This is a genomic window from Comamonas sp. JUb58 (genome assembly GCF_004364775.1).
Lineage (GTDB): Bacteria > Pseudomonadota > Gammaproteobacteria > Burkholderiales > Burkholderiaceae_C > Comamonas.
In genome coordinates, this window is the sequence record NZ_SOAL01000003.1 from 223,317 (window position 1) to 280,987 (window position 57,671).

At 62.9% G+C, this 57,671-nt stretch carries 46 protein-coding genes and 1 tRNA gene (2 of these 47 cut by a window edge); 30 read left to right on the forward strand and 17 right to left on the reverse strand.

Annotated features, from left to right (window positions below):
- Positions 1-30: the 5' end (the start) of a bifunctional diaminohydroxyphosphoribosylaminopyrimidine deaminase/5-amino-6-(5-phosphoribosylamino)uracil reductase RibD gene (gene ribD / locus EDF71_RS04615; protein ID WP_133855449.1), read on the reverse strand. The gene continues 1,095 nt to the left of window position 1, outside the view; only the first 30 of its 1,125 coding nucleotides appear in the window; the start codon lies at positions 28-30; its stop codon lies beyond the left edge, outside the window.
- A gap of 180 nt (positions 31-210) precedes the next feature.
- Here ribD and EDF71_RS04620 point away from each other — a divergent pair, with 180 nt between their 5' ends.
- The 6 genes from EDF71_RS04620 (at position 211) to EDF71_RS04645 (ending at position 7,241) form a co-directional block, all read left to right on the forward strand.
- On the forward strand, positions 211-789 hold the full coding sequence (locus tag EDF71_RS04620) for a GspH/FimT family pseudopilin (protein WP_133855450.1): 579 nt from the start codon (positions 211-213) through the stop codon (positions 787-789).
- Between the two features lie 15 nt (positions 790-804).
- A complete protein-coding gene (pilV, locus tag EDF71_RS04625) occupies positions 805-1,497 on the forward strand; it encodes a type IV pilus modification protein PilV (RefSeq protein ID WP_133855451.1) in 693 nt (230 codons plus the stop codon).
- 1 nt (position 1,498) lies between these two features.
- A complete protein-coding gene (locus tag EDF71_RS04630) occupies positions 1,499-2,398 on the forward strand; it encodes a PilW family protein (protein WP_133855452.1) in 900 nt (299 codons plus the stop codon).
- Positions 2,395-3,171 carry a pilus assembly protein PilX gene (locus EDF71_RS04635; protein WP_243854170.1) on the forward strand — a complete coding sequence of 259 codons (777 nt, stop codon included), beginning with the start codon at positions 2,395-2,397 and terminating at the stop codon, positions 3,169-3,171. The genes EDF71_RS04630 and EDF71_RS04635 overlap by 4 nt, the downstream gene beginning before the upstream one ends.
- A 90-nt stretch (positions 3,172-3,261) precedes the next feature.
- The gene (locus EDF71_RS04640; protein WP_166656447.1) at positions 3,262-6,801 is read left to right on the forward strand and encodes a PilC/PilY family type IV pilus protein; all 3,540 of its coding nucleotides are present in this window, start codon (positions 3,262-3,264) and stop codon (positions 6,799-6,801) included.
- 11 nt (positions 6,802-6,812) lie between these two features.
- Complete coding sequence (locus tag EDF71_RS04645; protein ID WP_133855454.1) at positions 6,813-7,241, forward strand: type IV pilin protein; 429 nt, start codon at positions 6,813-6,815, stop codon at positions 7,239-7,241.
- A gap of 43 nt (positions 7,242-7,284) precedes the next feature.
- On the opposite strand, the gene EDF71_RS04650 is transcribed toward EDF71_RS04645, so the two are convergent.
- From EDF71_RS04650 to EDF71_RS04660, 3 genes are read right to left on the reverse strand one after another with little or no spacing between them, the layout of a single operon-like run.
- Positions 7,285-7,710 carry an RNA-binding S4 domain-containing protein gene (locus EDF71_RS04650; RefSeq protein ID WP_239809138.1) on the reverse strand — a complete coding sequence of 142 codons (426 nt, stop codon included), beginning with the start codon at positions 7,708-7,710 and terminating at the stop codon, positions 7,285-7,287.
- Positions 7,697-9,166 (reverse strand): sensor histidine kinase, encoded by a 1,470-nt coding sequence (locus tag EDF71_RS04655; protein WP_133855456.1) that lies wholly within the window; start codon positions 9,164-9,166, stop codon positions 7,697-7,699. The genes EDF71_RS04650 and EDF71_RS04655 overlap by 14 nt, the downstream gene beginning before the upstream one ends.
- On the reverse strand, positions 9,156-9,851 hold the full coding sequence (locus EDF71_RS04660; RefSeq protein ID WP_133855457.1) for a response regulator transcription factor: 696 nt from the start codon (positions 9,849-9,851) through the stop codon (positions 9,156-9,158). The genes EDF71_RS04655 and EDF71_RS04660 overlap by 11 nt, the downstream gene beginning before the upstream one ends.
- A gap of 135 nt (positions 9,852-9,986) precedes the next feature.
- Between EDF71_RS04660 and EDF71_RS04665 the strand changes: the two genes are divergently transcribed.
- The 4 genes from EDF71_RS04665 (at position 9,987) to EDF71_RS04680 (ending at position 14,337) form a co-directional block, all read left to right on the forward strand.
- Positions 9,987-10,946, forward strand: a complete 960-nt coding sequence (locus tag EDF71_RS04665; protein WP_133855458.1) for a tripartite tricarboxylate transporter substrate-binding protein — start codon at positions 9,987-9,989, stop codon at positions 10,944-10,946.
- A gap of 155 nt (positions 10,947-11,101) precedes the next feature.
- Entirely contained in the window at positions 11,102-11,686 is a 585-nt protein-coding gene (locus EDF71_RS04670) for a tripartite tricarboxylate transporter TctB family protein (RefSeq protein ID WP_133855459.1), read from the forward strand.
- A complete protein-coding gene (locus EDF71_RS04675; protein WP_133855460.1) occupies positions 11,686-13,200 on the forward strand; it encodes a tripartite tricarboxylate transporter permease in 1,515 nt (504 codons plus the stop codon). Before EDF71_RS04670 ends, EDF71_RS04675 begins: the two co-directional genes overlap by 1 nt.
- A gap of 195 nt (positions 13,201-13,395) precedes the next feature.
- The gene (locus tag EDF71_RS04680; RefSeq protein WP_133855461.1) at positions 13,396-14,337 is read left to right on the forward strand and encodes a DedA family protein/thiosulfate sulfurtransferase GlpE; all 942 of its coding nucleotides are present in this window, start codon (positions 13,396-13,398) and stop codon (positions 14,335-14,337) included.
- Between the two features lie 11 nt (positions 14,338-14,348).
- Here EDF71_RS04680 and EDF71_RS04685 read toward each other — a convergent pair whose 3' ends face one another.
- From EDF71_RS04685 to EDF71_RS04705, 6 genes are all read right to left on the reverse strand, one after another.
- A complete protein-coding gene (locus tag EDF71_RS04685; RefSeq protein ID WP_133855462.1) occupies positions 14,349-15,596 on the reverse strand; it encodes a putative Na+/H+ antiporter in 1,248 nt (415 codons plus the stop codon).
- Positions 15,597-15,824: 228 nt separating this feature from the next.
- Positions 15,825-16,868, reverse strand: coding sequence for a transporter (locus EDF71_RS04690; protein ID WP_243854171.1), 1,044 nt, complete (start codon positions 16,866-16,868; stop codon positions 15,825-15,827).
- A 101-nt stretch (positions 16,869-16,969) separates the two neighbouring features.
- Positions 16,970-17,134, reverse strand: a complete 165-nt coding sequence (locus EDF71_RS24925; protein ID WP_166656448.1) for a hypothetical protein — start codon at positions 17,132-17,134, stop codon at positions 16,970-16,972.
- 15 nt (positions 17,135-17,149) lie between these two features.
- Positions 17,150-18,247 (reverse strand): YeeE/YedE thiosulfate transporter family protein, encoded by a 1,098-nt coding sequence (locus EDF71_RS04695; RefSeq protein ID WP_133855463.1) that lies wholly within the window; start codon positions 18,245-18,247, stop codon positions 17,150-17,152.
- Positions 18,248-18,330: 83 nt separating this feature from the next.
- Positions 18,331-19,290, reverse strand: a complete 960-nt coding sequence (locus EDF71_RS04700) for a rhodanese-like domain-containing protein (RefSeq protein ID WP_133855464.1) — start codon at positions 19,288-19,290, stop codon at positions 18,331-18,333.
- A 141-nt stretch (positions 19,291-19,431) separates the two neighbouring features.
- Complete coding sequence (locus EDF71_RS04705; RefSeq protein WP_133855465.1) at positions 19,432-19,974, reverse strand: DUF4256 domain-containing protein; 543 nt, start codon at positions 19,972-19,974, stop codon at positions 19,432-19,434.
- A gap of 106 nt (positions 19,975-20,080) precedes the next feature.
- Between EDF71_RS04705 and EDF71_RS04710 the strand changes: the two genes are divergently transcribed.
- Positions 20,081-20,971: a plasmid replication/partition related protein gene (locus EDF71_RS04710; RefSeq protein WP_133855466.1), complete on the forward strand. Its 891-nt coding sequence runs from the start codon at positions 20,081-20,083 to the stop codon at positions 20,969-20,971.
- A 30-nt stretch (positions 20,972-21,001) separates the two neighbouring features.
- Here the strand turns inward: EDF71_RS04710 and EDF71_RS04715 are convergent, their stop codons facing one another.
- The 3 genes from EDF71_RS04715 to hemH all read right to left on the reverse strand — a co-directional run bounded on the left by EDF71_RS04715 (position 21,002) and on the right by hemH (position 25,423).
- Positions 21,002-23,776: an ATP-binding protein gene (locus EDF71_RS04715; protein WP_133855467.1), complete on the reverse strand. Its 2,775-nt coding sequence runs from the start codon at positions 23,774-23,776 to the stop codon at positions 21,002-21,004.
- Between the two features lie 93 nt (positions 23,777-23,869).
- Entirely contained in the window at positions 23,870-24,337 is a 468-nt protein-coding gene (locus EDF71_RS04720) for a GNAT family N-acetyltransferase (RefSeq protein WP_133855468.1), read from the reverse strand.
- Between the two features lie 36 nt (positions 24,338-24,373).
- Positions 24,374-25,423: a ferrochelatase gene (gene hemH / locus EDF71_RS04725; protein ID WP_133855469.1), complete on the reverse strand. Its 1,050-nt coding sequence runs from the start codon at positions 25,421-25,423 to the stop codon at positions 24,374-24,376.
- Between the two features lie 129 nt (positions 25,424-25,552).
- Here hemH and EDF71_RS04730 point away from each other — a divergent pair, with 129 nt between their 5' ends.
- The 6 genes from EDF71_RS04730 to EDF71_RS04760 all read left to right on the forward strand — a co-directional run bounded on the left by EDF71_RS04730 (position 25,553) and on the right by EDF71_RS04760 (position 34,862).
- Complete coding sequence (locus EDF71_RS04730; RefSeq protein WP_133855470.1) at positions 25,553-26,296, forward strand: HAD-IA family hydrolase; 744 nt, start codon at positions 25,553-25,555, stop codon at positions 26,294-26,296.
- A 126-nt stretch (positions 26,297-26,422) separates the two neighbouring features.
- Positions 26,423-27,397 (forward strand): quinone oxidoreductase, encoded by a 975-nt coding sequence (locus EDF71_RS04735; protein ID WP_133855471.1) that lies wholly within the window; start codon positions 26,423-26,425, stop codon positions 27,395-27,397.
- Between the two features lie 118 nt (positions 27,398-27,515).
- Positions 27,516-32,306 carry an RHS repeat-associated core domain-containing protein gene (locus EDF71_RS04745; protein WP_243854172.1) on the forward strand — a complete coding sequence of 1,597 codons (4,791 nt, stop codon included), beginning with the start codon at positions 27,516-27,518 and terminating at the stop codon, positions 32,304-32,306.
- Positions 32,299-32,658: a DUF1493 family protein gene (locus EDF71_RS04750; RefSeq protein WP_166656449.1), complete on the forward strand. Its 360-nt coding sequence runs from the start codon at positions 32,299-32,301 to the stop codon at positions 32,656-32,658. Before EDF71_RS04745 ends, EDF71_RS04750 begins: the two co-directional genes overlap by 8 nt.
- 132 nt (positions 32,659-32,790) lie before the next feature.
- A complete protein-coding gene (locus EDF71_RS04755) occupies positions 32,791-33,684 on the forward strand; it encodes an RHS repeat-associated core domain-containing protein (RefSeq protein ID WP_243854173.1) in 894 nt (297 codons plus the stop codon).
- 410 nt (positions 33,685-34,094) lie between these two features.
- Positions 34,095-34,862, forward strand: a complete 768-nt coding sequence (locus tag EDF71_RS04760; RefSeq protein ID WP_166656450.1) for an RHS repeat-associated core domain-containing protein — start codon at positions 34,095-34,097, stop codon at positions 34,860-34,862.
- A gap of 3 nt (positions 34,863-34,865) precedes the next feature.
- Here the strand turns inward: EDF71_RS04760 and EDF71_RS04765 are convergent, their stop codons facing one another.
- On the reverse strand, positions 34,866-35,888 hold the full coding sequence (locus EDF71_RS04765; protein ID WP_243854174.1) for an IS30 family transposase: 1,023 nt from the start codon (positions 35,886-35,888) through the stop codon (positions 34,866-34,868).
- A gap of 1,219 nt (positions 35,889-37,107) precedes the next feature.
- Here EDF71_RS04765 and EDF71_RS04770 point away from each other — a divergent pair.
- Positions 37,108-38,043: a LysR family transcriptional regulator gene (locus EDF71_RS04770; protein ID WP_133855477.1), complete on the forward strand. Its 936-nt coding sequence runs from the start codon at positions 37,108-37,110 to the stop codon at positions 38,041-38,043.
- Positions 38,044-38,050: 7 nt separating this feature from the next.
- On the opposite strand, the gene hpnE is transcribed toward EDF71_RS04770, so the two are convergent.
- Together hpnE and hpnD are read right to left on the reverse strand one after the other, a co-directional pair.
- Positions 38,051-39,364: a hydroxysqualene dehydroxylase HpnE gene (hpnE, locus tag EDF71_RS04775; RefSeq protein WP_279586275.1), complete on the reverse strand. Its 1,314-nt coding sequence runs from the start codon at positions 39,362-39,364 to the stop codon at positions 38,051-38,053.
- A gap of 1 nt (position 39,365) precedes the next feature.
- Complete coding sequence (gene hpnD, locus EDF71_RS04780; protein ID WP_133855478.1) at positions 39,366-40,208, reverse strand: presqualene diphosphate synthase HpnD; 843 nt, start codon at positions 40,206-40,208, stop codon at positions 39,366-39,368.
- Between the two features lie 582 nt (positions 40,209-40,790).
- Between hpnD and EDF71_RS04785 the strand changes: the two genes are divergently transcribed.
- From EDF71_RS04785 to EDF71_RS04805, 5 genes are all read left to right on the forward strand, one after another.
- Positions 40,791-41,474, forward strand: coding sequence for a response regulator (locus tag EDF71_RS04785; RefSeq protein ID WP_133855479.1), 684 nt, complete (start codon positions 40,791-40,793; stop codon positions 41,472-41,474).
- The gene (locus tag EDF71_RS04790) at positions 41,471-42,808 is read left to right on the forward strand and encodes an ATP-binding protein (protein ID WP_243854175.1); all 1,338 of its coding nucleotides are present in this window, start codon (positions 41,471-41,473) and stop codon (positions 42,806-42,808) included. The genes EDF71_RS04785 and EDF71_RS04790 overlap by 4 nt, the downstream gene beginning before the upstream one ends.
- 255 nt (positions 42,809-43,063) lie before the next feature.
- A complete protein-coding gene (locus EDF71_RS04795) occupies positions 43,064-44,032 on the forward strand; it encodes a tripartite tricarboxylate transporter substrate binding protein (RefSeq protein ID WP_133855480.1) in 969 nt (322 codons plus the stop codon).
- A 7-nt stretch (positions 44,033-44,039) separates the two neighbouring features.
- Positions 44,040-45,689 (forward strand): thiamine pyrophosphate-binding protein, encoded by a 1,650-nt coding sequence (locus tag EDF71_RS04800; RefSeq protein WP_133855481.1) that lies wholly within the window; start codon positions 44,040-44,042, stop codon positions 45,687-45,689.
- Positions 45,690-45,781: 92 nt separating this feature from the next.
- On the forward strand, positions 45,782-47,329 hold the full coding sequence (locus EDF71_RS04805) for a DegQ family serine endoprotease (protein WP_133855482.1): 1,548 nt from the start codon (positions 45,782-45,784) through the stop codon (positions 47,327-47,329).
- A gap of 164 nt (positions 47,330-47,493) precedes the next feature.
- On the opposite strand, the gene hpnC is transcribed toward EDF71_RS04805, so the two are convergent.
- Positions 47,494-48,366, reverse strand: coding sequence for a squalene synthase HpnC (hpnC, locus tag EDF71_RS04810; RefSeq protein ID WP_243854176.1), 873 nt, complete (start codon positions 48,364-48,366; stop codon positions 47,494-47,496).
- 207 nt (positions 48,367-48,573) lie between these two features.
- On the opposite strand from hpnC, the gene EDF71_RS04815 reads away from it, so the two are divergent.
- The 7 genes from EDF71_RS04815 to lon form a co-directional block, all read left to right on the forward strand.
- Entirely contained in the window at positions 48,574-49,791 is a 1,218-nt protein-coding gene (locus EDF71_RS04815; RefSeq protein ID WP_133855483.1) for an efflux RND transporter periplasmic adaptor subunit, read from the forward strand.
- A gap of 9 nt (positions 49,792-49,800) precedes the next feature.
- Entirely contained in the window at positions 49,801-53,034 is a 3,234-nt protein-coding gene (locus EDF71_RS04820; protein ID WP_133855484.1) for an efflux RND transporter permease subunit, read from the forward strand.
- A 121-nt stretch (positions 53,035-53,155) separates the two neighbouring features.
- Positions 53,156-53,242, forward strand: a tRNA-Leu gene (locus EDF71_RS04825).
- 489 nt (positions 53,243-53,731) lie between these two features.
- Positions 53,732-55,045 carry a trigger factor gene (gene tig, locus EDF71_RS04830; RefSeq protein WP_021027444.1) on the forward strand — a complete coding sequence of 438 codons (1,314 nt, stop codon included), beginning with the start codon at positions 53,732-53,734 and terminating at the stop codon, positions 55,043-55,045.
- 154 nt (positions 55,046-55,199) lie between these two features.
- Positions 55,200-55,808: an ATP-dependent Clp endopeptidase proteolytic subunit ClpP gene (gene clpP / locus EDF71_RS04835; RefSeq protein WP_133855485.1), complete on the forward strand. Its 609-nt coding sequence runs from the start codon at positions 55,200-55,202 to the stop codon at positions 55,806-55,808.
- Positions 55,809-55,909: 101 nt separating this feature from the next.
- Positions 55,910-57,181 carry an ATP-dependent Clp protease ATP-binding subunit ClpX gene (gene clpX / locus EDF71_RS04840; protein ID WP_133855486.1) on the forward strand — a complete coding sequence of 424 codons (1,272 nt, stop codon included), beginning with the start codon at positions 55,910-55,912 and terminating at the stop codon, positions 57,179-57,181.
- Positions 57,182-57,378: 197 nt separating this feature from the next.
- A protein-coding gene (gene lon, locus EDF71_RS04845; RefSeq protein ID WP_133855487.1) for an endopeptidase La crosses the window boundary here: on the forward strand, positions 57,379-57,671 show its start. Its footprint extends 2,167 nt past the window's final position; 293 of the gene's 2,460 nt are visible here — the first part of the coding sequence; the start codon lies at positions 57,379-57,381; its stop codon lies beyond the right edge, outside the window.

Genomic DNA, 57,671 nt, shown 5'->3' on the forward strand with positions numbered 1-57,671 from the left:
CAGCGCGGTTTGCATCGATTGATCAGTCATGGAGCTTTGTCGCAATAGGGCCGGTACCTAGGCGCATTGCAGTCAATGGCCGGCCAGCTTGGCGATTATCGGCGCAAGACCGCGCTGGCTCTGCATCGCCCGGTTTTCATCCCGATCGAATTAAATTTTTTAATGAAAAGAGGCTTTACTCGATGGCGTGAAAAATAAATAATTACAACTATGAATTCAATAGTTTTAGTTTATTTATTGAAATATAAAAGTTTGCGTTGGCAGCCAGGGCTGACCGCCGTCGAGCTGATGGTGGTCATCAGTTTGCTGGCGATTATCGCAAGCGTGGCCGTACCCAGTTTCAGCGGCCTGCTGCAGCGCTGGCGTGTGCGGCAATCGCTGGAGGCCATGCATTCTGCGATCCATCTTGCGCGCTCCGAGGCGATCAAACGCAGTGGACAGGTTGCCTTGCAGCGCATCCCCACCAGTGGACACTGCCAGGCCCGCGCGCGGACCAACGATTGGAGCTGTGGCTGGCAGGTCTGTGTGCATGGCTTGGGTCAGCAGCAATGTGCGCCAGATGCTCTGGTCATTCAGCGCTATGAGGCGCCGTCGGGCCTGCAGGTGCAGCGCAGCAGCTTGGGGGAAGGTATTCGGTTTGACCGCTGGGGCATGCCAGTAGCGGGCTTCAGCTTTTTGCTGCTTCCCAAGGGCAAAGGCCTGGAGGATGCCGCCGCCAAAGGGCTGTGTACCAGCCGAGGCGGTCGCGTGCGGGTCGTCGACAAGCCGCCTTGCCCCGTACGGGGATGAAAGAGGATCCAGCCCATGTCCATGCCATCCCACCCTCAAGCCTCCTTCTCGCGAGGCATCAGCTTGCTGGAATCGCTGGTGGCCATGGTCGTGTTGGTGCTCGGCGTTTTGGCAATGCTGGCGATGCAGCTGCACACACTGGCGGACACGCAGACCACTACCCGGCGGGTGCAGGCAATCCGTCTGATCGAAGACCTGGGGGAGCGCATACGTGCCAACCCCCATGCCTGGGACCAGCTGGAGCACTATGTCAGCGATTGGCAGGACACGGACAACGCTGATATCGCCCAATCTTGCAGTGAGCGCCCCTGTAGCGCGGCGGAACTGGCCGAGCATGAGCTGGCACAGTGGCGGCTGCAAGTGGCGCGCAGCTTACCGCTGGGTCAATCCCGGATTTTTTTGGCACCCGGCGAAAACCAGGCCGCCAACCGGCGCCAGCTGGGCGTGATGATCCGCTGGCGCGAAAGCACGCATGCCAGCCAAGGCTCCAGTGACCATGCGCAGTACCGCAACCCGGTCGATAGTACCCGGAGTGTAGGCGAAGGGGCCCGCACCGATGCGGTGGAAGAACGCGGCGGTGATGTAGTTTGCCAGGACGATGATGGCGATCTGCGCTACACCTGCCATCTGCAGTACCTGGCCCTGAATGCACGTTGCACAGCAGAGCGCATGGGCAGCGCGGTGCATTACCACTGCGGAGGGGCTTGATATGCCAAGACATGTCAGCCCCTTATTGCATGCTGAATCGCCATCGCGGCATTTTTCCAAACCCAGGCTCCAACAACAAGGCTTTAGTCTGGTCGAGTTGATGGTGGGCATGGCTGTTGGTTTGCTGGTAATGGCCGCTGCCAGCGTGGCTTTGCTGGCTTCCCGCAGCCTGTCAGCTACCGTCAGCGATGCCAGCTATTTGCAGCAGCAGGCCAGCTATGCCTTGCGCATCATCGGCCTGCAATTGCGCCAGGCGGGTGGCTTGTACCTTAATCTGAACCTTTCTGCGGGCGTCGATGCATCGCTGAACTCGGCGTTGGCACCAGCGACTTTTGAAACCGCCGCACCAGCCGTGGGCAGTGCCCGTGGCTACGCACCGCAAACCGATATTCTGCGGGGCAGCCATAACAGCCTGCAGACCGGCCACCGCCGCTACAAGGAGCCCGTCTTTGCCCAATCCGGCCTGGCCGCACAAGCGCGCAACTGCCTGGGGGGGCCGGTGGATGCCAGCGCTGATCAGCGTCTGGAATCGCACTTTCGGCTGCGTGGCCATGTGCTGCGCTGTGGCGGCAACGATACCGCCGCGTCGCCTCAGCCCCTGGTGGAGAACGTGGCGGCTTTTCGCCTGCGTTATTTGCGCATGCAGGCAACAGGCACGGCGCAGCCGCAGCTCCAGTATGTGAACGTGCAGCAGGCGGGCCGCGATTGGTCAGAGGTGGTGGCGGTGGAGGTCTGCCTGGTGCTGTTTGGCCAGCAAGCCGGCGCCTTGCCTGCGGGCAGCGGATATAGCGGCTGCGATGGCGAATGGGTGCAGGTCGCTGATTTGACTGGCCCGCGCAAAGGCCGCATGCACCGCGTATTTCGCAATCTGTTCCAGTTGCGCAGCCAGGGCAGCCTATGACAAGCGCTGGCCGCTTTCGCCATCGCAGCCGGGGCGCTGCTTTGCTGACGGTGCTGGTCTTCAGCATGCTGTCGATGTTGTTGGCCTTGTGGGCGGCGCGTACCGCCTGGTATGGCGAGCTGGTGGTCGGCAATGATGCCGATTACCAGCGGGCCTTTGAGGCCGCAGAGGCCTTGCTGCTGGACGCCGAGCTGGATATTCGTGGTGAGCGGGCCGATGGCCGTCCCTGCGCTTATGGTGGTCTGCCTCGTGGGGCGTCCTCCAAGGTATGCCGCAGCGGGGGCACCACCAAGATTCCGCTAGAGAACGCCGATCTGCCCGCCTTCCTGGCCCAGCTCAGCGCCCAGCCGCAACGCTGCATTGATGCCCTCTGCGCCAAACGCGTAGGGCGCCAGGATATCTGGAATGCGCCTGCCCGCGGAACCGCAGCCCGGCAGGCGGGCGAACAAGACCTGTTCGCGCTGATTCGCGCTGGCACCGGTGCGCGTTACGGCCAATACACCGGCGCGCAACTGGGCGACGCAGACCGGCCCGCCCATCCCATTCTGGCCGATCGGGGCGCGGCCGAAGCGGGTGGCTGGTACTGGATTGAAGTCATTCCCTATACCGACAGCAAACCCGGTTTGATCAGCAATGCAGCGGCACAGCAGCTGGAGCTGGTGGGCTTGTCGCCGCATGTGGTCTACCGCATCACCGCCGTGGCCTTTGGCAGAAAGCCGGACACCTTGGTGGTGCTGGAGCAGAGTTACGCCCGCCCCAGGCGCAAAGACTGAGAGGCAGATATGGATCGCAAGAATGCAGGAGTCGCTTCACTCTGCAACCGTAAAAGCACTCGAATGTGCGCGCTGGCTTGGACCGTTCTGATGCCCACTGCCGCCTGGCCGCTGGAGCTGGCCACCGAACCTAGCGGTGGTGCCAGCTCCTTTGTGGCCCCCAATGTCATCCTCTCCATCGATGACTCGGCCGCCATGCAGCGCCGCATGGGCAGTACAGAGGCAGGTTTGGCCAATATCACCACGCCGGATGGCGATGGCCTCTGGGATACGCGAGCGCAGCGCATGGCCGTGCTGCGCCATGCGCTCAAGGAGGTATTGGGTGAGGGGCAGCAGCTTCCCGATGGTGCGATACGTCTGGCCTGGCAGGCGATGTGGAACCATGGCGCATCACCCGGTGGCGGGCCGGCTGGCATGGTGCAAGGCCAGCGCCGCCGGGCTGGGGCTAGCTCGGTCAACAGCCCGCGCCTAGTCAGCAATGGCATGCAGGCGCTGCAGGGCCGCCACCGCCAGCAATTTCTGGTCTTTGCCGATTCGCTCCGCACCGGCCACAGCAGTGATCTGCACCATTTGTTCGGCCAGGCCGATGCCTATCTGCGCCGGCCGTTGAGCCCGCAAGGCCCCTGGTCCAGCGAACCGGGTGCCGCCAGCAGTAGCTATCTAGGCTGCCGCCGCAACTACCACATTGTGTTGGCTGGCAGCCGCTGGGATGGCCCAGCAACGGGCGGCGCGCAAGACGACCACACACGTGCCAAAACCTTGCCCGACGGCCAGGTCTACGGCGGCGGCAGCGCCGCGCATAGGGCCGCCACCCAGCTGTACAGCGATGCGGTGCCCAGTACCCTGGCCGACTGGGCTTTTCGCAGCTGGGCCGACCCCTTGCAGCGGTCAGGCTTGAGCGGCAGTCTAGCACCTGAAGCTGACTACCGCCAAGCACCGCCGCGTGAGCGTTTTGCCGACGGCAGCGGCCAGCCTGCCGTGCTGGAGCGCTACTGGAACCCGCGCTACAACCCCGCCAGCTGGCCGCATCTGCAGACCTATACGGTGGGCATTGGGTTGGATGCCAGCACCTGGCCCGGCGCGCCGGAGATCCTGGCACCTAGGCAGCAACTGCCATTGGGCTACGACGGCAGCTTTGCAGCCTTGGCCAAAGGGGATGTGGTTTGGCCCGATATGCATGCGCAGGGCGAAGGCGTGCGCGCGCTGGATCTCTGGCATGCAGCGATCAATGGCCGGGGGCGTTTTTATGCGGCCACAAATGGGCCCGATGTAGCGACTGCACTGCGCAGTATCTTGGCCGATATACAGGCCCAGCATGTAGGCGGAACACTGGGAGCAGCCAAGGCCAGCACCGGTGCCGCCAGCGCCAGCCAAGCCATCGCGCAGGATGCCTTGCTGTTTACCGCCAGCTACGACCCGGGCCGTGCCTGGTCGGGCACCATCCAGGCGCAGGCGATGGGCAGCGATGGCCGCCTGCAGCCGGCACCTGGCTGGGGCGGGCAGACAACGGCTGACAAGCTCGATGCGATTGCCTGGCAGCAGCGCCTGGTGCTGACTTGGGGCGATGCGCAGCAGCGCGGCGTGCCTTTTCGCTGGGCCGCAGATGAGAGCCATTGGAGCACGGCGCAGAAGCTGGCCCTGCAATGCCATACCGATGGCGAGCAAGGCCAGGCAAGCGGCGAGCAGCGCCTGAACTATCTGCGGGGCGAACGCCGCCAGGAAGTCCAGCATGGTGGCAGCCTGCGCAGCAGGCACTCACGCCAAGGCGATATCGTGAACTCGCAAATCTGGTACCTGGGCAAGCCTTCTGCGCGCCACACCGACGCAAGCTACCTCGACTTTGTGTTGCGCCAGCAGAACCGCTTGCCGATGCTCTATGTCGGTGGCAATGACGGCATGCTGCACGGCTTCTCGGCCCGCAGTGGCGAAGAAAAAATAGCCTATGTGCCCCGGGGCGTGATTCTCGGTCTGCGTGCTTTGACCAGACCCGCCTACGATGGCCAGCACCGCTATTTTGTCGATGGCTCGCCGCTGGCCGGCGATGCCAACCTGGGCAGCGCCAGCAGCCCGCGCTGGCGCAGCGTGCTGGCGGGCACCTTGGGTGCCGGTGGCAAGGGCTTTTTTGTGCTGGATGTCACCGAGCCCGAGACGACGTTTGCCGAAGCGCAGGCAGCAGAGCTGGTACTGATGGACCGCAGTTGGCATGCGACGGAATCCGCACTGCGCTGCGAGGCGGAGACGGGCGCAGCACTGCAGGCTTGCACACAGCTGGCCGAGGCCTTTGCCGATATCGGCCATATCACTGCCAGCCCCTCGCGCGACGACATCGACCCGCAGCGCACAACGCAAATCGCCCAGCTCAACAATGGCCGCTGGGCGTTGGTGCTGGGCAATGGCTACAACAGCGCCAATGGCAGGCCGGTGCTGCTGATCCAGTACCTCGATGGCGCGCAAGAGCTGCTGCGTTTGGTGGCGACTGGCGCCACCACCGCGCAGGCCTGCAGGCAGCAGACCACGCCGCAGGCGAGCTGCCGCCAGCTGCAGGACAACGGCCTGTCTGCTCCCAGGCTGGTCGATATCAACGGCGATGGCCGGCCCGATGTGGTCTACGCCGGCGACAACCAGGGCAATCTCTGGAAGTTTCTGATCAGCGCCGACAACGATGCGGCATGGGGCGTCGCACAGTGGGGCGCGCTCGCGGCCACCACCAGCAACCAGGGCACCGCTGGCGTGCCGCTCTACCAGGCCCGGGGCGGCCCGCGCAGTGCGCCTGGGCAGCGCAGTTTGCTCCAGCCCATCAGCACTGCCCCCTTGGTGCGCAGCAATGATCGCCTGCGCACCCTGCAGCAGGCGGGTGGCCAGCGCCAGGTGCCCGTAGGCGGCCTGATGGTGGCCTTTGGCACCGGCCGCAACGCCAGCCGCCAGGATCCGCAAGACGATAGCGTTCAGAGCCTGTATGCCGTGCTCGACTCCAGCCGCTACAAGAGGGTGGGCGAGCGCGGTGAGCGGGTGGAGGTATGCGCCTCGGCGGCCGATGCGGAATGCCAGTCGGCGCTGGGCAGCGATGCCGATCTGCCCAGCCCCGTGGCGCTAAGCCAGCTGCTGCAGCGCCGCATCAACCCGAGCGCCGTCAATACCCGCAGCAGCGATAGCCGCCAGTTCTGGGCGATGGACGAAAGCGAAGGCGCCGACGCGCTGGATTGGAACCAGCACCGAGGCTGGTACCTGGACCTACCAGAAACTGGCGAACGGCTGTTGCAGCCTTTGGGGTTCTACAGCGGCAGCAATCTGCTGGCGGTGATCAGCGAGGTGCCCGCGCATGCCCGCGATGGCGAACCGGGCCAGGAGCGTTGTGAGCCGGTGGAGGGCACTGAAGCACGCCAGTATTTCAGCCTGCTCAATCTCATCGATGGCGCGCGGCCACGCTTGCAGCTGCTGGATGCCGATGGCGATGGGGTGTTTGATGCACAGTCCGATGGCCAGGCCTCGCGCATGTCGCTGGGCGCGGGCCCGCATGCGATGCTGCGCCTGCGCAATGGCGAGGGCCAGCAGCGCATCCGCATCGATGGCGAATCGCTGCGCGATCTGCCGGAAGTGCCGATTCGGCCTACATGGCGCCAGGCGCGATGAAAGGGGCGGGCATGCAAATTCGTCCTTGCAAGGCATGCGCCGGCTTGACCTTGATCGAGCTGATGATTGTGCTGGCCATCATCGGCATCTTGAGCGCGGTCGCCTTGCCCAGCTACAGCGAATATGTGCGCCGGGGCCACCGCACGGAGGCCCGCACAGGGCTGTTCCAAGCCGCGCAATGGCTGGAGCGCGCGGCCACCGCCAATGGTGTCTATCCGCTGGAATTGCCTGCGGCGCTGACCTGGCAGGAGCTGCCCGATAAGCGCTACACGATTGGCTTTGCCGATGGCAACAGCCCTGCGCGCTATACCCTGGTGGCTACCCGTAAACAGGGGGCGCAACAGCGGGACCGCTGCGGCAACTACACCTTGACGCAGGATGGGCGGCAAGACAATCTGCAGCTGGCGCAGGGCAGCAGCTCGGCGGAGTGCTGGCGCTGAGGCGCAGAGCGCTTAGGTCAGAAGAGGCCGCAAATGCAGACGCCTATTGCGCGCTCCAGCGGTCGTTCCAGCTGCGCAGCTCCTGCATGTCGCGGCGGTCTTTCTTCGTGGGGCGGCCGGCCTGCAGGCTGTTGGCAGGCTCGGGCGCCAGGCGGCGCTGCTCGCTCAGCACTTCGCGCTGGCGAATGCTGTCGGCGGTCTCCTCGTACATCTGCTGGGCCACGGGCGCGGGGCCGCGTGTGGCCGCCATGCCCAGCACAGCGACGGTGCGCGGCGTCTGCGCCTGCAGCAGCTCGACGGTGTCCTGCGCCCGCACTTCCTTGGAGGGTTTGGCGACGGTGCCGTTGACCTTCACATGGCCCTTGTGAATGGCCTCGACCGCAATGGCGCGGGTCTTGTAAAAGCGGGCGCACCACAGCCATTTGTCGATGCGCATCGTGGGAGTCTGGTCGGTCTCAGTGTGGGCCATCTTCGGCGGGTGGTTGGACATTCGGCTTGAACTCTACTACAGCATCGAAACCTTGGATATGGCCATGGTGCAGGCGGTTGTGCAAGGACAGGCGTGCGCCCAGCGCCGTGACGATGGAGTGGCAGATGGCGAGGCCCAGGCCCGAGCCATCACGCAGGTTGCCAGTGACAAAGGGCTCGGTCAGCCGCGCCTGCATCTCGGCGCTGACGCCGGGGCCCCAGTCGCTGATGCGCAAGCTCGCTGCTGGGCCTTGCTGCGTCAGCTGCAGCAGCAGCGGTGCATCGGGTGGTGAATGCTGGATGGCATTGTGCAAAAGGTTGCGCACCAGCTCGCGCAGCATCCAAGGGTGGGCGGCCAGCAGCACCTCTTCGCTTTGCAGCTCGAACTGCAGGTTCTTGTCGGCCAGCAAGGGCGAAAGCTCAATCACCATGTCGCGCACGATGGCCGTCAGGTCAACGGTCTGGGTGTGCTCGGACTGGTGCAGCTGCTCTACCTTGGCCAGCGACAGCATCTGGTTGGCCAGCAAGGTGGCATGGTCCACGGTGGCGGCAATCTCGCTCAATGCCTGCTCGGGCTCCACATCGCCGCGCTGGGCGGATTGCACCTGCACCTTGAGCACGGCGAGCGGCGTGCGCAGCTGGTGCGAGGCATCGCGCACAAAGCGCTTCTGGTGCTGCACCAGGTGCGACAGCCGCGCCATCACGCGGTTGGTGGCATCGACCAGCGGCAACACTTCTGATGGCGTCGCGGCTGGGGTTTTGAGGGGTTGCAAGGCATGGTCGCTGCGCGCATTGAGCTGGTCGCTCAGCTGCAGGATCGGCAAGGTGGCGCGCCGCACCACGACGACCACGACAACGGCAATGCAGCCAAACAGCAAGGCCTGCTGCACCAGGGTGCCCCAGAGAATGTCGCGCGCCAGCGATTCGCGGATCTCCAAGGTCTCTGCCACCTGGATCAAGGCCATGCCACGGCCGGTGGCGCTGGCCACCGGTTGCAGCAGCGCGGCCATGCGCACCGGCATGCCGCGGAACTCGGCATTGTAGAAATCGACCAGCGCGGCATAGGGCGGCTGCTGGGCAATGCGCCCGCGCCAGATCGGCAGCTCGGCAAAACCGCCAATCAGCTCGCCGCTCATGTTGGAGACGCGGTAGAACAGCCGCGACTGGTTGTCAGCCTCGAAAGCCTCCAGCGCCGAATAGGGTACGGCCGAATCGACAATCGCCAGCTCGTCATAACCGGCCACCGTCAGCTGCTCGCCAATCACCTTGGCCGATGCCAGCAGGCTGCGGTCATAAGCGGTGTTGATGGCCTGCAGTGACTGGCGGTAAAGGCTGCTGGTGTTGTAGATGATGAAGACCACCACGGGCAGCAAGATGCCCAGCAGCAGGTTGCGGCGCAGCGAGCGGATACGTGGCGCCTGGGATCGGCCGGCGGCCTTGCTGCTGTCAGGCGCCATCGGCGGCACCGGGCTTGAGCAGGTAGCCCAGGCCGCGCAAGGTCATCAGCTGCATATGGGTGGGCGCCAGCTTTTTGCGCAGGCGGTAGGCCACCACTTCGACAGCCTCCAGCTGCACATCGCTCTCGCCGGCGAAGACGGCGCTGAACAAGCGCTCCTTGGTCACCGCCTGGCCCATGGGCTGGCTCAGCACGCGCAGAAAAGCCACTTCGCGCGGCGTCAGTTCAAACAAATTGCCACGCCAGTAAAACGACTCGGAGGTCTTGTCATAGCGCAGCGCCATGCCGGGCGCCACAGACGGTGCTGCGGGCTCGGCCACCAGCGGTTGCGCGCGCCGCACCAGGGCGCGGATGCGCGCTTCCAGCTCGTCCAGGTCAAAGGGCTTGGCCAGGTAGTCATCGGCGCCCGAGTTCAGGCCCAGAATGCGGTCGCCCACGGTGCCGCGCGCGGTCAATATCAGGGTGGGGGTGGCCAGGCCTTCGCTGCGCGCCTGGGCGATGATCTCCAGCCCGTCCATCGTCGGCAGGCTCAGGTCCAGCACCACCACATCGGGCTCCAACTTGCGCCAGGCTGGCAGCGCCGCACCGCCATCGGTGATGGGGGTGACCTCCATCCCCCGCCGGCGCAAGGTGCGCTGCAAGGTGGTCTGCATGGTGGGGTCGTCTTCGATCAGCAAGAGGTGCATGGCGGGAGTGTGCACCAATTCGCCGACGGCTCCGGACTCGGTGTTTTCCCTAGTTCTGGAGGGCCTGGCTGACAGCCATTTGACAGCTAGGGTCGCGATGATTCAGGCACTAACAACACCAAACTGGAGACAAGCATGCGCCGTGATGCGTTCCTCAAATCTTTGCTGGCCATGGCCGCTGCCGGCGGCCTGCCGATGGTTGCCCAGGCAGCCACCAACGTCAAAATGATGCTGCCCGCCAACCCCGGCGGTGGCTGGGACACGACCGGCCGCGCGCTGGGCAAGGCACTGCAGGATGCGGGCGTGGCTGGCTCCGTGACCTATGACAACAAGGGTGGCGCGGCAGGTGCCATCGGCCTGGCGCAGTTCGTCAACGGCAGCAAAGGCGATGCCAACGCGATGATGGTGATGGGCGCCGTCATGCTGGGCGGCATCATCACCGGCAAGCCGCCGGTGGACCTGAACCAGGCCACGCCGCTGGCACGCCTGACCAGCGAATACAACGTCTTTGTGCTTCCCGCCAACTCGCCCTACAAGAGCATGGCCGAGGTGGTGGCCCAGCTCAAGAAGGACCCAGGCTCGATCAAGTGGGGCGGCGGCTCGCGCGGCTCCACCGAGCACATTGCGGCGGCAATGATTGCCCGCGCCGTCGGCGTGGACCCGGCCAAGATCAACTATGTCGCCTTCCGCGGCGGCGGTGAGGCGATTGCTGCCGTGCTGGGTGGCAATGTCACCGTCGGCGGCAGCGGCTTCAGCGAGTTTGCCGAGTACATTGCCACCGGCAAGATGCGCCCGATCGCCGTCACCTCGGCCCAGCGCCTGGAAGGCTCGACCGTGCCCACGCTCAAGGAGCAGGGCATTGATGTGGAAATCGGCAACTGGCGCGGCGTCTATGGCGCGCCTGGCATCTCGGCCGACCAGCGCGCCCAGCTGATCAGCATGCTGGAAAAGGCCACCAAGAGCGCCAGCTGGGCCGAGTCGATGAAGAAGAACGACTGGACCTCGGCCTGGCTGGCCGGCGATGCCTTCAGCCAGTTCGTCACGGCAGAGTTCGCCAATCTCAAGGACACCATGACCCGCGCAGGCATGGTTTAAGCGCAGCCGGCATGGCCCTGGGCGGCCATGCCCTGCGCATTGCGCACCCCCTTTTCAGCGGATGGAGGCACCGGCCTGGCCCGGTGCCTGGCTGGGCTGTTGCCGCCTGATCGGTGGCATGAGGGAGGCGCCGTCATCTTTTCAGGAGTTTCGATATGAGCAACACCGCAGATTCTTCGGGGCCCGACGCCAACGGCGCCGCCGCGCCTGCGCCGGAGGCTTTCGAGCATGCGCACACACCGCGCACCACCTCGCAGCTGCTGGTCGGCATAGCGGTCTTGGTGATCGCCGGCCTGCTGTCCTGGGGGGCATTGCACATCCCTTCGCAGGCGGGCTACAGCGGCGTGGGGCCGGATTTTCTGCCCTGGCTGTCTGCCAGCGTGCTGGGCCTCTGCGGCATCTGGCTGTGCTGGGAGGCGCTGACCGGCGGCTTCCACCACCTCGATGCTCCCGATGGCGCCCAGCATGGTGACTGGGGTGCGCTCACCTGGGTTTGCGCAGGGCTGATCAGCAGCGCGGCGCTGATCACCACCTTGGGCTTCATCCTTAGCTGCAGCCTGTGCTATGTGCTGGCCACGCAAGGCCTGCGCCGCGCCACCGGCCAAACGCAGGCGGGCTCGTTCAAGACCATGGGCAAGGACCTGGTGACGGGTCTGCTGATTTCTGCGCCCGTGTTCTGGGCCTTTACCCAATTCCTGGCAATCAACTTGCCCGGGCTGACCGAGACAGGGTGGCTGTGATGGAAATTTTCAATGCACTGATTCAAGGTTTCATGACGGCGGCCACGCCGGTGAACCTGCTCTGGGCCCTGGTGGGCTGCGCCTTGGGCACGGCTGTGGGCGTGCTGCCCGGCATTGGGCCCGCTGTGGCCGTGGCCATGCTGCTGCCGATCACGGCCAAGGTCGAGGTAACGGCCTCGATGATCTTCTTTGCCGGCATCTACTACGGCGCCATGTATGGCGGCTCGACCACCTCGATCCTGCTCAACACCCCCGGTGAGACAGCGAGCATGGTGACGGCGATGGAGGGCAACAAGATGGCCAAGAGCGGGCGCGCCGGTGCAGCGCTGGCGACCTCGGCCATCGGCTCCTTTGTGGCCGGCACGATTGCGACCGTGGTGGTGACCTTGTTTGCGCCCACCGTGGCCGAGTTTGCCGTGCGCCTGGGCCCGCCTGAGTACTTCATGCTGATGGTGCTGGCCTTCACCACCGTCAGTGCGGTGCTGGGCAAGAGCAGCCTGCGCGGCTTGACCGCCTTGTTCCTGGGCCTGGCCGTGGGTTGCATCGGCATGGACCAGATCACCGGCGCAGCGCGCTACACCATGGGCAAGCCCGAGCTGCTCGATGGCATCGACATCGTGCTGGTCGCCGTGGGCCTGTTTGCGGTGGCCGAGGTGCTGTACTTCGCGCTTTACGAAGCCAAGACCCTCGACACGCAGAACAAAATGGGCCGCGTGCACATGACGCGCCGCGACTGGAAGCGCTCGATACCCGCCTGGATCCGTGGCACGGTCATCGGCACGCCGTTTGGCTGCATCCCTGCGGGCGGTACCGAGATCCCGACCTTTCTGAGCTATGCGGCCGAGAAGAAACTGGCCAAGGGTGATGACAAGGCCGAGTTCGGCAGCACCGGCGCCATCGAAGGCGTGGCCGGCCCCGAGGCCGCCAACAACGCCACGGTGACGGCCGCGCTGATCCCGCTGCTGACCCTGGGCATTCCCACCAGCAATACCACGGCGGTGCTGCTGGGCGCGTTCCAGAACTATGGCATCAACCCCGGCCCCCAGCTGTTCACCAGCTCGGCGGCGCTGGTGTGGGCGCTGATTGCCTCGCTCTACATCGGCAATGTGATGCTGCTGGTGCTGAACTTGCCGATGGTGGGCATGTGGGTCAAGCTGCTGAAGATTCCCAAGCCGCAGCTCTATGCTGGCATCCTGATTTTCGCCACCGTCGGCGCCTATGGCATGCGCCAGAGCACCTTCGACCTGTTCCTGCTGCTGGGCATTGGCGTGCTGGGTGTGGTGATGCGGCGCTTTGACTTCCCCACCGCACCGGTCGTGGTCGGCATGATCCTGGGCCCGCTGGCCGAGGCCCAGATGCGCAACGCCGTCGCCATTGGCGAAGGCAGCTGGACCATCTTCCTGCAGCGCCCCATGTCGCTGACCCTGATCATCATCGTGCTGGCGGTGCTGATCGTCCCCCGGGTTCTGAAATGGATGGGCAACAAAAAGGCGCTGCAAGCTGCAGCGGCCTGATGCCCAGCGCTGGCAAAGCATCCTTCTCTTGGCACCCTGCGGGGTGCCTTTTTTATGCTGCTCGGGGCGCGCTAGCGTTCTAAAGTTGCAACACTGTATTGCCCATTTGTGGGCTAGGCAGCCGCCCTGGCATGGCCTACCATTCCAGGATCAAAAACGCTTGCTGCCCTTGCAGCTTACGAACGGCTTGTTTCCATGGATCTGATTGTCGCCCTGGTGCGCGAATACGGCGTTGGCATCGTATTTCTCAATGTGCTGATCGAGCAGTTGGGCGCGCCCATCCCTGCCTATCCGGTGCTGATGGTGACCGGGGCCATCCATGGCCATTCGCTGGCGCAGCAGTTGCTGCTGGTGGTGGTGGCTGTGGTTGCCGCACTGCTGGCCGATGGCGTCTGGTATGTGATGGGCCGGCGCTATGGGCGGCGGGTGCTGTCGCGCATCTGCAAGATCTCGCTCTCGCCCGATTCCTGCGTGCAGAACACTGAATCGCTCTACGGCCGCTGGGGCGCCAAGTCGCTGCTGATTGCCAAGTTTGTGCCCGGCTTTGCATCGATTGCCAGTGCGCTGGCCGGTGCCGTGGGTACCACGCCGACCCGCTTTGTGCTGTTCGATGGCCTGGGCGCCTTGCTCTGGGTGGGCTCGGCCGTGCTGCTGGGGGGGCTGTTCAGCTCCACGGTCGAGGACTTATTGGCCGTGCTGGCGCAGCTGGGCCAGTGGGGCTTGCTGCTGCTGGGCATCGTGTTTGCCGTCTTCATTGCGCGGCGCTGGTGGAGCCGCCGCCAGGTGATCCGCTCGCTGCGCATGGAGCGGCTCACCGTCGATGAGCTCAATGACATGCTGGGCGGCGATGAACTGCCCGTCATCCTCGATGTGCGTGCCGGTACGGCGTTTGAGGCATCGCACATCCCCGGTGCGCATTCCTATGATCCGCATGCCAATGGCGCACGATTGCCAGCTATCGATCCCGAGGCATCTGTGATCATCTACTGCGCCTGCCCCAATGAGGTATCGGCTGCCCGCATTGCGCAGCTGCTGCGCCGTGCCGGCATCCGGCGGGTGCGGCCGCTGCTGGGCGGTATTGATGCCTGGGTCGATGCGGGCTACCAGGTGCATGGCAGCAGCGCTGCGCCCGCTTGATCAGCAGCGATTTATAAGCAGAGGAAGGCCAGTGCCGCAATGGCGGTGGGCAGCAAGGCCCCCAGCAACAGGCCGCCAATGCTGATGGTCGCGTTGCTGAAGCCGTGCTTGAGCAGGGCCACACCGGCAGGGTTGGGGGCATTGGCAATCACCGTCAGGCCGCCACCGGCGACGGCACCGGCCATCAGCATGTACTTGGCCGCATCGCTCATGCCTTCGATCTGCGCGCCCAGGTAGGTCAGCGCGGCATTGTCGGTGATGGCGGTCAGGCCCAGCGCACCAAAGAACAGCAGCAGCGGCGCCATGCTGGCCACCAGCGGCTGCAGCCACCAGCTTTGCAGGCCGCCCAGCACCACCAGGCCCGCCAGGAAAAAGCCCACCAGCAGCGCCTCCTTGAGGATCAGCGGGCTCTGGTACTTGGCATAGGCATGGGTGTAGCCCAGAAACAGCAGAAACACGCCGAGGAACAGCACCGGGTGGTGGGCCAGCACGACCACCGCCGCCAGCAAGGCCGCATGCACGGCCACTACGCCCAGCGGCATGTGCGCCTGCGCATCGTCGCTTGCCGGCGCTGCCGCCAGATGGCCGCGCATGCACCAGGTGGCAATGCTGGCATTGACCAGCACGGCAATCACCGCTTTCCAGCCAAACTGGCTCAGCATAAAGGCGCTGTCCCAGCCCCAGGTCGCCGCCACCATCAGCACCGGCGGTGCGGCATAAGAGGTGAGGGTGCCGCCAATCGAGATGTTGACGAAGAGCACGCCCAGCGCCAGGTACTTGAGGCGGGTGGGCATGCGTGGGGTAAAGACCAGCGGCGCCAAGGTGAGTGCGGCAATGGTCATTGCGGCCGGCTCGGTGATCAGCGATCCCATCAGCGGCACGGCAGCCAGACCCAGCCAGGCCAGGCTCAGGGCCGTGGGCAGCGGCGTGGCGCTGGCCAGTGCGGCCAAGCTGCGCTGCACCGTCATCACGATGGGGCGGGATGCCGCCATCACCATGACGACAAAGACGAAGAGGGGTTCGGTGTAGTTGCGCGACTCGGCGTAGTCGATCGCCTGGGCTGGGCCGCTGGCAAAGGCCATGACGCCGATCAGCACCATGGCCCAGAAGCCGAAGACGATCTCGACCTCGCCCAAAAGATGGAAAACGCCCGCGTGGCGCGGGTAGCGGTGCGACAGGCGCTCGAATTGCTTGGCAAGAAAGGTGTGGGCCAGCGCGATGGCAAAGATGCCAGCGGCCAGGTGCTCGATCGCAAACATGGGCTGCTCCGATGCGAAGCATGCAAGCGTTTGCGGGCGGCCGGGGCACACGTAGGTGGCAGCGACCGCAGACAAAAGCTGGCAGGCAACGGGGTTCCAGCGAGGCGGCCCGACCTTCGCTTACAACCTGCCGCTACACCCTATGTGACGACACCCAAGCTTTCCATTTTACAAAAAAATAATCAGATATGGGTTTTCAATGTCTTTTTGCAGACTTTGAATAAGCTCTCAGGCCGGCGGGTTGCGGCGCTTGCTGCGCAGCCACCAGGCGGCGATCAGCGAGAACAGCACGATCACGCCGACCAGTAGCCAAAAGCCCAACGGGTCTTGGCTGAGCGGAATGCCGCCCACATTCATGCCGAAGAGGCCGGCCATCATGTTCACCGGCAGGGCCAGCACGGTGATCATCGTCAAGGTGTAGAGCGAGCGGTTGGTGTCCTCGTTGATGCCGGCGGCAATCTCTTCCTGCAAGAGCTTGATGCGCTCTTCGAGCGACTGCATGTCGCGCAGGAAGACGGAGAACTCCTCGCTGGCGGCGCGCAGCGCATGCAGGTCTTCGTCGCGCATCCACTGCGGCGGCGTCTGCAGCAGGCGGAACATGGCTGAGGGTTCAGGCGCCAGCAGACGCTTCAGCCGCACCAGCAGGCGGCGCAGCGCACCCAGCTGGCGCGGCTGCATGCGCGTGCGCCCACTCAGCATGGTGTCCTCGATCTGGTCAACGCGGTGGGTCACATCGCGCACGATGCGCACCAGCACATCGGCTTGGGCGCGCAGCAGGCGCTCCAGCAACTGCGGGCTGGAGCCGGGCGTGTCGCCCTGGCGAATCTGCTGGCGCAGCGCATCGACCGAGCGCAGCGGGTGGGCGCGCGCCGATATCACCCACTGGGGTGAGGCCTGGATCCACATCGTGTGGATGTCGCTGGACTCGAACTGGAAGTCGAAATCGATGTCGTTGATGACGGCGAGCAGCGCGTCATCCATGCGCTCGATACGGGTCGAGGCCAGGCCATCACGCAGCGCCTCGAAGTACTGCTCATCGAGCGCCGCATACTGCTGCAGCCAGCGCAGGCAGTGGGCGTGGGAGAGGTTGAAGTGCAGCCAGATAAAGCCCGTGCTGTTGGGCGGTGCGGCCAGCCAGGCCTGCGCTTGCTCGGCATTCAGCGCGGTGGCGGGGCCATGGCCGTCGAAGGCATAGCCCCAGATCAGGCCGCTGTTGTCATGGGGGGAGACCAGCGGAAGCGGGTCGGTCTCGCGCGGCAGGGGTTCGTTCAAGATAGCACTCCGGGGACGGGCGGTTGCCCCTCGCCAACCCCCGTATTTTTGGTGGCTATCGTGACTTTTTCATGACAAAGCGATGACGCGCACTGGCGTGCTCAGTCGGGCATCGAGCAGTGGCCGCCGCTGGCGTGCTGGCCCGAGCCCGCTGCGATCAGTGGCGCTTCGTAGCGCAGGTCCACCGGCTGGCTGTGGACGTAATCCCAGGCGATGAAGGCGACCAGCAGCACCCAGAAGGCGCTGCGCAAAACAGTGGTGTTCATGTACGGCTCCTGCGCTTAAAAACCAAAATGGCGGCGAATGCGCAGCCCGAAGATGGTGCCGACAAAGGCCAGCGGCACCCAGATCCAGCCATGGATGCTGCCGGTGCTGATGCCCGAGAGCATCGCGCCCACATTGCAGCCAAAGGCCAGGCGCGAGCTGTAGCCCAGCACCAGGCCGGCCACCAAGGCCACCAGCCATTGCGTGCCGGTCAGCGCCTTGGCGGCGGCGGGCTTGCCCGCCGCAATCCACAGCGCACCGGCCAGGATGCCGATGTTGGTGATGCTGGTGATGTCCAGCAGCACGGTCTCGTGCAGGCGCTGGGCATTGCCCGGCTGGCTCCAGAACCAGTTGCCTGCCAGGTCCACCATGCCGGTGCCGTTCGCTACCTTGGCGGCCCAGAGTCCAAAGCCATAGACGACGCCCCATGGCTGGCCGGCAATCACCAGGTTCAGGGTCGCGAAGATGGCCAGGCCAATTGCGCCCATCACCCACTTGCGCTGCCACAGGCCGGGCATGCTGCGCTGCTGCGCGGCATTGGCCTTGGCGCAATAGGCCTGGACCGCAAAGCCGATGACGGCCAGCGCCGCCAAGGTGGCGAGCAGCGCAGGCAGCCAGCCCCAGGTGCTGACCAGGCCCACGGCCGGCATGCGGCCCAGGTCCAGCCACCAGCCCAGATGCAGCGATCCCAGAAAGCTGCCGATCGCAAACATCGGCAGGATGGCCGTGTTCATCGGGATGCCCATGCCCGCCTTGTACAGGGTGCCGCTGCCGCAGCCATCGGCAATCTGCATGCACAGGCCAAACACAAAGGCCCCCACCAGCAGGCTGATGCTGGGTGGGCCCAGGGCGGCCGTCAGCTCAGGGTAGTGGCCCAGCAGCGGCATGGCCATCGCGGCGGCCAGCGCCAGCAGCAGCAACTGGCCAAACACGCCGCGCGGGTCCTTGTCCTCGACCAGCATGCGCCAGCCGGTGGTAAAGCCAAAGCGCTGGCCGGCCAGGATGGCACCCAGGCCGATACCGACCAGGAACAGCGCCGCCTGGCGCAGCGATACCGACCACAGCAGCCAGCCAAAAAAGGCCGCCATCAGGATCGACAAGGGAAGTCGTTTCATCACGATCACCGTTGAGAGTCAATACAACAAAAAGCTGCCAGCACCTTTGCGGGAGTGCTGGCAGCCAAAGAACCGGGTCTGGCTTACTTGAACTTGCGCTGCCACCATTGCTTGGCGTCATAGGCCAGCGATTCGGCGCGGCCGGGCTGGTTTTCCATCACCGGGGCATCGGGCTGCTGGGTCCAGTCCACCATCGAGCCGGCATACAGCTTGACATTAGGCAGGCCCGCCATCTCACTCAGGCCAAACCAGTCGGTGGCGGCCCAGTGGCCGGTATTGCAGAAGGCCACGGTGTCCTGGCCGTCCTTGCGGCTCACCTTGTCGGCGATTTGCCGGGCGGTGGCCGGGTCGACAAACTGGGCCGTGCCCTTGACAAACCACTGGTTGAAATCCAGCTGCTGCGCGCCGGGCAGGGTGCCCGAGAGCTTGGCCGCTGGCGCCCGCGTCTTGCCCTGGTAGAAGGCATCGGGGCGGGAATCGACCAGTGCGGCATTGCTCAGGTCCACATGGGAGCGTACCTGGTCGCGCGTGGCGATCAGGCGCTCGTCCAGCACGGGCTGGTAGCTGCTGGCCTGCACCTTAGGCGCCTCGGTGCTGACGGGCTTGCCCTCGGCCACCCAGGTCTTCATGCCGCCGTTGACGATGGACAGGTCCTTCAGACCCAGCACCTTCAGGCTCCAGTAGACACGCGCCATCGCGCCAAAATCGGTGGCATCGGCGCCGGTGGATACCACCACCGCATGCGTGGCCGGGGTCAAGCCCAGCGACTGCACCAGGGCGGTGAGCTTGGGCAGATCGGGCAGCTCACCGGGGTTGGTGGCCGGGCCGCGCCACTTGCCATAGGGCGCATTGAGCGCGCCGGGGATATGGCCTTCGGCATAGAGCTTGGGCTCGCGGATATCGATGACGACGGGCGCGGCTGTACTTTGTTGGGCGGTAGCCAGTTCGGCCGGGCTCAAAAGCGGCTGGGCGGCATGGGCTGCCGTGAGCCAGCTGCTGGCAAACAGAGCGCTGGCCACAGCAAGATGGCGAAGGGTTGTCATGGCAATAGCTTGTAGAGGCAAATCAATGGGCTCTATTGTCCCGCGATTGTGGTCCGCCAGCACGCTATGCGCAGATTGAATATATGGCGGTAAGGTTATATGCCCTGAGGGAATAAAGGCCGCTCTACCTGCCTGGTTTGTCTATACCCAGAGCCCGGCGCGAAAGCCGCGCGCCGCGTAATAGGACTGCACGCCATTGTGGTAGCTGAACACGCGCTCATAGCGCCGGTCGCCAAACAGCGCGCCACCCAGGCGGCGCATTTCGTCGGGCGTGGCCAGCCAGCTGGAGGTCTTGCAGTCAAACGCGCCCAGGGTCTGCAGATGGCGGTACTGCTGCTCGTCGAGCAATTGCACACCCATCGCTGCGGCCATGCCCTGCGCGCTGCCGGCGGGTTTGTTTTCCTTGCGGGCGGCGAGTGCCTGCTCGTCAAAGCAGAGGCTGCGCCGGCCGCTGGGGCTTTCGGCGGCGCAATCGGCAAACAGCAGCTGGCCGCTCGCGTCCTGCAGGATGACATCGGGTTCGCCGCCGGTGGCTTCCATCTGGGCCAGCGCTTGGTGGGCGGCGGTGTTCTTGTCCAGGCGCTGCTGCACCTGCGCCCATGCCAGATTGGGGTGGCGCGGCATGTGGGTTTCAAAGCGTGCTTTCAGCACGGCTACCAATGTCTGCAGTTCGGTCTTGTTCATGGCTGTCAAATCCTTGTCAAGCGGCTGCCACTTTTGCGCACTTCTACAATCGGCGCAAGCTTTTTGAAGGATTACCCAACGGCGGCACCTGCCGCCGCGCTGCATTATGGATATTGTTGTCAACGAAGAACTCAAGGCCTACATCGACCCGCTGACCCCTGACGAGCATGCCTCGCTGGAGCGCAGCATTCTGGCCGAAGGCTGCCGCGATGCGCTGGTGCTCTGGGGCAATGTGCTGGTCGACGGCCACAACCGCTACGGCATCTGCCAAAAGCATGGCCTGCCTTTCAACACGGTACAGAACACCCAGTTCCAGTCGATGCAGGATGTCTACCTGTGGATGATCGACCAGCACCTGGGGCGCCGCAGCGTCTCGGATTTTCAGCGTGGCGTGTTGGCGCTGCGCAAGCGCGAGATTCTGGAGCACCGTAAGCTGGAGAAGGCCCACCCGGTGCCTGCGCAGCCCGCCGAAGGCGAGGCGCCTGCGGTCAGCAATGCCGACGAGGCTTTCTCGCCGGTCGATGCCGCCGAGCTGGAAAAGGTAGCCACGCGCGAGGCCATCGCCAAGGCGGCCCGCCTGTCGAGCAGCCAGGTCGCGCAGATCGAGAAGATCCAGAAGAGTGCCGCACCGGCGCTGGTCGAGGCCTTGAAGGCCGGCGACATCTCCATCAATGCCGCCGCCGTGGTGGCCACTCTGCCGCATGAAGAGCAGCAAGCCGCTGCGCAGGGCGGCAAGGATGGCTTGAAGCAGGTGGTCAAGCAAGTGCGCGATGCCAAGCGCAAGCCCAAGGAAGAGGCCCCCGAGGCCGAAGAACCCGCCAGCGCCCCCTCGGCCGCACATGGCGCCGAAGCGGTGGATGCGGCGCTGGACAAGGCCCAGCAGCAGATAAGCGACTTGCGCGCCCGCGTGCAGGAGCTGGAGTTGGAAAATGCTCAGCTTCGCCTGCAGCTGGCAGCCGCCTCGTCGCAGGATCTGCCGGTCCCTGACGAAGCCTGATCCAGGCTTTCGTCCTTGCGCGCTCCGCCTTTAATCCAGTGGCGGTCGCTTGGCCGGCTTGGGCAACAGCCGCTGGCGTGAGCGCTGGGCACGGGGCCGTGCTGCATCGGCACGCTGGCAGGCCAGGCGGTACTGCAGCAGGCTGGCCTCGGCCGCCTGCACCACCGCAATAGGCAGGCGCTGCGCCTCAGGCATGGGGTGCAGGGCGCCCGTAGCGGGCAGCTCGCACTGGTCCATCAGCAAGGCCAGGCCCTGGCCCACATGCTCGGCCGTGTAGACATGGAACTGCCCGGCCTCCACCGCCTGCACCACGCGCTCAGCCAGCATCAGATGGCGCTGGTTGCGCGCGGGGATAAGCACGCCATGGCTGCCATCCAGTCCTTGTTCGGCGCAAAGGTCAAACCAGCCTTCGATCTTTTCATTGAGGCCGCCCACGGGCAGCACCTCGCCATGCTGGTTGAGCGCGCCGGTGACGGCAATGCTCTGGCGCAGTGGCAGGCCCGACAGCGATGACAGCAGCGCATAGAGCTCGGCGCAGCTGGCCGAGTCGCCTTCGACTCCGCTGTATTCCTGCTCAAACACCACCGAGGCATTGAGCGCCAGGGGGGCCAGGTGGCCAAACAAGGCCGTCAGATAGCCCTGCAAAATCAGCACGCCCTTGTCGTGGATGGGGCCGGACATGGCGACCTCGCGCTCGATGTTCATCACCCCTTCCTGGCCGGCATGGGTGCGCGCGCTGATGCGCACCGGCAGCCCAAAACGGTGGTCGCCGGTGTCGATCTGCGACATGCCATTGATCTGGCCGACCTGGCTGCCGGCAAAGGAGATCAGGTGCTCGCCGTCGCTGATGGCGGCATGCAGGTCCTGTTCCATCGCGTTGTGGCGCAGGCGCTGCGCGGCCAGTGCGGCCTCCACATCGGCGGCCTGCACCAGGCGGTCCTGCCCTGAGCGCCGGGCGCGCTGCGCGCTTTCCAGCAGCAAGGCTTCGAGCTGGTTCAAGCGGCCGCTTTGGCGCTGCTGGTCATCGGCCTCGCGGTGGGATTGCTCCAGCAACCGGGCGACTGCGCTGGCATCGCAGTGCGGCATCTGGTAGAGCTTGCAGCGCTGTGCCATCAGTGCGGCGGTGGCGCGGTAGGTGGCGGTTGAAGCCTTGAACTGCTCGGCAAAATCGACCTTGACGCGAAAGCGCCGGGCCATGTCGGGATCGCTTTCCTGCAGTTGGTAGTAGGCCTCTTCGGAGCCGACCAGCACCAGCTTGAAGTTCAGTGGCAGCAGCTCGGGCAGCATCGCGCCGCTGCTGCTGGGGCCTTGCGCGGCATGGGCATCTTCAATGCGCAGCTGGCGCGTGCGCAGCACCCGGCGCAGCGCTTGCCAGCTGTCCTCGTCGCCCAGCAGGTCGCGCAGGTGCAGCATCAAAAAACCGCCATCGGCACGCAGCACGCTGCCCGCGCGGATGCAGGAGAAATCGCTGCGGCGCTCGTCCTCCTCGGGCGGGTCGATGGTGCCAAACAGGTTGCGCAGGCTGGGCTGGTCCTCCAGCACCACGGGGGCATGGGCCTCGCCATGGTGGTCCACGATCAGGTTGAGCTGGCTGAGTGCGCGCAGCGCCTTGCGCTTGGCCTCCAGCAGGGCGCGGGCATCGTCGCGTGCATCCTGGCTTTCGCCTTCGCCCTCGATGCTGTCGGTCTGGTCGAGCAGTGCATCGGCATCCTGCGCAATGCTGCCCGGCACCCACAGCGCCATGTTCTTGAGCCACTCGGCCTGCATCTGCGACAGCCAGCGCTGCAAGGTCGCCGCATGCTCGGCGCTGGGCGTCAGGCCATCGAGCACCTGGGCCGATGCGGCCTGCCACAGCGGAGTGGCCAGCGATTGGTAGAACAGGTTCAGCGACGCATCACGCGCCATTTGCGCCTGCCGCACCTGGCCGCGGAACTGCGCCAGCTGCACGCGCAGCTGGTATTCCAGGTCTTCGGCGGGAGCTGTGGGGCTGGGGGCATCGGCGGCGTCTTCGCCTTCGCCGGGCGACAGCAGCAGCGCGGGGTCGGCATCGTTGTCTGCCTGGGGCGGGGTGGCACTAGCCAGCGCGGGTAGCTGGTCATCAGACTCTGCCGGGGGCTGGTCTTGCTGCACATCGGCCGCCGTCAACGCTGCAGGCGTATCGGCAGCAGGCTGGCCGGCATCCGGGCCGCTGGCGTCGCCAGGCGCGCTGTCCTGGCTGTCCACCACCAGCTGGCCTTCCTCGCGGCGAATGCGCAGGCCGGCGCCCTGGGCCCAGTCGTGCAGCGTAGCAAAGGCGGCTTCTTCGGCCTGGCGGGCCTGGTTGTAGAGCTGCTCGATCTGGCTGCGGTGCTGCGCTTGCTGCACGGCCTTGTCGAGCTGCTCGGGCAGCTTGTCCACCATGGCCTCGATGCGGCGGCGCAGGCTGCGGCCCTGGCCGGCGGGCAGGCGCAGCGCCTGGGGGCGCTCGGGCACGGCAAAGTTGTGCACAAAGGCGATATCTTGCGCGGCCGGGCGGCGCTGCGCCTCGGCCTGCATGGCCTGGCGCAGCAGCGATGTGCGGCCGCTGCCTTCCTCGCCCAGCACAAACAGGTGGTAGTCAGGCGGGTCCATCGCCAGGCCAAACTCGGCCGCTGCCTGCGCGCGCTGCTGGCCGATCCAGGAGAAGGGCTCCTGCACCAGCTCGGCCGTGCTGGCAAAGCCCAGCTGGGCCGGGTCAATGCGCAGGCGCAGCTGGTAGGCCTGCAGCAGCTCGGCGCAGAGCAGGGTGGGGGCAGGGCGGGAAGGGGTCAGTGGCGTGTCGGACAAGGGAATGTTTTTTCTGGAGAGCCCCAGGGGCGCGGGCGCCTGAGGCCATGTTGTGGGTCAATGTAGGTGTCGGGGCTAAGCGCAAGCGCGGGGCTAGAGCGCCAGCCGCATGATGTGCTGCGGGCCGTAGCCGCCGTCCAGGTAGAGCTCGCCGGTGTCTTCAAAACCGCACTGGCGGTACAGCGGTATTGCGGCGGCGTTCTTGCAGTTCACCGTCAGAAACACGGATGTTGCAGCCAGGCCCTGCGCCTGCAGGTAGGCGGGCAGCGCCTGCAGGCTGCGCTTGGCCAGGCCCTTGCCCTGAAAGCGCTGGTCGATAAAGAAGCTGCGCAGGCCCAGGCTGTCCGCCGACGCAAAGGGGTAGTGCTTTGCGTAGTCCTGGTCGATCAGGAAAAAGCCGGCGATCTCCTCGCCATCGCCAATCAGATGGGCGCCCAACCGGGGGTGCAGCTCGGCCAGGGTCTGGGCAATCGGGGCGACAAAGGGCAACTGCGCCTCGTGCAGGGACAGACCCAGCACGCGTTCGCGCTGCTCGGGCCGGTAAGGGGAGAGGAGGGTCATGGTGGTGCGGTCTCTGGCAGCGTGGTGCGGGGCAGCTCAGCGGGGCTGGGAGGGCGCCGTGCCGGTGTCCCAGCCTTGCAGGTGCTGCAGGGCCAGCTCGCGCAGCGCCTGGATCCAGCGGGGCTGGTCGTTCAAACAGGCAATGTAGTCGAACTGCTGGCCGCCTGCATGCACAAAGGCTTCGCGCACCTCCTGGTTGATCTCTTCGAGCGTCTCCAGACAGTCGGCGGGAAAGCCGGGGCACATGACCTGCACATGGCGCAGGCCTTGCTGGGCCAGCGCGATCAGGCTGGGCTCGGTATAGGGCTCCAGCCATTTGGCCTTGCCAAAGCGCGACTGGAAGGTCAGCAGGTACTCGCTCTCGGCCAGGCCCAGCTCGGCGGCCAGCAGGCGGGCCGTCTCCTGCGATTGCTGCTGGTAGGGGTCACCCAGGCGCACATTGCGCTCGGGAATGCCGTGGAAGCTCATCACCAGCTTGGGCGCGCGGCCATCCAGCTGCCACTGCTTGCGCACGCTCTGGGCCAGTGCCTGGATATAGCCAGGATCGCGGTGGTAGCTGCGCACAAAGCGGATCTCGGGAATGTCGCGCGCGCTGGTGCACCAGGCATTGACGGCATCCACCACGCTGGCTGTGGTGGTGGCCGAGTACTGCGGGTACAGCGGCAGCACCAGCACGCGGCGCACACCCTCGGCCTTGAAGGCATCGAGCTGGCTGGCAATCGAGGGGTTGCCGTAGCGCATGGCCGGCCGCACCAGCACCTGGTGGCCCGCTTCGCCCAAGGTGCCGCGCAGCAGCTTGGCCTGCTTCTCCGTCCAGACGGCCAGCGGCGAGCCCTCGGGCATCCAGATGCTGCGGTACTTGGCGGCCGACTTGGCCGGGCGCGTGCGCAAAATCACGCCGTGCAGCAGCGGCTTCCAGACCAGGGGCGGGATCTCGACCACGCGCTGGTCGCTCAGAAACTCGGCCAGGTAGCGGCGGGTGGCCGCTGTGGTGGGCGCATCCGGTGTGCCCAGGTTGCACAGCAGGATGCCGGTTCTGTCAGGGAGGGGTTGGCCAAGAGGCTCGGGTCGGAAGCGTGAAACCATGGCTGGGATTGTCGCAGCTTGGCAGCAGGCCCCGGCGCATACCCCTGGGCGCTGCGAGCCGGCGCGCGCTTGTCCGACAGAGGACGGCTGCGCCGCGCCAGGCGGCAGTGATCCGCTATGCTTGGCGCCATGCTCGATCTCTCCCGAATCCGTGCCATCAGCCTTGACCTGGATGACACCCTCTGGCCGGTGCTGCCGACCCTGAAAGCGGCCGAAGCCGCACAGCACGCTTTTTTGCTGGCCCATGCGCCGGCGACCGCTGCCTTGCTGCAGGACGCGGCCGAGGCCCAGCGCATCCGCCAGTCGGTGCGCGATGACTTTGTGCACCTGTCGCACGACATGACGCATTTCCGCCAGCAGTTCATCCGCCGCGCGCTGCAGCAAAGCGGTGGTGATGAAGCGCTGGTCGAGGCCGCATTTGCCCAGTTCTTTGCGGCCCGCAACCGGGTGACCTGGTTTGCCGAGGTCGAAGATGCGCTGGCCTGGCTGTCCTCGCGCTACCCGCTGGTCGCCGTCTCCAACGGCAATGCCCAGCTCGACCTGGTGGGCCTGTCGCCCTGGTTTGTGGCCAGCACCAGCGCGCGTGAGGTGGGGGTGGCCAAGCCCGACCGGCGTATTTTTGCCGCTGCATCCGAGCGCGCCGGCATCGATCTGCCCGCCTTCTTGCATGTGGGCGACGACGCCGAGCTGGATGTGCAAGGCGCCTTGGCCTGCGGCATGCAGGCCGCCTGGGTGCAGCGCCAGGAGCTGCACCACCACCAGCGCAGCGAAACAGGCCAGGCCCTGCGCTGGCCTTTGAGTAGCCCCTCGCCCCAAGCGCTGGTGCGCAATCTGACCGAGTTGTGTGATCTGCTGGGGCGGCCCCCTGCCTGACAGACCGGCATCACCACTGCGGTGATTGCTGCACCCACTGCAGCTATCAACTGTATGGCGCACTATTTATCTGTTGCCATGCAGGCTCTAAGCTGGCGCCATCGACAAAACCGCAAGGAGTGACGCATGGCGCAAGTGATTCGTTTGGCAGCAGCCGGTGGCCCGGAATGCATGCAATTGCAGCAGCTGGAGGTGACTGCACCCGGCCCGGGTGAGGTCTTGCTGGCGCAGCAAGCGGTGGGGGTGAACCCGCTCGATCTGCTGCAGCGCAAGGGTGTGGCGCCCATCCCGCTGCCCTCCGGCCTGGGGTTGGAAGGCGCGGGCCAGGTGCTGGCGTTGGGCGCGGGCGTGAGCCAGTTTGCCGTCGGCGACCGGGTGGCCTATGCCACCGGGCCTATGGGGGCCTATGCGAGCGAGCGCCTCTATCCGGCTGAGCGCCTGGTCAAGCTGCCCGATAGCATCAGCGCCGAGCAGGCCGCTGCCGTGTTGTTCAAAGGCATTACCGCGCAGTACCTGCTGACGAGCACCTATGCCGTCGGCCCCGGCACCGTTGTGCTGCTCTATGGCGCATCGGGCGGTGTGGGCCAGCTGATGGCCTCCTGGGCCAAGCACCTGGGCGCCACCGTCATCGGCGTGGTCTCCAAACCGCAAAGCCAGGCGCGGGCGCTGGCCGCCGGTTGCGACCAGGCGCTGGTGTTCGATCCCCAGACCCTAACCGCCCAGCTGCGCGAAGCCACCGGCGGCCGCATGGCCGATGTGGTCTATGACGGCCTGGGCAAGCTGTCCTTTGCCATATCGCTGGACTGCCTGCGCCCCCGGGGCCTGATGGTGTCCTTTGGCGCTACGACCGGTGCGCCGCCCGCCGTGGAGATGGGCATGCTCAACGCCAAGGGCTCGCTCTACATCACCCGCCCCTCGCTGGCCGCGCATACCGCGACAGCGGCCGAGTACCAGCAACGCGCCAGCGCCGTGCTGCAGGCGGTAGAGCAGGGCATCATCCAACCCGCCATTGGGCGCCGCTATGCGCTGGCGGATGTGGCTGCCGCGCATGCCGATCTGGAGGCGGGGCAGACCCAGGGGGCGGTGGTGTTGCTGCCTTGATGAGAGGTAGGTCCGGACTCAACTTGTCGTCAATGCTGGGTTTAGGTGTGAAACCCTATCGAAATTGTTAATTTAGTAGTTTTGAACTATCATTTTTCCATTTTTGGTAGGAGTAAGCATGTCAGGAAAGCCAGCAGCTCGAATAGATGACAAGGTCAAATACGCGCGGATAGTGACAGGTTCGCGCACCGTGTTGATTGGTACCCAAGGCGGGGTGGCGTGTTCCGTCTGCCCGGGCGGCAAGGCAGAGAGCAAAGATGATGGCAAGGGAATTGGCAACCCCGTCAATGCTCAGTTAGGCGCCAAAGTATTGTCTGGGTCTTCTGACTTGGACTTTGCCCTACCAGGCGCCATGCCCGTCGTCTGGCAGCGCCAGTACAGCAGCTATGTCAACGCGCAGCATGGCGGCCACTGCGGGGTGCTGGGCTATGGCTGGGGCCTTCCCATGGATTTGCGCATCAAGGTGGAAGCAAGCGCCACCTTGCTGCACGACAGCCAGGGCCGCACGATCACCTTTGATGCGCTGGCCGCTGGTGAATCCATCTACAGCCCGAGCGAAGACATCTGGCTGCTGCGCTCGGGATGGCATCTGGGCGACTTGACCAAAGACCTGGCCTCGATGACCGGGCCCGCCAAGTTCACTGAGCGCGGCGCCGCAGATAGCTTTGAAGCCCCACCTCCCCGCAGCCAGCAGGCGCCCTTGTGGTGGCAGGGTCGCTTCTCCTGGATCCGGCGCGATATGGCTTGCGGGGATTTGATGATCCTGGCGGCCAATGGGAGCGGTGATACCGTCTGGGTGTTTGGCCCGGCGAACTGGCAGGCGATTGAAGCGGCACGCAAAGATATCCATGAACAGAAGACCGCAGGCAAACCGGTCACGGTGACAGAGCCGGAGATCGATGCAAACTGGATTTTGCTGGGCAAAGTAGACCGGCTGGGGCGGTCCCAGCGCTACCACTGGACCAAAGTGCTGGGCCAGGAGCGCATTACCACGATCGACGATGGTGTGGGCCGGGGCTACCAATTGCACTACACGCAAGCCATTGCAGTGCAGGATGCCCAGCACTTTCACCACAAGCGCACGGACACCGACGACCACGAAGACGAACATTTCTTCTGGCAAGCCGACAGTGGCGTGCGCCTGGCAAAGGTAGATTTGTATCGCGACCCTTTGGCACCCATGCTGCAGACCAATCCCACCACCTTGGTGCAGTACAGCTATAGCGACCAGGGCGATCTCACCTCCGTCACCAACCGTCACGGCCAGGTCGTGCGCCGCTTTGCCTGGCGCAACCACTTGATGATTGCCCACCAGGAGCGCGGCGGGCCGGAGCACCACTATGCCTATGACCGCTACGAGCCAGGCGGCCAAGCCATCGAGCAGCGCAACCAGGAAGGCTTGGACTACAAGTTTGACTACCAGGAGCGACCGGAGGTAGATGGCCAGCCGAGGCGAGCATGTGTCGTCACGGATAGCTTGGGCCGGGTCGAAAAATACATCTTTCAAGGTGAAGCCGGCTTAGCAAGATTGGTGGAACATACCCGCGCTGACGGAAGCACCATCAAACGCAAGTACAACCAGTACGGCCACTTAAGCGAAGTCACTGACCCGCTAGGCCGCAGCGTATACATGGCCGTCAGCCCCATGGGCCAGTTGCTGGCAACGCAAGGCCCAGACGGATCGCGCAGCAGCCAGCGCTTTGATGACAGCACCAACATGCTGCAAAGCAGTACCGACGCCGCAGGCCGCACCACCCACTACGAGTACGACTTTCACAACCGCCTGACGCGGGTGACCTTGCCGGATGGCAGCAGCGAGCAATACCACTACCCCAACATCACCGGCGGCCCCGCAGACCTGGCGACCCGCGCCAACGCCGACAAGCCCATCCGCATCACCGATGCGAATGGTCGCGACAAACATATTGCCTACACCCCCACCGGGCAGACCGCCAGCTACACCGACTGCTCAGGCCAAAGCACCCACTACGAATACAACCGCTGGGGCCAGACCACGGCGGTGCGCAATGCGCTGGGTGAGCGGGTGGCCTATGAATACAACGAGCAGGACCAGCTGCGATCCGTTTACTACCCTGATGGGAGCAAGGAGCACTACATCTACGATGCCCGGGGGCAGGTAGTCGAAGTGAAGGCCGGGCGCCGCGATGACAGAGATAAAAAAACTCCAGTCAGCACTACAGCACCCAGCGTGCGCATGGCCTATGACCTCTGGGGGCGTCTCGTGCAGCGCAGCCACGCGGGTCAGCATCTGGGCTTTGCCTACGACACCGCCGGGCGCCTGACCCTGCTCACCAACGAAAACGGCGAGCACACCCGCTTCACCTGGGATGTGATGGACCGCTTGGCCCAAGAAACCGGCTTTGACGCCCGGGTGCAGAGCTACCAATACGATGCGGCGGGCCAGCTTGTTCAATCTAGCGATGGCTGGGCGGCAGAGCAAGGCCTGGCAGCACACACCAGCCACTACGAGTGGACCATCACCGGCCAATTGGCGGCCCGCCACCTACCAGCAACCGACCTGTTGCCGGCGACCACGCAGCGCTATGAATGGGGCAAGGTGGGCGAATTGCTGCAAGCGAGCGTGTGGCACCAAGTAGAAGAAGATGCTGTTGGACCCCACCGCCATCCAGCCCAAGAAGGCCTCCTGCAAAGCCAAGCAGTCATCGAACGCGATGCAGCCGGCCGGGTCATCGGCGAAGTCCAGCGCCTCTACAAAACCCCCACCCCGGACGAACTGCAAGACCAGTTCTTTACCCCCGAGATCGAGTTTGAACACCGCATCAGCCACCAGCTAGACGCCCTGGGCCACCGCCAAGGCAGCCAGCTCCAAGGCCTGGGCAACGTCGGCTACCTGCTCTACGGCGCAGGCCACGTGCATGACATCACCTGGCAAGGCGAGAGCCTGGTGAACTTTGAGCGCGATGCGCTGCACCGTGAGATTCACCGCCAAGTCCTCACCGACATCAATAGCCAAACCCCTGGCGAAAACACCGCCAAGCCGCTCTACCGCAAGCTCAGCTGGGATGCTGGCGGGCGCATGGAAACGATGCAGTGGATGGGTTTGGAGCAGGGTAGCGCGCTGGATGACATGCTTGCCACGCCCGGCGGGCAAGCCCCCAACCGCGTGCCACCAACGCTGCTGGGCGCCATGACCGCCCGCCAGTACTACTACGACAGCCTGGGCCAGATGGTCGGCATGCGCAGCCACGCGGGCATCAGCCGCTTTGCCTACGACGGAGCAGGGCGCCTGACAGGCGCGCACACGCCGCATGCTGGCTCCCAGCGCTGGCAGTTCGACCCGGCAGGCAATCGCCTTCCTACCGCTGGTCCCGAGACCAAGCCCACCGCAACCGACACCATCACCGGCCACCTCAACGAAACAGACCGCCTGCGCGCCCAGCAACGCGCTGCAGTCCAAGCCAACCCCATCACCAAAGAGCAACTGCTGCGCAGCGACTTCAACCCGCTCCAAGCTCCCCCAGACCCCAGCAGTAACCAACCGCTGCACACCAGCAAACGCTGGGCCGGCAACCGCGTGGCGTATTACGAGAACCAAGAAGATGCGAGCAGCGCAGGCGCAAAGATCCACTATCAATATGACAGCCGAGGCAACCGCACCCAAAGCTTGGATGAGGCCACAGGCCGCAAGCTGGAGCTGGCGTATGACAGTGGCAACCAGTTGGGGCAGGTAGTCGTTGAAGAAGCAGGTCAGCGCCACACCCAGAGCTACCGATACGACGCGTTTGGGCGGCGTCTTGCTAAGTACAACGCGCCGAGCAATGGCGGCTCAAGTGAAGAGAACGAAACAGACTACTTCGGTTGGGACGGAGATCGCCTGATCCACACCGAGCGCTTCAACAGCGCCAACGCCAAAGACGACGATGGCGCAGCGCAACCAGAAGTCATCCACACCATCTACGAGCCAGGGTCGTTTACCCCACTCATCCAACTGCGCAGAGCCAGCAAAGCAGCGCCCGATCTGGCGGAAGAACTCCTCGCTCAAATCCAGCCTGGCATCGCGCAAGAAGCGTTGCGTTCCATGTTCACGGACCTCAGCGCCACAACAGCGCGCATCAACGAGAACATCGGCAAGCTGGGCATCAGTGGCGATGTGCAGCGCTACATGCGCCAGCAGCTCCACGAGTTTGAGCAGGCCGTCAAAACCCAGCGCGAAGAAACGGCGCAAAAGGTAGAGATCCGCCACTACCTCTGCGACCACCTGGGAACGCCTAATGCGCTGATCCGCGAGGACAGCCGGCTGGATTGGGCGGTGCAATTAGATGCCTGGGGGAATGTGCGGGCGGAGCATAACCCGGGTGATTTGTACCAGCCGATTCGGCTGCCTGGGCAGCATGCGGATGGGGAGACGGGGCTTTATTACAACCGGCATCGGTATTATCAACCCCTTGCAGGGAAATATATAAATCACGATCCAATTGGCATTGAAGGCGGCATAAATACCTACGCTTATGGATTTCAATCTCCTGCCATCCTCACTGATCCGACAGGGCAGTTCGTACCAGTTTTAGTAGGTATCGGGGCGGGGATTGCATTTGACTATTTCATAGAGAAATATAAAGAAAGAAATTGCTGCGATAAAGAGTTGTCATGCACAAATTCTCTTTTAGGTACTGAGGGAAATGCGGCCGTTGGTGGTGCCGTTGGAGCTACTGGGCCATTTGATACCAAGCCGAGAACTGGTATTGCAGGTGGCGGCCGAGCGGGTTCTACCACCTCAGTTGCCAGCAAGATTAATCATGCGGCGTCCAAAAAAGGATATTATTCAGTGCGCACTAGAAATTTAGTAACAAAGGGACTTAGAAAAGTGCCGTACTTGGGTGTGGCAGTTTCAGGCTATGAGATATATGATGCAACATCATGTGAATAAAGATACTAATAATATATCTTTTGAAGTACGAGACTGCCTTAAAAAATGTGGAGTCTCTAACAGACTAATAAAAAATTGCACAAGAAAAACTCGTCTGCTTCATGACTTAAATATATATGGAGATGTCGCTGAGAGTCTTATTGAAATGCTTGAAAAAGATCATGGCGTAAATATTCTTTATTTTGATTTTCAAAAATACTTTCCCGAGGAATTTTTTGGAGAGAATTTGATAGGAAAAATATTATTTCGCATAGTTCCGTTTACCATAATGATTGAAAAAAGAAAATCCAAATACAATCCATTGACATTAATTCAAATTGAAAATGCCATAAAGAATAAATTTCTAACTTAACGCAAGGTCAATTTATCCATGCCATCGAGTATTGAGCGCGCATGCAAGTGCCGCCACCGCTTTCTATTACGGCGAGGTCGCACAGCGAGAAATGACAGCCCATGCCGGATCAGTGACGATGTGCAGCGCTTCATGCGCCAGCAACTCCACGAGTTTGAGCAGGACGTCAAAACCCAGCGCGAAGAAGCGGCGCAAAAAGTCGAGATCCGCCACTATCTCTGCGATCACCTGGGAACGCCCAATGCGCTGATCCGGGAAGACAGCCGGCTGGATTGGGCGGTGCAATTGGATGCTTGGGGGAATGTGCGGGCGGAGCATAACCCGGGTGACTTGTACCAGCCGATTCGGTTGCCGGGGCAGCATGCGGATGGGGTGACGGGGCTTTATTACAACCGGCATCGGTATTATGAGTCAGGAATGGGTAGATATATTAATCCAGATCCTATCGGAATTTTTGGAGGGGTAAATTTATTCTCATATGTGGGAAATGCATCAAATATTTATGCAGATCCTTTAGGGCTAGTGAGATGGTCCGAAGTTGTTAATAACGGTCTTGGCATATTAGGAAATACAGGTGGCGCTGTAGTGGGAGTCGCATTACTTGCAGCACCTGAACCAACTACGCTAACAAAAATTGCTGGAGGCGCAGTGCTTTCAAAATCCATATACGGGTTGGGAACCAGCTGGTACGGTTTCACCAGAGCATTCAGTGATGATTCCGGATATGATATTTCACCAGACAGGGCAACATTAGCACGTACTCTTGTTTGCGTTGCTGGATGCAATGACGCAGGAAGACGGGTTGCTGATGCATTAGATTTAGGACTCGATTTAGCAGATGGGAAAGTCCCAGTAAACAATAAAATAAAACTTCCTATAACTTGGGGAATGGATGTGGATCCGCCGTGGAAACAACCCGTTAGTAGTATGTTTACAAATTCACAAAACAACTCATTAAACTTACTTCAGGGATCTGCCGCACTCCAGAGCATGATAAGTTCAACGGACGCAATTTGCAAAAAATAATGTGGATAAAAATAAATGCAAAACTTCTTATTTGTCATTTCGATAAGTATGGATACATGTGTTCCGGTTTGTTGTCAGTGCTAATGAATTTAGCTCTAATTGTAAAAATAAAATATGACCACTTACCTTTTTTTATTTTTCTTCTTCTATATGGTTTTATATTTCTTTACGGCTTAGAGGCTGGGCACAAGGGATATAAGAATAATAAAAATCACAAGGTTTTTTTTCTGCTTTATGTAGTTCCGTATTTAACGTCAGCGATTTTTATAGTATTTAACTTTGTTTAATTGTACGGCAGACAATTCAGTTCTCTTTCGGCTAGATTAGCCAGCGAGTACCGCTAACACCTTTGCGACCACCTGGATACGCCCAATGCGCTGATCCGGGAAGACAGCCGGCTGGACTGGGCTGTGCAATTGGATGCCTGGGGAAATGTCCGGGCGGAGCATAACCCGGGTGACTTGTACCAGCCGATTCGGTTGCCGGGTCAGCATGCGGATGAGGTTACAGGGCTTTATTACAACCGGCATCGGTATTATGAGTCAGAGATTGGAGACTACATTAATCAAGATCCAATCGGATTGGTTGGAGGGCTAAATAAAAAATCCTATGTGGGAAGTAGCCCATTAACGTATCACGATCCCGTCGGGCTCATTAGATGGGCGGATGTAGGTAGTAACACGGTTGGTGCAGTAGGTTCTGGTGCCGGGGTTTTCCTGGGGGCTGCACTATTTGCTTTCCCGAGTGGAGTGTCTCAAGTTGTCGGTGCTGCAATGTTTTCAAAATCGATATACGGATTTGGAGCAAGTATGTATGGGCTTGCTAGAGCATTTAGTGATGATGCTTCTTACGATATGCCAAGCAAATATCAGACTCTGCCAAGAGTAGTGGCTACGTCGATCAGTTGCAGCCCAAATGCAGAGCGCTATGCAGATGCGGCTGAGCTTGCACTGGATTTGGCAGCCGGGAGGCTGCCAGCGGGCTTCAAAAACAATCCAAGTGGCTACTTAAGAAACTCGGTGGGGTATCCGCAAATAGATAGTAGTAATTTCACTTCACCTGCAACTTATTCAGCAATTTCATCTCAGGAGCTGAATGCGCTCTCGAATTTACTTCAATTAACTCAGGGCGGTCTCAAATCCGAAGCGCAACACCGCTGCCTGATTGAAACGGTTTGAGAGTCAGTGAATGGTAGCGGCTTGTCGCTGCGCAATCGCCTGCACGAACTGCTTAAACGCCTGGTACGGAGACTTCCATTCCAGCGTCTGGCGCGGCCGGTTATTCATCAGGTCGGCAATGGAATCCAGTGCATCTTGGTCATGCACACCCAGGTCCGTCCCCTTGGGCAAGAACTGGCGCAGCAAGCCATTGGTGTTCTCGCAGCTGCCTCGCTGCCAAGGACTGTGGGGATCACAGAAGTACACCCGCACACCCGTTGCCTGGGCCAACTCCCGATGGCGGGACATCTCCTTGCCCTGATCGTAGGTGAGCGTCTGGCGCATGGGCTGGGCCACCTGGTTGAGCTTGGCCGTGAAGGCCGCCAAAGCCGACTGGGCCGTGGCATCAGGCATGCGGCACAGCAGCACCAGGCGCGTGCTGCGCTCCACCAGTACACCCACGGCAGACTGGTTGTTGGCTCCCTTGATCAGGTCCCCCTCCCAGTGCCCAGGCATCAGCCGGTCATTGACCTCGGGAGGGCGCACATGAATGCTGACCATCTCTGGAATCTGGCCCCGCCGGTCCTGCCCTGCTGAACGAGGCCTGCGGCCGCTGCGTCCCCAGCGCAGCAGCGCAAGCAGCTGCTTCTTGAGTTCCCCGCGGGGATAGGCATAGATGGCGTTGTAGATCGTCTCGTGAGACACATGCTGGCTGGATTCCTCGGGGTTCATGCTGTGCAGTGTGCGGGCAATCTGCTGGGGCGACCAACGCCACAGCAAAAGATGACAGACCACGTGCCACAAAGCGCCATGCGGGTGCAGCTTGGGCAGGGGTCGAGAGGCGATGCGACGGGCTTCACAGGCCGCCTGCGCAGGCTTGAAAGCATAGCCATCAGAGGTCGAACTATTGCGGGAAAGCTCACGGCAAATGGTGCTGGGGCTGCGCCCGAGCAGGTGGGCAATGGATCGTTGGCTGTAGCCCTGCTGCAAAAGAGAAGCCACAGTCAAGCGATCTTCTGGCTGCAAGTGTGTGTATCGTGAAGTCATCTGTGCAAATTACCTGGGGCTCAGGTGTTGCACTTCAAGTTTGAGACCGCCCAGTCATTTCTATATAGCAAAGATGCAGTAAATGCGAATTCAAATTAAAGTTCTTCTGATTGTTTTTTATTTGATAATGAGTTTTAACATTTGCATTAATATTCCAGATTTGAAAGATAAAGTTGTAGTCATTTTTTTCTTTGTTGCGCTGCAATTATCGATGGTATATGAGCACGGTTATAAAATTTTTGCTAAAAATCAAAGAAACAAGATTTTATTTTTAATGGTGTATCTTATTCCATTAATGGTTACCTTATACATTTGTGCATCAGTCTATGTTTAAGTAGATTAGGGTAGCTCGCGTTCCGTGTAAGTGCGTGCATATTTTGATGTGACATGAAACTTAGGGCTGGCTAAATGAAGCTATATGCAATAATAGGTAATTTGGTATTTTGTTTATTTATTTGTGCTAATGTCATTGAATCTCGAGGAAGGCTCATTAGAATTATTTTTTAATCATTCTGCAGATGTGTATGATATACGAACATGGCTATAGGATATTCTTCAAGGATGGGTATAGGAAGATATTCTACGCAATTTATATTGCGCCTTTCTTGCTGACGGTGTTTGTTGTTTTCGCATATTCTAATAAAGCTTTGTAAAAGCTACTGTTGATTCGCCTAAATCTGATCGATTAGGCGTATTAATTGGTTCGTTCTCCGTTTCTCCTCATGTGAAGCTATATATGAAGCTGAATGAAAGGATTAGAGATTTGTGGCGATTTCAGACTTGGTGGTGAGCTTGGGAAGCTGAAAAATGAGAATTTTTCCGATAGTGATGTATTTGCTTTCATCTGTGTATATTTTCTTGAGTATTTATAATTCTCAATATCAATTAATCGGAAATGCTTTTCAGATTTCCTTGTTATTCTGCTTATTATATGATCATGGATATAATATTTATTATAAAAAAGGACGCAGAGCGGTGTTTTTAATAAATTACATCATTCCTTTTATTTTGGTTTTTTGTATATTTGTTAAAAGTGAGCTGTAGCGATGCGTCTAAAATGATTGTTGTATTCAGTTGAGTGGCGAAGATAGCAGCTTGCGAATAATCCGATGCACATCGATCGCTGGGGCGCAAAGTGTCGAGAACATCACTCCGCACAATGGCACGTATGCAGATCTCTGCCCTATAGTTCTGCCAATGCCCACTCCGCCCCACCACCATGCCCCTGCTCGACAGCCAACACGCCGATGAACTCAGCGCCTTGCTGGCGGTGTTCGATGCCGGCTCCTTTGTCGCGGCGGCTGCGCAGTTGCAGCGCCACCCGACGGTGCTGTCGCGCCGGCTGAGTGCGCTGGAGGCACGGCTGGGGATCCGGCTGCTGGAGCGGTCCACGCGCCAGCTGCGATTTACCAGTGAGGGCCAGCATTTTGTGGCCCAGGTGCGCGAGGCCATGGCCTTGCTGGACCAGGCGCAGCGCCAGGCCAGCGAAGCCGCAGCCGTTGTGCGCGGGTCGCTGCGGCTGTCCTTGCCAGCTAGCATGGGGCGGCGCTGGCTCAGCCCCATGGTGGCGGGGTTTGCCAAGGCCCATCCGCAGGTGGTGTTGGATGTGGTCTATGCCGAGCGCTTTGTGGACATCATTGGCGAGCACTTTGATGCGGCGATCCGCATCGGGTCGCTGGCCGACAGCAGCCTGGTGGCGACGCGGCTGTGCGACCACCGGCGCCTGGTCTGCGCCGCACCCAGCTACCTGGCCGAGCAGGGCTGGCCGCATACGCCGCAGGATCTGGCCCAGCACCGCTGCCTGGGCTTTACCGGGCTGCGCAGCTATCCGCAGTGGCAGTTCTCGCGTGGGTCCGAATCCTGCCTGGTCAGCATCCGCGCCAGCATGGTCAGCAATGACAACGAGGCCCTGCTGGTGGCCGCACGCCAAGGCCTGGGCATCATCGCAGGCGGTGATTGGTTGCTGGGCCCCGAAGTGGCGGCCGGCCATTTGCAGGAGGTATTGCCGCAGTGGCAGCTGCAGGCCGATGCCGGCATCTACCTGGTGCGGCCCTCCAGCCAGTGGAGCAGTGCCGCATCCAGCGCCTGGCGCGACTGGGTGATTGCGCATTTTGCGCAGGGCGCGCCTTGGCGCGCGGCGGCAGGCGCTGTTTGAATCCTGATCAGGCCAGCGCGTGGGCGGCGGCGATGCCGCTGCGTACTGCGCCTTCCAACGTGGCCGGGTAGGGCCCGTCGATGTAGTCGCCGCAGGCCAGCAGGCCGGGCGCAATCAGCATGCCGGGGCGCTGCATGCCGGGGGTACAGGCAAAGGTGGCGCGCTTTTCCACCACGGTTTTGAGGGGCTGCAAGGCCAGGCCCAGCTGGGCTTGTGCCTGGGCGAGGACCTGCTGCTCGATCTCGGCGCGGTCGCCCTCGCTGGTGCTGATGACAAAGGCCAGGAGGCCGGCAGGGTCGCCCAGCTGGGCACGGTCAAACACAAACTGTGCGGGCTGGCTGGGGCTGCTGTGCAGCGCCAACCAAGGGGCATGCAGGCTATGGCCCTGGGCATTGGGAGCCGGGTTCCAGGCGTAGACGGTGGCAATGGCGGTGTGCGTCAGGCGCTCGGCGTCGTCGGCCCAGGCCAGGGCCTCGGCGTGGTCGTTGGATGGATGGGCGAAGGCTGCATGCACCAGGCGCGCCGCCTCCCAGGCCGGGCAGGCCAGCAAGACCTGGTCATAGTGCTGGCCCTGGATCTGCCAACCGGCACCGGTCTGTACCAACTGCGGCACCCGGCTGCCCAGATGGCAGTCATGGCCCCGGGCCTGCAGCCAACTGGCAGCGGCAACGGGGAAGAGCTGGCCCAGGTCCACCAGCGGCAGCCAGAAGTGCGAGCCCTTGTCGACCGCGAACAGGCTGTCTTGCAGCACGCGCAAAAACACCTGGCCGCTGGCCTGGTGCAGAGGAGTGTTCAATGCGGAGATGCACAGCGGGTCAAAAAACTCGGCCAGCAGGCGCGGGGGCAGGCCGGCGCAGAGATCGGCCACACTGGCCTGTGGCGCGCAGCGAAAGCCCTGGCGCTGCCAGGCAGCGGCCCGGCGCAGCAGATGCAGCCGCTCCAGCAAGGACCAGCCTTTGGCCGTGGCGATGCCGATCAGCGCATCCCAGGGCGGGGATCTGTCGGGAAAACGGATGCCCCGGCCATCGGGGTAGCGCATGGCCAGTGGCCTTTTGATGAAGGAGGCATCGGTGCTGACCCCCACCCGCTCCATCAGCGCGCGGCAGGCGGTGTAGGCGCCAATCAGAATGTGCTGGCCGTTGTCGACCGTGATCTCTTCGCCGCTGGGCAAGGCCAAGGCCAGGCCGCGCGCGCGGCCGCCCCAGTGCGCTGAGGATTCCCAGACCGTCACTTGGTGGGCGCTGGCCGAGGCGAGCTCGACGGCGGCGGCCATGCCGGCCCAGCCGCCACCGACCACGGCGATGCGTTGGCTGCTGGCCACCTTACATGCGGCCCAGTGCCTGCATGCGCCAGGCCAGCCAGAGCTTGCGCAGAGGGGTCAGGCTCACGCGCTGGTGCAGCACCTGGAACTTGTCCTGCTCGATCTCGCGCAGCAGGGTGCGGTAGATGCTGGCCATCATCAGCCCGGGCTTCTGCGCGCGGTAATCGGCCTGCGGCAGCAGGGCCAGTGCTTCGTCATAGAGCTGGTGGGCGCGCTGGGCTTGAAAGCGCATCAGCGCCTCGAAGCGGTCCGAGTACTTGCGGTTGAGAATCTCGTGCGCCTTGACATCGAACTGCTGCAGCTCGTTGACGGGAAGGTAGATGCGGCCGCGCATCGCGTCCTCGCCCACATCGCGGATGATGTTGGTGAGCTGGAACGCCAGGCCCAGCTTGTGGGCGTACTGCGTGGTTTGCGGGCTGGTCTGGCCAAAGATGCGGGCTGCTACTTCGCCCACTACGCCTGCCACCAGGTGGCAGTAGCGCTGCAGGCCCGGAAAATCCAGGTAACGGGTTTGCTCCAGGTCCATCTGGCAGCCTTCGATCACCGCCAGCAGGTGCTCGGCCTGGATGGAGAAGGCGCTGGCATGGGGCATCAGCGCCTGCATGACCGGGTGGCTGGGCTGGCCGGCAAAGCTCTTGCGGACCTCGCTCTGCCACCAGGCCAGCTTGGTCGCCGCCACGCCCGGGTCGCTCACCTCGTCGACGACATCGTCGACCTCTCTGCAAAAGGCATAAAAGGCGGTGATCGCTGCACGCCTGTCCTTGGGCAGAAAGAGAAAGGCATAGTAAAAGCTGCTGCCTGAGGCTGCGGCCTTGTTTTGAACATACTGCTGGGGCGTGGTCATAAGCGCCGTATTGTCCCATGGGCCAGAGGCCCGGGAAGATTACCCCGGCGACAGATTCTCAAGTCATCGCAGCGCCTTGCTGTGGATCTATGCTGGGCCTCGCCATCTGGGTCGAATTGGCACCAAGACCGGGGGTGAGCGCTTGCACAGCTTTGTTGACATTGGCGCAGTCAGGGCTGGCCGAGTGCCAGAAAACTCCGGATTCCTCAACAAATTCAATCCACTGCTTCCATGCGTCTGGCCCTTGGCGGGGTTTGGTCGCGGCTATGGAAGTCTTTTGTTGCAATAGTTGTTAGATATTGACATCCTGCGCTCCATATAATCGCGGTCGCCAACGAGGCACAAGGGAGGTGCATACCGCCAGGGCGTTCAGACCAAAGCCAACAAGAAGTCTGGGCACCCACGCCATGGGCGGCATGCGCGGAGGAAGGATGCAGGCACCACGATTGACGGGGTGTCTGCAACCGGTCTTTCTGCTTTTTTAAATCTGCGGGTTGCGGGCTGATCACCATTGAGGGGTCAGCCCGTTTTCCTTCTGGGCCTGTTTCCCATCACGTTATTGGCCGCTTGCATAATGCAGCCATGCGCATACTCCTGGTAGAAGATGATCAGATGATTGGCGAAGTGGTGCTGGATGCACTGCGTGCCGAATCCTGGGCGGTGGATTGGGTCAAGGACGGGGCGATGGCGCAGACGGCGCTGGCGACGGCCGGCTATGACCTGGTGCTGCTGGACCTGGGCCTGCCCAAGGTGGATGGGCTGCAGGTGCTGCGCGAGATGCGCGCGCGCCAGGTCCGCATTCCGGTGCTGGTGGCCACGGCGCGTGATGCCATCGCCGAGCGGGTGGCGGGGCTCGACGCCGGCGCCGACGACTACATCATCAAACCCTATGACCTGGACGAGCTGCTGGCGCGCATCCGTGCGCTGCTGCGCCGTGCCAGCGGCCGGGCCGAGCCCGAGTACTGCTGGGGCCAGGTGCGCCTGGTACCCGCCTCGCGCGAGGCCTTTGTGGCCGGGCAGCCAGTGCAGCTGTCTGCCCGCGAATGGGCGGTGCTGGAGCCCTTGATCGCCCGGCCTGGCCGCGTGCTTTCGCGCGCGCAGCTGGAAGAAAAGCTCTATTCCTGGCGCGATGACATCAGCAGCAATGCGGTCGAGGTCTACATCCACGGGGTGCGCAAAAAGCTGGGTGCCGATCTGATCCAGAATGTGCGCGGCCTGGGCTACCTAGTGCCGGTCGAGTCGCTGCCCACCGGGGTGGCACCTTGAGCAAGCCGCTGTGGACGCGGCGGCCTTTTTCGCTGCGTGCGCGGCTGATCTGGGCGCTGCTGGCCGTTGTGGTGGTGGCCGCGGGCCTGCAGGCCGTCAGCATCTACCGCACGGCGCGGGCAGAGACCGAGGCGCTGTTCGATGTGCAGATGCAGCGCATTGCGCTGGCGCTGTCGGCCGGGCTGGCTTCCGAGGTGGCCTCGGATGCGCTGGCCGATCCGCAGGCCAAGGCCCAGGACATGATCGTGCAGATCTGGCGCTCGGACGGCATCATGCTCTACCGCTCCAGCAATTCCCGCCTGCTGCCCCAGGTCGCCGTGCTGGGTTTCAGCGATGCACGTGCCCATGGCGTGGCCTTTCGCATCTACGCGCTGCAGACGCCGACCCAGGTGATCCAAGTGGCGCAAGAGGCGGCATCGCGCGGCCAGATGGCCGGCAATGTGGCCTTGCGCTCCATCGTGCCGGTGCTGCTGCTGGCCCCGCTGATCATGCTGGTGGTGTGGTGGGTGGTGGCCCATACCTTGGCGCCGTTGGCGCGCACCCGCGAGCAGCTGGCGGCGCGCCAGGCCGATGATTTGTCGCCGCTGGCGGATGCCGATCTGCCGCTGGAAGTGCAGCCCCTGGTGCAGGAGATGAACCTGCTGCTGGCGCGTTTGCAGGCCGCCTTTGATGCGCTGCAGCGCTTTGTGGGCGATGCCGCCCATGAGCTACGCACCCCCCTGGCGGCTCTGCGGCTGCAGGTGCAGGGCCTCGCCCGCGCGCCCGATGATGCTGCGCGGCGCGTGGCCAGCGAGCGGGTGATGGCGGGCATCGACCGGGCCACGCGCATGGTCGAACAACTGCTGCACCTGGCCCGCCAGGAGGCCGGGCAGATGCAGGCAGCGCCTGCGCAGCCCGTCGCGGTGGCGGCGCTGTGCGAGATGGCGGTGGATGAGCTGCAACCGCTGGCCCAGCAGGCTGGCTTGACCCTGCAGCACGAACTGGACGAGACCCTGGAGCCCGTGCAGGGCCAGGCCGATGCGCTGGGCCTGCTGCTGCGCAACCTGCTGGAAAACGCGCTGCGCTACACCCCCGCCGGTGGCCAGGTGCGCTGCCGCTGGTACCGCGATGCAGAGGGCCAGCAGGTGCTCAGCGTCGAAGACAGCGGGCCCGGCGTGGTCCCCGAAGAGCGCGAGCGGGTGCTGGACCGCTTCTACCGCGTGCCCGGCACCACCGCGCATGGCAGCGGGCTGGGGCTGGCGATTGTCAGCGCGGTGGCACGCCAGCACGGCGCGCAGCTGCTGCTGGATGCGTCGGAGGAGCTAGGCGGTCTGCGCGTGCGGGTCATCTTCTAAGAGCCACTAATACGACCCTTGATACGTCGTTGCAAAGCCTTGCCGTACTACTGTACTGCCTGCGGCTTTGCGTCTAGTCTCAACCGCAAACCTGTGGTTTGCTGGGTCGTCTTAGCGGCTCTGAGCGCAAATGGCGCAAACTGATTCGTTGTAAATATCAGCTTATTCAATCTGCGAACTTCTAGGGTTAGCAGGGGGAGGGGGCCGTCGGTAGCTAGGGGATAAAGGAGCGCATAAGAACCTCAGGAGACCGGCATGAACCCGTGGAGCATCGCGCTCAGTGCAGCGCTGTTGGGGGTGTGGGGCGCTGCAGCGCATGCCCAGCCCAAGGCTTTTCCGCAGCAGCCCATCAAGCTGGTGGTGGGCTACTCACCAGGTGGCTCGGTCGATATCGTGGCGCGGCAGTACGGACAAAAGCTCTCCGAGCTGCTGGGCCAGAGCGTGATTGTCGAGAACAAGGCCGGCGCCAGCGGCACCCTGGCCGCCAATGCGGTGAAGAACGCAGCGCCCAATGGCTACACCCTGTACTTTGTCGCCAGCCCCACGATCAGCATCACCCCGGCGGTGACGAGCACCAGCTTTGACCCGGTGGCAGACTTCTCTCCCATCGGCTCGGTGGTCAAGTACACCAATGTGCTGCTGGTGGGCGCGCAGTCGCCGTTCAAGTCGCTGCAAGAGCTGCTGGCCTTTGGCAAGGACCATCCCGGCCAGCTGACGTATGCCTCGGCAGGCAATGGCTCGTCCAACCACCTCTCGGGCGTGTTGCTGGCCAAGTACGCGGGCATCACGATGACGCATGTGCCCTTCAAGGGCAATGCACCGGCCATGGCCGAGCTGATGGCCAACCGCGTCTCGATCCTGTTCGACCTGAACACGACGGCGGTCACGCAAGTGCAGGGCGGCGGCGTGCGCGCGCTGGCGCTGACATCCCCGGTGCGCAACCCGCAGCTGCCCCAGACGCCGACGATGGCTGAGTCCGGCTACCCGGACTTCAATTTCGAAGGCTGGATCGGCCTGCTGGCGCCCGCCAAAACGGCACCCGAGGTGGTCGAGGCGCTGGCCCAGGCCAACCAGAAAATCCTGGCCGATGCCCGCTTTGTTGCCGACATGGAGCGCTCGGGCTATGCCATCGACCCGGTCAGCACCGCCGATCTGAAAAAACGCATTGCCAGCGACTACGACTTCTTCAAGCAATTGGCCCCGGACGTTCAGGCCAGCCAGTAAACCCACCATGTTACACACTTTCAATATCGGCGACCTGGTCGCCCAGTTTCTGCATGCCATCGATACCGAGCTGGTCTTCGGCATCATCTCGGTGCACAACATCCCGATCATGGATGGCATTGCCCGCCAGGGCGGCATCCGCGTGGTGATGACGCGCGGCGAAATGGGCGCTGCCCACATGGCCGATGGCTATGCCCGGCGCAGCGGCAAGCTGGGCGTGCTGGTCTCCAGCACCGGGCCGGGCGCGGCCAATACCGTGTCGGGTTTGCTGGAGGCCTCGTTTGCCTCCACGCCGCTGCTGCACATCACCGGCCAGGTGCCGCGCAAGTTTTTGGGGCGCGACACCGGCGCCACCCACAATGTGCGCGACCAGCTCGGCATGCTGCAATCGGTCTGCAAGGCCAGCTACCGCGTTGAACGGGCCGAAGACGCGCTGCGCATCTTGCAGCAGGCGGCCAGCGAGGCGCTGACGGCGCCGATGGGGCCGGTCAGCATCGAGATTCCAATCGATGTGCAAAAGCAACCCATCCCGCAGGCCGATGCGGGCGCAAGCCTGGCGCTGCCGCCCCTGCCCGCGCGGCCCCGGGCCAGCGATGCCGATATCGCGCAGCTGGCCGAACGCGTGCTTGCGGCGCGGCGGCCCATGCTCTGGGTGGGGCGGGGTGCCATCGATTGCGGCGTGCCCTTGCAGCAGCTGCTGGACAGGGGCTTTGGCATGGTATCGAGCTGGGCCGGGCGTGGCATTGTGCCCGAGGACCATGCCTGCAACCTGGGCGGCCTCAACGGTACCGGCGCGCCCGAGGTCATCGACTTTTACAAGACCGTGGATCTGATGATCGTGGTGGGCTCGCGGCTGCGCGGCCAGGAGACCGTGGACCAAAGCCTGGCCTTGCCCGGCCAGCGGGTGCAGATCGACCTGGACCCTGCCGCTGAAGGCCGCAGCTACGACTGCGCGCAGTTTGTCTGTGGCGATGCGCGCGATGTCCTCGAGCGCCTGGTGGCGGCGTTGGGCAGCTACCAGGCCGAGCCCGGCTACCGCGAGCAATTTGCCGACATGAAGCAGCGCGCCCGCCAGGCCTTTGCCCGTACTCTGGGCCCCTATGCCGGCTTTGCCGAACAGCTCCGACGCCAGCTGCCGCGCAATGCCGTTTGGGCGCGCGATATCACCGTGGCGAACTCCACCTGGGGCAACCGCTTGTTCGAGGTCTACGGCTCCCGCGATGCCATGCACCCGGTGGGCGCTGGCATTGGCCAGGGCCTGCCGCTGGGCATCGGCGCGGCCTTTGCGGCAGGTGGTGCCAAGACCGTGGTGCTGAGCGGCGATGCCGGCTTCATGATGAATGTCTGCGAGCTCTGGACCGCCATGCAGGAGCGGCTGGACATGCTGCTCATCGTCATGAACGACGCCGGCTACGGCGTGATCAAGCACATGCAGGATGCGAACTTTGGCGGCCGGCGCGTCTACGGCGATCTGGCACCGCCGGACTTTGCGCTGCTGGCGCAATCGGCCGGCATGGCCTACCGCAAGCTGGACCGGGCCGATGGCCTGGCGCAGGCGGTGGCGCAGCTGGCAAGCGCACCCGGGCTGGCGATTCTGGAAGTGGACATGCTGGCCATTGGCGAGGCGCCGCCTTATTTCCCTTATCAGAAGTCCTAACGATGAAAGGAATGCGCGTCTAAGTTTCTTCTAAGTCTGGGCAGGCACATTAGCTCCATCGACCTCATGCAAGTGGTATTCAGGAGTACAAAATGTCTGTTCCTTCTTTTCAACTCGGTTCGCGCAAACTCGTAGCTGCCTTGCTGACGGCAGGTGTGTTGGGCGGCGTTGGTGCCTCTGCACTGCAGCATGTGCAATGGAATGCCCATGCCCAAGGCGTTCCTGCCGTCATGGCGCAAGCAGCGCCCGCTGCAGCTCCCATGGTGAGCCTGCCCAATTTCACGACCATCACCCAGCAGGCCGGTCCTGCGGTGGTGAACATCAGTGTGCGCGGCACCCGCAAGGTCTCGGACGATGAGGACGACGGCGACGATGCCGACGCCGCACCTTCGGCCAACCGGGGCCAGCAGATCGACCCCAATGACCCGATGCTGCAGTTCTTCCGCCAGTTCGGCTTTGGTGTGCCGCAGCAAGGCATGCCCCACGGCTTTGGTCGCCAGGTGCCGCAAGAGGTGCCAATGGCCGGCGAAGGCTCGGGCTTCATCATCAGCCCCGATGGCACGATCCTGACCAATGCCCACGTGGTCAAGGGCGCCAAGACGGTGACGGTCAAGCTGACCGACCGGCGCGAGTTCAAGGCCAAGGTGCTGGGCTCGGACCCCAAGACCGATATCGCGGTGATCAAGATTGACGCCAAGGATTTGCCCGTTGCCAAGATCGGTGACTCCAAGGCCATCCAGCAAGGCGAATGGGTGCTGGCCATTGGCTCGCCCTTTGGCTTCGAGAACTCGGTGACGGCCGGTGTGGTCAGCGCCAAGGGCCGTGCGCTGCCCGATGACAGCTCGGTGCCCTTTATCCAGACCGATGTGGCGATCAACCCCGGCAATTCCGGTGGCCCGCTGATCAATGCCCGAGGCGAGGTGGTCGGCATCAACTCGCAGATCTACAGCAAGAGCGGCGGCTACCAAGGTCTGTCCTTTGCGATCCCGATTGACCTGGCGGTCAACATCAAGGACCAGATCGTCTCGCACGGCAAGGTCGACCATGCCCGCCTCGGTGTCGTGATCCAGGAGGTCAACCAGGCCTTTGCCGATTCCTTCAAGCTGCCCAAGCCCGAAGGCGCCCTGGTGGCCAGTGTGGAAAAGGGCGGCCCTGCCGACAAGGCCGGCCTGCAGCCCGGCGATGTGATCACCGGCTACAACGGCCAGTCGATTGTGTCGTCCAACGACCTGCCTGCGGCCATTGCCACGGCGCGGCCCGGCACCAAGGCCGAGCTGCAAGTCTGGCGCGGCGGCAAGGCCACCACCTTGCAAGCCACCTTGGGCGGCAATGTCAGCAAGGGCGAGCAGGTGGCTGGCAATGAGAAGGTCGGCAAGGGCAAGCTGGGCCTGGCGCTGCGCGAGCTGACGCCCCAGGAAAAGCAGGCCAGCGGCAGCCAGCAGGGCTTGATCGTCGAGCAAGCGGCCGGGCCTGCAGCGCTGGCCGGTGTACAGCCCGGTGACGTGGTGCTGTCCGTCAACGGCGCGGCGGTGAGCGGGATCGAGGATTTGCGCAAGCAGGTCGCCCAGTCCGACAAGTCGGTGGCGCTGCTGATCGAGCGCAATGGCCAGAAGATTTTTGTACCCGTGCAGCTGGGTTAAGAAAGGTTAGACCATGTCAAACACATTTCCCACTTGGGCAAAGGATGGCTGAGCACTGAGCCGCCTGGCCGCAAGGCCCGTAAACACTCTCCTCGGGGGTTCCCATAACCCCTTTAGGCCGGATCGCAGGATTCGGCCTTTTTTTTGTTCGGGCAGATAGCGGCTTACATGCGCCAGGCGCGCCACAGCATCAGTGGCACATCGCCCTTGCCAATGGTGCGGCGCTGCCACAGGCTCTGGCCTTGCAACGCCTCGACCTTGTCCAGAATGCGCAAGCCCCCTTGCACCACCAGGCGCAGCTCCCAGCCGGCGCGGCCGGGCACGCGGTGTACCAGCGGCGCGCCCTCCTCCATCAAGCGGCGGGCCCAGGCGGCCTGGTCCATCACCAGCTGGCGCAGCGCCGGGCTGTCCTGGCGCTGCTGCATGGCGGCCGTGGTGATACCGGCGGCCTGGCAGTCGGCATCATTGAGGTAGTAGCGGCCACGCGGAATATCGACGCTCAGGTCCTGCCAGAAGTTGATCAGCTGCAGCGCGCTGCAGATGGCATCGCTCTGGACCAGGGATGGGGCATCATCCACGCCATAGAGATGCAGCAGCAAGCGGCCTACCGGGTTGGCCGAGCGGCGGCAGTAGTCGAGCAGCTCGCTGCGGTCGGCATAGCGCGCGCCTTGGGCGGTCTTGTCGATGTCCTGCATGAAGGCACTGATCAAATCATCGAGCAGCACCACCGGCAGCTGCCACTGTTGGATGGCTGCCTGCAGCGGCGCAAACACGGCCTGCCAGCGCGCCAGTGGCGGCTTGCCCGCTGCGATATGGGCCAGCGCATCGCGGTAGGCCTGCAGCTCGGCCAGGCGGGTGGGCGCATCGGCATCGCCCTCGTCGGCAATGTCATCGGCCGTGCGCGCAAAGTGGTAGATCGCCGCAATGGGAGGGCGCAACGCCGGCGGGCACAGCCAGGAGGCCACCGGAAAATTCTCGTAGTGGGTGACGGGCGTGGCCACGGCGGGCGCTGAAGAGGAGGGCGTGGAATCTTTCACAGCGCCGATGCTAGCGCATCCCACACGGTGTGGCGGCCAAGCATTGACAGCCGGGAGCGAACTGTCTAAATTAGTGACCGTTTGGTCATTAAGGGCCCTCTGCGCAGCGCGCCTCCGGCTGTTGTGCAGAGGGTCCTTGGTGCGTTTCCCTCTTTTTCATCTGCCGGGCCAGGGTCATCTTGGCCTCTCACCGCCCGCATGCACACCATGTTCCTACCTCTTCGAGCGCCCAGCGCGCGTGCCGCAGTGCTGCTGCTGTCGATGGCTGCCTTGGCCAGCTTGACGGCCTGTTCACGCCAGGAATCCCCGCCAGAGCCGATCCGGGCGGTCAAGCTGCAAACGGTGGGTGCCGCGCCGCTGCAGGCGCAGACGGCGTTTGCCGGCGATATCCGGGCGCGCACCGAGGCGCAGCTGGGCTTTCGAGTAGCGGGCAAGGTGCTGAGCCGCAATGTGGAGCTGGGCCAGGCCATCAAGCCCGGGCAGTTGCTGGCCCAGTTGGATGGCGCCGATTACGCGCTAGCGGCGCAAGGCGCGCAGGCTCAGGTGCAGGCCGCCACCACGCAGCGTGATCTGGAGGCGGCCAACTACCGCCGCTTCAAGGAGCTGCGCGACAAGAACTTCATCAGCGCGGCCGAGATGGAGCGCCATGCGGCGGCGCTGAAATCGGCCCAGGCCCAGCTGGACCAGGCCAAGGCCAATGCCGCCAGCCAGAGCAACCAGACGGCCTATACCCGTCTGGTGTCCGATGTGGCCGGCGTGGTGACTGCCGTGAATGTGGAGCCCGGCCAGGTCGTGTCTGCCGGCAGCCCGGTGCTGCGCGTGGCCAAGGACGGCGCACGCGATGCCGTGTTTGCCGTGCCCGAGGACCGCATTGCCCAGCTCAAGCCTGGCCAGCCGGTGCAGGTCAAGGTCTGGCCCGAGGAACAGGCGCTGGGCGCCCATATCCGCGAAGTGGCGGCCAGCGCCGATGCCGCCACGCGCACCTACCAGGTCAAGGCCTCGCTGGATGCAGCCCCCAATGATGTGCTGCCCAAGCTGGGCGCCACGGTGACCGTGCTGCCGCCTGAGCGCCCCGCCGGTGCCGACAAGGCGGCCGATGTGATCAAGCTGCCTTTGTCGGCGCTCTGGGACAAGGGCGGCAGCAGCCAAGTCTGGGTGTTTGACCCGGCCAGCTCCACCGTGCAAGCCCAGGCGGTGGCCGTGGCGCGCATGGACGGCAATGACGCCGTCATCCAAAGCGGCCTGCAAGCCGGGCAGCAGGTGGTGATTGCCGGCGTGCATGTGCTCAATGCCGGCCAGAAGGTGACGGTGTTCCAGTCCAAGTACGCCGCCTCGGCGCCCGCGCAGACCCAGGCCGATGCTCCGGTGGTGAATGCGCCCGCCGCGGCAGATGCCGCTGCGCCTGCACCTGCGTCCAAACAATAAGAGGTGGCCATGCAAACACCTCAGAACACGCCGCAATGCGCTGGCACGCCATCCTCGGCCCCGGAGCCCGATGGCGAGAAGCACAGCAGCAGCAAGGGCTTCAACCTCTCGCGCTGGGCACTGCAGCATGTGCCGCTCACACGCTATTTGCTCATCATGCTGCTGGTGCTGGGCATCGGCGCCTATTTTCAGCTGGGCCAGGATGAAGACCCGCCCTTCACCTTCCGCGCGATGGTGGTCTCGGCCGCATGGCCTGGCGCCACGGCGCAGCAGATGGCCGAGCAGGTGACTGACAAGGTTGAGCGCACCCTGCAGGACGTGCCCAATGCCGACAAGATCGTCAGCTACTCCAAGCCCGGCGAGATGCTGGTCATCCTGAACCTGCGCGAAGACACGCGCCCGCAGGATGTGCCGCAGACCTGGCTGGCGGTGCGCAAAAAGGTGGGCGATATGCGCGCCAGCTTGCCCCAGGGCGTGCTCGGCCCTTTCTACAACGATGACTTTGGCGATGTCTACGGCGTGATCTATGCGCTGCAGGGCGAGGGCTATAGCTACGCCGAGCTCAAGGAATATGCCGACAGCGTGCGCCAGAGCCTGCTGCGGGTGAAGGATGTCGCCAAGGTCGAACTCTTTGGCGTGCAGGACGAGAAGCTCTATATCGAGATCTCGCGCAGCAAGCTGGCCCAGCTGGGGCTGGACATGAACCAGGTCATCGCCCAGCTCGGCCAGCAAAACGCGGTGCAAAGCGGTGGCGAGGTGCAGGCCGGTGCCGACCGGGTGCAGGTCGAGGTGACGGGCGAGTTCCGCCAGTTGGACGACGTCAAGGCCATGCCGATCCGGGGGCCCAATGGCAACCAGCTCAAGCTGGGCGATATTGCTGACATCTACCGCAGCTACCTGGACCCGGCCAAGACCAAGGTGCATTTCCAGGGCCAGCCCACGGTGGCCTTGGGCATCTCGATGCGCAAGGGCGGCGATGTGATTGCACTGGGCAAACATCTGCATGAGGCGGTGGACAAGATTGTGCCCGCCTTGCCGGCCGGCCTGAGCCTGGAGAACGTGCAGGACCAGCCCAAGGCCGTGTCCACCTCGGTGAACGAGTTTGTGCGCGTGCTGATCGAGGCGGTGGTGATTGTGCTGGCGGTGAGCTTTGTGAGCCTGGGCATGCATATCCGCAAGGGCAAGGACCCACTGTGGCGCCGCATCACCCTGGATCCGCGCCCCGGGCTGGTGGTGGGCATCACCATTCCGCTGGTGCTCTGCGCCACCTTTCTGGCGATGTGGTACTGGGGCATTGGCTTGCACAAGGTCTCGCTGGGCTCGCTGATCATTGCGCTGGGCCTCTTGGTGGATGACGCCATCATTGCGGTCGAGATGATGGTGCGCAAGATGGAAGAGGGCTATGACAAGCTGAGCGCGGCTACCGCCGCCTATGACATCACCGCCAAGCCCATGCTGACGGGCACCTTGATCACGGCGGCGGGCTTTATGCCGATTGGCATCGCCAAGTCCACCACCGGTGAGTACACCTTTGCGATCTTTGCGGTGACGGTGATTGCGCTGGTCATCAGCTGGGTGGCCTCGGTCTACTTTGTTCCCTACCTGGGCACGGTGTTCCTGAAGAAGCCCAAGCATGCGCCGCAAGAGGAGGGTGGCGAGCACGCGATGTTCGACACTCCCTTCTACAACCGTTTCCGCCGCACTGTCTCCTGGTGCGTGGAGCACCGCTGGCTGACGATTGGTGCCACGGTGCTGGTGTTTGCGCTGGGCCTGTTTGGCATGAGCAAGGTCCAGCAGCAGTTCTTCCCCGATTCCAACCGCACCGAGATCCTGATGGATGTCTGGCTGCCCGAGGGGTCGAGCATGGCTGCCAACGAAGAGGTGACGCGGCGCATCGAGCAGCGCATGCAGGCGCAGGACGGCATCGAGTCCGTCACCTCCTGGATCGGCTCGGGCGTGCCGCGCTTCTACCTGCCGCTGGACCAGATCTTCCCGCAGTCCAATGTGTCGCAGCTGATCCTGCTGCCCCACAATCTGGCCGACCGCGACAGCCTGATGAAGCGCCTGCCGACCTTGCTGGCCCAGGAGTTCCCGGAAGTGCGCGCCCGTGTCAAGCTGCTGCCCAGCGGCCCGCCGGTGCCCTACCCGGTGCAGTTCCGCGTGATGGGCCAGGACCCCAAGCTGCTGCGCGCGCTGGCCAGCGAAGTGCGTGCCAAGCTGGAGGCCTCGCCCGATATGCGGGGTGTGAACGACAACTGGAACGAGTCCATCAAGGTGCTGCGCCTGGAGGTGGACCAGAGCAAGGCCCGTGCGCTGGGCGTGAGCAACCAGAGCATTGCCCAGGCCACGCGCACGCAGCTGTCGGGCAACACCATCGGCCAGTACCGCGAAGGCGACAAGCTGATCGACATGGTGCTGCGCCAGCCGGTGGATGAGCGCCAGGCCGTGACCGATGTGGGCAATGCCTATGTGGCATCGAGCAGCGGCCAGGCCATCCTGCTGTCGCAGATTGCCAAGCCCAGTTTTGTCTGGGAGCCGGGTATTCTGTGGCGCCAGGGCAGGGAGTACGCGATCACCGTTCAAGGCGATGTGGCCGCCGGTCTGCAAGGCCCGACGGTGACACAAAAGCTCTGGCCTGATCTGCAGAAGCTGCAGCAGGGCTGGGCCGACAAGGGCCTGAACCAGTACCGCATCGAGATTGCTGGCGCGGTGGAAGAAAGCGCCAAGGGTTCGGACTCCATCATGGCGGGCATGCCCATCATGGTGTTCATCGTCTTCACCCTGCTGATGCTGCAACTGCACAGCTTCAGCCGTTCGGTGCTGGTCTATATCACCGGCTTCCTGGGCATTGCGGGCGTGACTGCGGCCTTGTTGCTGCTGAACCGGCCCTTTGGCTTTGTCGCCTTGCTGGGCGTGATCGCCCTGATGGGCATGATCCAGCGCAACTCGGTGATCCTGATCGACCAGATCGAGGCCAACCATGCGGCCGGCCTGTCGACCTGGGATGCGATTGTCGAAGCTGCCACTCACCGGCTGCGCCCGATTGCGCTGACCGCCGCTGCTGCCGTGCTGGCGATGATCCCGCTGTCTCGCAGCATCTTCTGGGGGCCGATGGCCGTTGCCATCATGGGCGGCCTGGTGGTTGCCACGGTGCTGACCTTGCTGGCGCTGCCGGCGATGTATGCGGCCTGGTTCCGCGTGAAAAAGGAGCACAGCGATGTGCCACTGTCGGCTGGGGTTTGAACGGTGTTTGATGCAAGCCAGTTTTTGCCCAGGTTTGCCCAAGGCGACAGTGGCTTGCATTAGAATCGCGGATTGACCTAAAAACAGGCGGGTTGGCTGACAAGCTGGCTGCGGCCGCAGCGCGCGGGTGGCGAAATTGGTAGACGCACCAGGTTTAGGTCCTGACGCCAGCAATGGTGTGGGGGTTCGAGTCCCCCCCCGCGCACCAAAAATTAATAGCAGAAGGTATAAGCACCATCTGCTTTTGCACTGAATATGAGCCGAATTTCCTGCAGGAGATTCGGCTTTTTTCTTGGCGTTTTGCGCCAGCGGCTGGCGGTATCCGGGTCTGACCCTGCGCCAAGACGGTATTGGCATCCAAGAAAAGAGCTGGCTTTATATATAATGTTCGGTTTCGGTCGATGGCGCCTTGCGCTGCACCGCTTTCGTGACAACGCTGGTTTTTGCCGCGTCACGCCAGGTGTTGCTTGCTACTGAATGCGCTGTCATCGTTTGATTTTTGGGTGTGCTGGGCTTAGGGCCAGTCGCCTATCTACTGGGACCCCAGGTTGTAAAACGGTGCCAATCCCCGTTGATGCCATCCCCGATGTGACACGGAATGTCCTCGCATCGGACGCAAGCTTTGCCGCTTGCAGGCTGGCTTGAATGGCGTTTGCACACCGTGGCCGGAAGGGTTCGTGCCTAACTAGGATTAACCATGGCAGTGAATGTTGAAACCCTTGAAAAGCTCGAGCGCAAAATTTCGCTGAGCTTGCCTCTCGCATCCGTGCAAACCGAAGTGGACAGCCGCCTGAAGCGCCTGGCCCGCACCGTGAAGATGGACGGCTTCCGTCCAGGCAAGGTGCCGATGAACGTGGTGGCACAGCGCTATGGCTATTCCGTGCAGTACGAAGTGCTCAACGAGAAGGTCGGCGAGGCTTTTGCCAAGGCCGCCAACGAAGCCGAGCTGCGCGTGGCCGGTCAGCCCAAGATCACTGAAAAAGAAGGCGCACCTGAGGGTGAGCTGGCATTTGACGCCGTGTTCGAAGTGTTCCCCGAAGTCAAGATCGGTGACCTGGCTTCCGCTGAAGTCGAGAAGCTGGCTGCCGACGTGGACGACGCTGCCATCGAAAAGACCATCGACATCCTGCGCAAGCAGCGTCGCACCTTCGCCCAGCGCCCAGCCGACACGGCTGCCGTTGACGGCGACCGCGTGACCGTGGACTTCGAAGGCAAGATCGACGGCGAACCCTTCGCTGGCGGCAAGGCTGAAGCATTCCAGTTCCTGATCGGCGAAGGCCAGATGCTCAAGGAATTCGAAGACGCAGTGCGCGGCATGAAGACCGGCGAATCCAAGACTTTCCCCCTGGCATTCCCAGAGGACTACCACGGCAAGGAAGTGGCTGGCAAGACCGCCGACTTCCTGGTGACCGTCAAGAAGGTGGAAGCCGCCAACCTGCCCGAAGTGAACGAAGCACTGGCCAAGTCCCTGGGCATTGCTGACGGTTCCGTCGAAGGCCTGCGCGCTGACATCAAGAAGAACCTGGAGCGTGAAGTCAAGTTCCGCGTTCAGTCGCGTAACAAGCAAGCCGTGATGGAAGCCCTGGTTTCCAAGGCTGAGCTGGACCTGCCCAAGGCCAGCATCGACGCCGAAGTCGGCCGTCTGCTGGAAGGCGCCCGTGAAGAGCTGAAGCAACGCGGCATCAAGGACGCTGAAAAGGCGGAAATCCCTGCTGACGTGTTCCTGCCCCAAGCCGAGCGCCGCGTGCGTCTGGGTCTGGTGGTGGCCGAGCTGGTCAAGGCCAACAAGCTGGAAGCCACGCCTGAGCAAATCAAGGCCCACATCGACGAGCTGGCATCGAGCTACGAGAAGCCAGAAGACGTCGTGCGTTGGTACTTTGGTGACCGCCAACGTCTGGCCGAAGTCGAAGCCGTTGTGATCGAAAACAACGTGACCGAATTCGTGCTGGGCAAGGCCAAGGTCAGCGATAAGACCGTGTCCTTCGACGAACTGATGGGCCAACAAGGCTGATAGGACGCGTGCTGGACGGCCATGGCCGCCAGCACTGCTGACAGCTGAAAACAGGGGCTTGTGCTTTTGGGCGCAGGCCCCATTTTATTGGGGTACAGTTAGCGCAGTCACAGTGCATTGACGCTAGCTTCCACCAATCCTGAACGGAGATGTAATGAGCGCACAAGATATTCAGAACTTGGGTTTGATCCCGATGGTGATCGAGCAATCGGGCCGTGGTGAGCGCTCGTTTGACATTTACTCGCGTCTGCTCAAGGACCGCGTGATTTTCCTGGTGGGCGAAGTCAACGACCAGACCGCCAACCTGGTGGTCGCCCAGCTGCTGTTCCTGGAAAGCGAAAACCCCGACAAGGAGATTTCGCTCTACATCAACTCGCCTGGCGGCAGCGTGACGGCCGGCATGGCCATCTATGACACCATGCAGTTCATCAAGCCCCAGGTCTCGACCATGTGCCTGGGCTTTGCTGCCAGCATGGGTGCTTTCCTGCTGGCCGCTGGTGAGAAGGGCAAGCGCTACTCGCTGCCCAACTCCAAGATCATGATCCACCAGGTGCTGGGCGGTGCCCGTGGCCAGGCAACGGATATCGAAATCCATGCCCGCGACATCATCCGCACCAAGGAGCAGATGAACCGCATCCTGGCAGACCGCACCGGCCAGCCTTATGAAAAGGTCAAGGCCGATACCGAGCGCGACTACTTCATGACGGCACCAGAAGCCCAGGAGTACGGTTTGGTCGATACTGTGGTAGAAAAGCGCCCATAAGTAGGCTTTTCCGGTGAAGCGGCCCCAACCCTACCGGTTGAGGCCGCTTTGTAGTTGGTTATCATTGTTTCCACATAGATTCGATTGAAGGCATTGCCCCCATGGCCGAGAAAAAAGGCTCATCCAGCGAAAAAACCCTGTACTGCTCCTTCTGCGGCAAGAGCCAGCATGAGGTGAAGAAACTCATTGCCGGACCGTCCGTGTTCATCTGCGATGAGTGCATCAACCTCTGCAATGACATCGTGCGCGACGAAGTGGCGGCAGAAGGCAAGGAGGGCGAGAAGGCCAAGGGCAATGATCTGCCGACACCGGCCGAGATCAAGGCTACCCTGGACAACTATGTCATCGGTCAGGATCCCGCCAAGCGCACCTTGGCCGTGGCGGTGTACAACCACTACAAGCGCCTGGCGCACAAGGACAAGGCCGGCAAGGACGATGTGGAGCTGGCCAAGAGCAATATCTTGCTGATCGGCCCCACCGGTTCGGGCAAGACCTTGCTCGCCCAGACCCTGGCCCGCCAGCTGAACGTGCCCTTTGTGATGGCCGACGCCACCACCTTGACGGAAGCCGGCTATGTCGGCGAGGACGTCGAGAACATCGTGCAGAAGCTGCTGCAAAGCTGCAACTACGATGTGGAGCGCGCCCAGCGCGGTATCGTCTATATCGACGAAATCGACAAGATCACGCGCAAGGCGGACAACCCCTCGATCACCCGTGACGTTTCGGGCGAAGGCGTGCAGCAGGCGCTGCTCAAGCTGATTGAAGGCACGATGGCCTCGATCCCGCCCCAAGGCGGCCGCAAGCACCCGAACCAGGATTTCCTGCAGGTCGACACGACCAATATCCTGTTCATCTGCGGCGGCGCCTTTGCGGGGCTCGAAAAGGTCATCGAGAACCGTTCCGAGGCCTCGGGCATCGGTTTCGGTGCCACCGTCAAGAGCAAGCAGCAGCGTTCCATCTCCGAGGCTTTCCGCGACATCGAGCCGGAAGACCTGATCAAGTTCGGCATCATCCCCGAGCTGGTGGGTCGTCTGCCGGTGGTCACCGCGCTGGCCGAGCTGTCGGAAGACGCGCTGGTCCAGATCCTGACCCAGCCCAAGAATGCGCTGGTCAAGCAGTACAACAAGCTGCTGGGCATGGAAGGCGTGGAGCTGGAAGTGCGCCCGGATGCCCTGATCGCGATTGCGAAGAAGGCCCTGGCCCGCAAGACCGGCGCGCGTGGTTTGCGCTCGATCTTGGAGCAGTCGCTGATGACCACCATGTTTGACCTGCCCACCACCGACAATGTGGCCAAGGTGGTGGTCGAAGAAGCGACCATCAATGAAGGCAAGCCGCCCCTCCTGGTGTACCGGGAAGCGGCCAAGAAGGCCTGACAGGCTGCGATGGCAGAGACCGCATGGGCTCTGCCATCGGTGTTTTACAAGGATCGCCTGGCGCTGCCGGGCGCCATCCCAAGGGCTTGAGGGTGCATTTGCTGGCCTGCACCCGCCCTGGCCCCTGGTTTTTCATGGCCAAGGGTTGAAAAATCACTTTTACGAATCATCTTCGTACAAGTTTCAAAAGGATTTTCATGTCCGACAACCAAACCCCTTCCTCCCATCCCCTGGAATTGCCCATGCTCCCGCTGCGGGACGTGGTCGTTTTTCCGCACATGGTGATTCCGCTGTTCGTTGGCCGCCCCAAGAGCATCAAGGCTCTGGAGACAGCCATGGAGGGCGACCGCAAGATCATGCTGGTGGCCCAGAAGACGGCTGCCAAGGACGACCCCACGGTGAACGACATGTTCAGCGTGGGCTGCGTATCGACCATCCTGCAGATGCTCAAGCTCCCGGACGGCACCGTCAAGGTGCTGGTGGAGGGTGT

Excerpts from the sequence above, each read along its gene's own strand:
- EDF71_RS04685 (WP_133855462.1), bottom strand. The coding sequence starts at position 15,596 with ATGTTTGCGATCGAGCACCTGGCCGCTGGCATCTTTGCCATCGCGCTG.
- tig (WP_021027444.1), top strand. The coding sequence starts at position 53,732 with ATGGCAGTGAATGTTGAAACCCTTGAAAAGCTCGAGCGCAAAATTTCG.
- EDF71_RS24925 (WP_166656448.1), bottom strand. The coding sequence starts at position 17,134 with ATGAACACCACTGTTTTGCGCAGCGCCTTCTGGGTGCTGCTGGTCGCC.
- EDF71_RS04820 (WP_133855484.1), top strand. The coding sequence starts at position 49,801 with ATGCAAACACCTCAGAACACGCCGCAATGCGCTGGCACGCCATCCTCG.
- hemH (WP_133855469.1), bottom strand. The coding sequence starts at position 25,423 with ATGGTTTCACGCTTCCGACCCGAGCCTCTTGGCCAACCCCTCCCTGAC.
- EDF71_RS04745 (WP_243854172.1), top strand. The coding sequence starts at position 27,516 with ATGTCAGGAAAGCCAGCAGCTCGAATAGATGACAAGGTCAAATACGCG.
- EDF71_RS04645 (WP_133855454.1), top strand. The coding sequence starts at position 6,813 with ATGCAAATTCGTCCTTGCAAGGCATGCGCCGGCTTGACCTTGATCGAG.
- EDF71_RS04635 (WP_243854170.1), top strand. The coding sequence starts at position 2,395 with ATGACAAGCGCTGGCCGCTTTCGCCATCGCAGCCGGGGCGCTGCTTTG.
- EDF71_RS04660 (WP_133855457.1), bottom strand. The coding sequence starts at position 9,851 with ATGCACCTCTTGCTGATCGAAGACGACCCCACCATGCAGACCACCTTG.
- EDF71_RS04805 (WP_133855482.1), top strand. The coding sequence starts at position 45,782 with ATGTCTGTTCCTTCTTTTCAACTCGGTTCGCGCAAACTCGTAGCTGCC.
- EDF71_RS04770 (WP_133855477.1), top strand. The coding sequence starts at position 37,108 with ATGCCCCTGCTCGACAGCCAACACGCCGATGAACTCAGCGCCTTGCTG.
- EDF71_RS04630 (WP_133855452.1), top strand. The coding sequence starts at position 1,499 with ATGCCAAGACATGTCAGCCCCTTATTGCATGCTGAATCGCCATCGCGG.
- EDF71_RS04675 (WP_133855460.1), top strand. The coding sequence starts at position 11,686 with ATGGAAATTTTCAATGCACTGATTCAAGGTTTCATGACGGCGGCCACG.
- EDF71_RS04655 (WP_133855456.1), bottom strand. The coding sequence starts at position 9,166 with ATGGCGCCTGACAGCAGCAAGGCCGCCGGCCGATCCCAGGCGCCACGT.
- EDF71_RS04720 (WP_133855468.1), bottom strand. The coding sequence starts at position 24,337 with ATGACCCTCCTCTCCCCTTACCGGCCCGAGCAGCGCGAACGCGTGCTG.
- EDF71_RS04705 (WP_133855465.1), bottom strand. The coding sequence starts at position 19,974 with ATGAACAAGACCGAACTGCAGACATTGGTAGCCGTGCTGAAAGCACGC.
- EDF71_RS04695 (WP_133855463.1), bottom strand. The coding sequence starts at position 18,247 with ATGAAACGACTTCCCTTGTCGATCCTGATGGCGGCCTTTTTTGGCTGG.
- EDF71_RS04680 (WP_133855461.1), top strand. The coding sequence starts at position 13,396 with ATGGATCTGATTGTCGCCCTGGTGCGCGAATACGGCGTTGGCATCGTA.
- EDF71_RS04700 (WP_133855464.1), bottom strand. The coding sequence starts at position 19,290 with ATGACAACCCTTCGCCATCTTGCTGTGGCCAGCGCTCTGTTTGCCAGC.
- EDF71_RS04765 (WP_243854174.1), bottom strand. The coding sequence starts at position 35,888 with ATGACTTCACGATACACACACTTGCAGCCAGAAGATCGCTTGACTGTG.
- EDF71_RS04650 (WP_239809138.1), bottom strand. The coding sequence starts at position 7,710 with ATGGCCCACACTGAGACCGACCAGACTCCCACGATGCGCATCGACAAA.
- EDF71_RS04640 (WP_166656447.1), top strand. The coding sequence starts at position 3,262 with ATGCCCACTGCCGCCTGGCCGCTGGAGCTGGCCACCGAACCTAGCGGT.
- EDF71_RS04710 (WP_133855466.1), top strand. The coding sequence starts at position 20,081 with ATGGATATTGTTGTCAACGAAGAACTCAAGGCCTACATCGACCCGCTG.
- EDF71_RS04620 (WP_133855450.1), top strand. The coding sequence starts at position 211 with ATGAATTCAATAGTTTTAGTTTATTTATTGAAATATAAAAGTTTGCGT.
- pilV (WP_133855451.1), top strand. The coding sequence starts at position 805 with ATGTCCATGCCATCCCACCCTCAAGCCTCCTTCTCGCGAGGCATCAGC.
- hpnD (WP_133855478.1), bottom strand. The coding sequence starts at position 40,208 with ATGACCACGCCCCAGCAGTATGTTCAAAACAAGGCCGCAGCCTCAGGC.
- EDF71_RS04735 (WP_133855471.1), top strand. The coding sequence starts at position 26,423 with ATGGCGCAAGTGATTCGTTTGGCAGCAGCCGGTGGCCCGGAATGCATG.
- EDF71_RS04670 (WP_133855459.1), top strand. The coding sequence starts at position 11,102 with ATGAGCAACACCGCAGATTCTTCGGGGCCCGACGCCAACGGCGCCGCC.
- EDF71_RS04785 (WP_133855479.1), top strand. The coding sequence starts at position 40,791 with ATGCGCATACTCCTGGTAGAAGATGATCAGATGATTGGCGAAGTGGTG.
- EDF71_RS04665 (WP_133855458.1), top strand. The coding sequence starts at position 9,987 with ATGCGCCGTGATGCGTTCCTCAAATCTTTGCTGGCCATGGCCGCTGCC.
- EDF71_RS04800 (WP_133855481.1), top strand. The coding sequence starts at position 44,040 with ATGTTACACACTTTCAATATCGGCGACCTGGTCGCCCAGTTTCTGCAT.
- EDF71_RS04795 (WP_133855480.1), top strand. The coding sequence starts at position 43,064 with ATGAACCCGTGGAGCATCGCGCTCAGTGCAGCGCTGTTGGGGGTGTGG.
- EDF71_RS04815 (WP_133855483.1), top strand. The coding sequence starts at position 48,574 with ATGTTCCTACCTCTTCGAGCGCCCAGCGCGCGTGCCGCAGTGCTGCTG.
- clpX (WP_133855486.1), top strand. The coding sequence starts at position 55,910 with ATGGCCGAGAAAAAAGGCTCATCCAGCGAAAAAACCCTGTACTGCTCC.
- clpP (WP_133855485.1), top strand. The coding sequence starts at position 55,200 with ATGAGCGCACAAGATATTCAGAACTTGGGTTTGATCCCGATGGTGATC.
- EDF71_RS04755 (WP_243854173.1), top strand. The coding sequence starts at position 32,791 with ATGCGCCAGCAACTCCACGAGTTTGAGCAGGACGTCAAAACCCAGCGC.
- EDF71_RS04730 (WP_133855470.1), top strand. The coding sequence starts at position 25,553 with ATGCTCGATCTCTCCCGAATCCGTGCCATCAGCCTTGACCTGGATGAC.